Origin of the sequence: Pseudoalteromonas sp. AS71 (genome assembly GCF_038900275.1) — a bacterium.
GTDB lineage: Bacteria > Pseudomonadota > Gammaproteobacteria > Enterobacterales > Alteromonadaceae > Pseudoalteromonas.
Genome location: NZ_JBBMQZ010000001.1, coordinates 1 through 56,195 on the forward strand (window position 1 = coordinate 1; position 56,195 = coordinate 56,195).

At 37.9% G+C, this 56,195-nt stretch carries 63 protein-coding genes and 1 tRNA gene (1 of these 64 running past the window's edge); 27 read left to right on the forward strand and 37 right to left on the reverse strand.

The genetic code is table 11. The annotated features are described in order from the left end of the window. Window position 1 precedes the first annotated feature (1 nt). Window positions 2-77, forward strand: a tRNA-Gly gene (locus WNY98_RS00005). 223 nt (window positions 78-300) lie between these two features. Here the strand turns inward: WNY98_RS00005 and WNY98_RS00010 are convergent. The 3 genes from WNY98_RS00010 to WNY98_RS00020 all read right to left on the reverse strand — a co-directional run bounded on the left by WNY98_RS00010 (window position 301) and on the right by WNY98_RS00020 (window position 1,706). Then, window positions 301-729 (reverse strand): secondary thiamine-phosphate synthase enzyme YjbQ, encoded by a 429-nt coding sequence (locus tag WNY98_RS00010; RefSeq protein WP_342876791.1) that lies wholly within the window; start codon window positions 727-729, stop codon window positions 301-303. Continuing rightward, window positions 726-1,193, reverse strand: coding sequence for a chemotaxis protein CheX (locus tag WNY98_RS00015; protein WP_007580265.1), 468 nt, complete (start codon window positions 1,191-1,193; stop codon window positions 726-728). Before WNY98_RS00015 ends, WNY98_RS00010 begins: the two co-directional genes overlap by 4 nt. Window positions 1,194-1,268: 75 nt before the next feature. Beyond that, complete coding sequence (locus WNY98_RS00020) at window positions 1,269-1,706, reverse strand: transcriptional repressor (protein WP_024599240.1); 438 nt, start codon at window positions 1,704-1,706, stop codon at window positions 1,269-1,271. 95 nt (window positions 1,707-1,801) lie between these two features. Between WNY98_RS00020 and WNY98_RS00025 the strand changes: the two genes are divergently transcribed. Beyond that, a complete protein-coding gene (locus tag WNY98_RS00025; RefSeq protein ID WP_342876792.1) occupies window positions 1,802-2,422 on the forward strand; it encodes a MarC family protein in 621 nt (206 codons plus the stop codon). Window positions 2,423-2,919: 497 nt separating this feature from the next. Here the strand turns inward: WNY98_RS00025 and WNY98_RS00030 are convergent, their stop codons facing one another. Next, on the reverse strand, window positions 2,920-3,453 hold the full coding sequence (locus tag WNY98_RS00030) for a pyocin activator PrtN family protein (protein WP_342876793.1): 534 nt from the start codon (window positions 3,451-3,453) through the stop codon (window positions 2,920-2,922). A gap of 78 nt (window positions 3,454-3,531) precedes the next feature. Here WNY98_RS00030 and WNY98_RS00035 point away from each other — a divergent pair, with 78 nt between their 5' ends. The 3 genes from WNY98_RS00035 (at window position 3,532) to WNY98_RS00045 (ending at window position 5,521) form a co-directional block, all read left to right on the forward strand. Beyond that, on the forward strand, window positions 3,532-4,215 hold the full coding sequence (locus WNY98_RS00035; RefSeq protein ID WP_342876794.1) for a hypothetical protein: 684 nt from the start codon (window positions 3,532-3,534) through the stop codon (window positions 4,213-4,215). Between the two features lie 247 nt (window positions 4,216-4,462). Continuing rightward, window positions 4,463-4,855, forward strand: coding sequence for a hypothetical protein (locus WNY98_RS00040; RefSeq protein WP_138529416.1), 393 nt, complete (start codon window positions 4,463-4,465; stop codon window positions 4,853-4,855). A gap of 432 nt (window positions 4,856-5,287) precedes the next feature. After that, on the forward strand, window positions 5,288-5,521 hold the full coding sequence (locus tag WNY98_RS00045) for a hypothetical protein (RefSeq protein ID WP_138529418.1): 234 nt from the start codon (window positions 5,288-5,290) through the stop codon (window positions 5,519-5,521). A 29-nt stretch (window positions 5,522-5,550) separates the two neighbouring features. Here the strand turns inward: WNY98_RS00045 and WNY98_RS00050 are convergent, their stop codons facing one another. Further along, window positions 5,551-6,405, reverse strand: coding sequence for a hypothetical protein (locus tag WNY98_RS00050; RefSeq protein ID WP_138529420.1), 855 nt, complete (start codon window positions 6,403-6,405; stop codon window positions 5,551-5,553). A 61-nt stretch (window positions 6,406-6,466) separates the two neighbouring features. Then, window positions 6,467-7,300, reverse strand: a complete 834-nt coding sequence (locus WNY98_RS00055; protein ID WP_138529422.1) for an AAA family ATPase — start codon at window positions 7,298-7,300, stop codon at window positions 6,467-6,469. A gap of 953 nt (window positions 7,301-8,253) precedes the next feature. On the opposite strand from WNY98_RS00055, the gene WNY98_RS00060 reads away from it, so the two are divergent. Together WNY98_RS00060 and WNY98_RS00065 are read left to right on the forward strand one after the other, a co-directional pair. Continuing rightward, window positions 8,254-8,442, forward strand: coding sequence for a hypothetical protein (locus WNY98_RS00060; RefSeq protein WP_342876795.1), 189 nt, complete (start codon window positions 8,254-8,256; stop codon window positions 8,440-8,442). After that, the gene (locus WNY98_RS00065; RefSeq protein ID WP_342876796.1) at window positions 8,442-8,687 is read left to right on the forward strand and encodes a hypothetical protein; all 246 of its coding nucleotides are present in this window, start codon (window positions 8,442-8,444) and stop codon (window positions 8,685-8,687) included. Before WNY98_RS00060 ends, WNY98_RS00065 begins: the two co-directional genes overlap by 1 nt. Window positions 8,688-9,000: 313 nt before the next feature. On the opposite strand, the gene WNY98_RS00070 is transcribed toward WNY98_RS00065, so the two are convergent. The 3 genes from WNY98_RS00070 to WNY98_RS00080 all read right to left on the reverse strand — a co-directional run bounded on the left by WNY98_RS00070 (window position 9,001) and on the right by WNY98_RS00080 (window position 10,036). Continuing rightward, a complete protein-coding gene (locus WNY98_RS00070; RefSeq protein WP_076916053.1) occupies window positions 9,001-9,216 on the reverse strand; it encodes a GDCCVxC domain-containing (seleno)protein in 216 nt (71 codons plus the stop codon). After that, window positions 9,204-9,593, reverse strand: a complete 390-nt coding sequence (gene merC, locus WNY98_RS00075; RefSeq protein WP_024601094.1) for an organomercurial transporter MerC — start codon at window positions 9,591-9,593, stop codon at window positions 9,204-9,206. Before merC ends, WNY98_RS00070 begins: the two co-directional genes overlap by 13 nt. A 65-nt stretch (window positions 9,594-9,658) precedes the next feature. Further along, window positions 9,659-10,036 carry a MerR family transcriptional regulator gene (locus tag WNY98_RS00080; protein WP_010557530.1) on the reverse strand — a complete coding sequence of 126 codons (378 nt, stop codon included), beginning with the start codon at window positions 10,034-10,036 and terminating at the stop codon, window positions 9,659-9,661. Window positions 10,037-10,185: 149 nt separating this feature from the next. Between WNY98_RS00080 and WNY98_RS00085 the strand changes: the two genes are divergently transcribed. After that, complete coding sequence (locus tag WNY98_RS00085; protein WP_004589486.1) at window positions 10,186-10,809, forward strand: tyrosine-type recombinase/integrase; 624 nt, start codon at window positions 10,186-10,188, stop codon at window positions 10,807-10,809. A 248-nt stretch (window positions 10,810-11,057) separates the two neighbouring features. Here WNY98_RS00085 and WNY98_RS00090 read toward each other — a convergent pair whose 3' ends face one another. From WNY98_RS00090 to WNY98_RS00120, 7 genes are all read right to left on the reverse strand, one after another. Next, window positions 11,058-14,258, reverse strand: a complete 3,201-nt coding sequence (locus WNY98_RS00090) for a CusA/CzcA family heavy metal efflux RND transporter (RefSeq protein ID WP_004588883.1) — start codon at window positions 14,256-14,258, stop codon at window positions 11,058-11,060. A gap of 11 nt (window positions 14,259-14,269) precedes the next feature. Next, complete coding sequence (locus tag WNY98_RS00095; protein ID WP_002962258.1) at window positions 14,270-15,526, reverse strand: efflux RND transporter periplasmic adaptor subunit; 1,257 nt, start codon at window positions 15,524-15,526, stop codon at window positions 14,270-14,272. 64 nt (window positions 15,527-15,590) lie between these two features. After that, window positions 15,591-16,808 (reverse strand): TolC family protein, encoded by a 1,218-nt coding sequence (locus tag WNY98_RS00100; protein WP_008468875.1) that lies wholly within the window; start codon window positions 16,806-16,808, stop codon window positions 15,591-15,593. 83 nt (window positions 16,809-16,891) lie between these two features. Next, window positions 16,892-17,242 (reverse strand): hypothetical protein, encoded by a 351-nt coding sequence (locus WNY98_RS00105; protein WP_004588885.1) that lies wholly within the window; start codon window positions 17,240-17,242, stop codon window positions 16,892-16,894. Between the two features lie 55 nt (window positions 17,243-17,297). Then, window positions 17,298-18,200: a cation diffusion facilitator family transporter gene (locus WNY98_RS00110; protein ID WP_004588886.1), complete on the reverse strand. Its 903-nt coding sequence runs from the start codon at window positions 18,198-18,200 to the stop codon at window positions 17,298-17,300. Further along, entirely contained in the window at window positions 18,187-18,918 is a 732-nt protein-coding gene (locus tag WNY98_RS00115; RefSeq protein ID WP_004588887.1) for a transglutaminase family protein, read from the reverse strand. The genes WNY98_RS00110 and WNY98_RS00115 overlap by 14 nt, the downstream gene beginning before the upstream one ends. A 55-nt stretch (window positions 18,919-18,973) precedes the next feature. Next, on the reverse strand, window positions 18,974-19,588 hold the full coding sequence (locus WNY98_RS00120) for a cation transporter (protein ID WP_004588888.1): 615 nt from the start codon (window positions 19,586-19,588) through the stop codon (window positions 18,974-18,976). A 77-nt stretch (window positions 19,589-19,665) separates the two neighbouring features. Between WNY98_RS00120 and WNY98_RS00125 the strand changes: the two genes are divergently transcribed. The 3 genes from WNY98_RS00125 (at window position 19,666) to WNY98_RS00135 (ending at window position 20,985) form a co-directional block, all read left to right on the forward strand. Further along, window positions 19,666-20,055, forward strand: a complete 390-nt coding sequence (locus WNY98_RS00125) for a Cd(II)/Pb(II)-responsive transcriptional regulator (protein WP_004588889.1) — start codon at window positions 19,666-19,668, stop codon at window positions 20,053-20,055. Window positions 20,056-20,097: 42 nt separating this feature from the next. Next, the gene (locus tag WNY98_RS00130; RefSeq protein ID WP_004588890.1) at window positions 20,098-20,475 is read left to right on the forward strand and encodes a MerR family transcriptional regulator; all 378 of its coding nucleotides are present in this window, start codon (window positions 20,098-20,100) and stop codon (window positions 20,473-20,475) included. A gap of 102 nt (window positions 20,476-20,577) precedes the next feature. After that, window positions 20,578-20,985, forward strand: a complete 408-nt coding sequence (locus WNY98_RS00135) for a MerC family mercury resistance protein (RefSeq protein WP_342876797.1) — start codon at window positions 20,578-20,580, stop codon at window positions 20,983-20,985. Between the two features lie 885 nt (window positions 20,986-21,870). Here WNY98_RS00135 and WNY98_RS00140 read toward each other — a convergent pair. Then, window positions 21,871-22,365, reverse strand: a complete 495-nt coding sequence (locus WNY98_RS00140; protein WP_342876798.1) for a HEPN domain-containing protein — start codon at window positions 22,363-22,365, stop codon at window positions 21,871-21,873. 459 nt (window positions 22,366-22,824) lie between these two features. Further along, window positions 22,825-24,480, reverse strand: a complete 1,656-nt coding sequence (locus WNY98_RS00145; protein WP_342876799.1) for a sigma 54-interacting transcriptional regulator — start codon at window positions 24,478-24,480, stop codon at window positions 22,825-22,827. A 606-nt stretch (window positions 24,481-25,086) separates the two neighbouring features. Between WNY98_RS00145 and WNY98_RS00150 the strand changes: the two genes are divergently transcribed. Both WNY98_RS00150 and WNY98_RS00155 read left to right on the forward strand, forming a co-directional pair. After that, window positions 25,087-26,331, forward strand: a complete 1,245-nt coding sequence (locus tag WNY98_RS00150; RefSeq protein ID WP_342876800.1) for a GTPase — start codon at window positions 25,087-25,089, stop codon at window positions 26,329-26,331. Window positions 26,332-26,557: 226 nt separating this feature from the next. Continuing rightward, window positions 26,558-26,830 carry a hypothetical protein gene (locus tag WNY98_RS00155; protein ID WP_342876801.1) on the forward strand — a complete coding sequence of 91 codons (273 nt, stop codon included), beginning with the start codon at window positions 26,558-26,560 and terminating at the stop codon, window positions 26,828-26,830. Between the two features lie 194 nt (window positions 26,831-27,024). Here the strand turns inward: WNY98_RS00155 and WNY98_RS00160 are convergent, their stop codons facing one another. Further along, complete coding sequence (locus WNY98_RS00160; protein WP_342876802.1) at window positions 27,025-28,284, reverse strand: Y-family DNA polymerase; 1,260 nt, start codon at window positions 28,282-28,284, stop codon at window positions 27,025-27,027. After that, window positions 28,269-28,685: a translesion error-prone DNA polymerase V autoproteolytic subunit gene (gene umuD / locus WNY98_RS00165; protein ID WP_007583926.1), complete on the reverse strand. Its 417-nt coding sequence runs from the start codon at window positions 28,683-28,685 to the stop codon at window positions 28,269-28,271. Before umuD ends, WNY98_RS00160 begins: the two co-directional genes overlap by 16 nt. A gap of 230 nt (window positions 28,686-28,915) precedes the next feature. Between umuD and WNY98_RS00170 the strand changes: the two genes are divergently transcribed. The 5 genes from WNY98_RS00170 (at window position 28,916) to WNY98_RS00190 (ending at window position 32,583) form a co-directional block, all read left to right on the forward strand. Then, window positions 28,916-29,425 carry a hypothetical protein gene (locus tag WNY98_RS00170; protein WP_342876803.1) on the forward strand — a complete coding sequence of 170 codons (510 nt, stop codon included), beginning with the start codon at window positions 28,916-28,918 and terminating at the stop codon, window positions 29,423-29,425. A 136-nt stretch (window positions 29,426-29,561) separates the two neighbouring features. Then, window positions 29,562-30,296 carry an endonuclease gene (locus WNY98_RS00175; protein WP_342876804.1) on the forward strand — a complete coding sequence of 245 codons (735 nt, stop codon included), beginning with the start codon at window positions 29,562-29,564 and terminating at the stop codon, window positions 30,294-30,296. Window positions 30,297-30,397: 101 nt separating this feature from the next. After that, window positions 30,398-31,006 (forward strand): AHH domain-containing protein, encoded by a 609-nt coding sequence (locus WNY98_RS00180; RefSeq protein WP_104644256.1) that lies wholly within the window; start codon window positions 30,398-30,400, stop codon window positions 31,004-31,006. Beyond that, window positions 31,006-31,596, forward strand: a complete 591-nt coding sequence (locus WNY98_RS00185; RefSeq protein ID WP_342876805.1) for a hypothetical protein — start codon at window positions 31,006-31,008, stop codon at window positions 31,594-31,596. The genes WNY98_RS00180 and WNY98_RS00185 overlap by 1 nt, the downstream gene beginning before the upstream one ends. Before the next feature lie 93 nt (window positions 31,597-31,689). Then, the gene (locus WNY98_RS00190; protein WP_007583931.1) at window positions 31,690-32,583 is read left to right on the forward strand and encodes a hypothetical protein; all 894 of its coding nucleotides are present in this window, start codon (window positions 31,690-31,692) and stop codon (window positions 32,581-32,583) included. 318 nt (window positions 32,584-32,901) lie between these two features. On the opposite strand, the gene WNY98_RS00195 is transcribed toward WNY98_RS00190, so the two are convergent. Both WNY98_RS00195 and WNY98_RS00200 read right to left on the reverse strand, forming a co-directional pair. Next, a complete protein-coding gene (locus WNY98_RS00195; RefSeq protein WP_342876806.1) occupies window positions 32,902-34,068 on the reverse strand; it encodes a tyrosine-type recombinase/integrase in 1,167 nt (388 codons plus the stop codon). A gap of 66 nt (window positions 34,069-34,134) precedes the next feature. Then, complete coding sequence (locus WNY98_RS00200; protein WP_342876807.1) at window positions 34,135-35,223, reverse strand: site-specific integrase; 1,089 nt, start codon at window positions 35,221-35,223, stop codon at window positions 34,135-34,137. 131 nt (window positions 35,224-35,354) lie between these two features. Between WNY98_RS00200 and dusA the strand changes: the two genes are divergently transcribed. The 7 genes from dusA (at window position 35,355) to WNY98_RS00235 (ending at window position 40,328) form a co-directional block, all read left to right on the forward strand. Then, window positions 35,355-36,329, forward strand: coding sequence for a tRNA dihydrouridine(20/20a) synthase DusA (dusA, locus tag WNY98_RS00205; protein ID WP_342876808.1), 975 nt, complete (start codon window positions 35,355-35,357; stop codon window positions 36,327-36,329). A 244-nt stretch (window positions 36,330-36,573) separates the two neighbouring features. After that, the gene (locus tag WNY98_RS00210; protein ID WP_342876809.1) at window positions 36,574-37,254 is read left to right on the forward strand and encodes a PspA/IM30 family protein; all 681 of its coding nucleotides are present in this window, start codon (window positions 36,574-36,576) and stop codon (window positions 37,252-37,254) included. A 10-nt stretch (window positions 37,255-37,264) separates the two neighbouring features. After that, window positions 37,265-37,471 carry a PspC domain-containing protein gene (locus WNY98_RS00215; protein WP_342876810.1) on the forward strand — a complete coding sequence of 69 codons (207 nt, stop codon included), beginning with the start codon at window positions 37,265-37,267 and terminating at the stop codon, window positions 37,469-37,471. Between the two features lie 172 nt (window positions 37,472-37,643). Next, window positions 37,644-37,970 (forward strand): hypothetical protein, encoded by a 327-nt coding sequence (locus tag WNY98_RS00220; protein WP_002957925.1) that lies wholly within the window; start codon window positions 37,644-37,646, stop codon window positions 37,968-37,970. Between the two features lie 76 nt (window positions 37,971-38,046). Further along, window positions 38,047-38,559 (forward strand): copper chaperone PCu(A)C, encoded by a 513-nt coding sequence (locus WNY98_RS00225; protein ID WP_342876811.1) that lies wholly within the window; start codon window positions 38,047-38,049, stop codon window positions 38,557-38,559. A gap of 8 nt (window positions 38,560-38,567) precedes the next feature. Beyond that, window positions 38,568-39,554 carry a DUF2333 family protein gene (locus WNY98_RS00230; RefSeq protein WP_024603343.1) on the forward strand — a complete coding sequence of 329 codons (987 nt, stop codon included), beginning with the start codon at window positions 38,568-38,570 and terminating at the stop codon, window positions 39,552-39,554. A gap of 3 nt (window positions 39,555-39,557) precedes the next feature. Next, window positions 39,558-40,328 carry a TIGR04219 family outer membrane beta-barrel protein gene (locus WNY98_RS00235; protein ID WP_002957929.1) on the forward strand — a complete coding sequence of 257 codons (771 nt, stop codon included), beginning with the start codon at window positions 39,558-39,560 and terminating at the stop codon, window positions 40,326-40,328. A 33-nt stretch (window positions 40,329-40,361) separates the two neighbouring features. Here WNY98_RS00235 and WNY98_RS00240 read toward each other — a convergent pair whose 3' ends face one another. After that, window positions 40,362-41,249 (reverse strand): TIGR03899 family protein, encoded by an 888-nt coding sequence (locus WNY98_RS00240; RefSeq protein WP_024606363.1) that lies wholly within the window; start codon window positions 41,247-41,249, stop codon window positions 40,362-40,364. Further along, window positions 41,218-41,799: an SRPBCC family protein gene (locus tag WNY98_RS00245; RefSeq protein ID WP_024606362.1), complete on the reverse strand. Its 582-nt coding sequence runs from the start codon at window positions 41,797-41,799 to the stop codon at window positions 41,218-41,220. Before WNY98_RS00245 ends, WNY98_RS00240 begins: the two co-directional genes overlap by 32 nt. 111 nt (window positions 41,800-41,910) lie before the next feature. On the opposite strand from WNY98_RS00245, the gene WNY98_RS00250 reads away from it, so the two are divergent. Beyond that, complete coding sequence (locus tag WNY98_RS00250; protein ID WP_342876812.1) at window positions 41,911-44,100, forward strand: EAL domain-containing protein; 2,190 nt, start codon at window positions 41,911-41,913, stop codon at window positions 44,098-44,100. A 131-nt stretch (window positions 44,101-44,231) separates the two neighbouring features. Then, window positions 44,232-46,409, forward strand: coding sequence for a YgiQ family radical SAM protein (locus WNY98_RS00255; protein ID WP_154903848.1), 2,178 nt, complete (start codon window positions 44,232-44,234; stop codon window positions 46,407-46,409). 170 nt (window positions 46,410-46,579) lie between these two features. On the opposite strand, the gene WNY98_RS00260 is transcribed toward WNY98_RS00255, so the two are convergent. From WNY98_RS00260 to WNY98_RS00320, 13 genes are all read right to left on the reverse strand, one after another. After that, window positions 46,580-46,987, reverse strand: a complete 408-nt coding sequence (locus WNY98_RS00260; protein ID WP_259398088.1) for a protein disulfide oxidoreductase — start codon at window positions 46,985-46,987, stop codon at window positions 46,580-46,582. Between the two features lie 202 nt (window positions 46,988-47,189). Next, complete coding sequence (gene mgtE, locus WNY98_RS00265) at window positions 47,190-48,548, reverse strand: magnesium transporter (protein ID WP_002957935.1); 1,359 nt, start codon at window positions 48,546-48,548, stop codon at window positions 47,190-47,192. 131 nt (window positions 48,549-48,679) lie between these two features. After that, window positions 48,680-48,952, reverse strand: a complete 273-nt coding sequence (locus tag WNY98_RS00270) for an HPr family phosphocarrier protein (protein ID WP_342876813.1) — start codon at window positions 48,950-48,952, stop codon at window positions 48,680-48,682. A 42-nt stretch (window positions 48,953-48,994) separates the two neighbouring features. Next, complete coding sequence (gene rapZ / locus WNY98_RS00275) at window positions 48,995-49,840, reverse strand: RNase adapter RapZ (RefSeq protein WP_024599253.1); 846 nt, start codon at window positions 49,838-49,840, stop codon at window positions 48,995-48,997. An 18-nt stretch (window positions 49,841-49,858) separates the two neighbouring features. Next, on the reverse strand, window positions 49,859-50,311 hold the full coding sequence (gene ptsN, locus WNY98_RS00280) for a PTS IIA-like nitrogen regulatory protein PtsN (RefSeq protein ID WP_024595797.1): 453 nt from the start codon (window positions 50,309-50,311) through the stop codon (window positions 49,859-49,861). Between the two features lie 4 nt (window positions 50,312-50,315). After that, window positions 50,316-50,603 carry a ribosome hibernation promoting factor gene (gene hpf, locus WNY98_RS00285; protein ID WP_007580301.1) on the reverse strand — a complete coding sequence of 96 codons (288 nt, stop codon included), beginning with the start codon at window positions 50,601-50,603 and terminating at the stop codon, window positions 50,316-50,318. A gap of 26 nt (window positions 50,604-50,629) precedes the next feature. Further along, on the reverse strand, window positions 50,630-52,129 hold the full coding sequence (locus WNY98_RS00290) for an RNA polymerase factor sigma-54 (protein ID WP_002957941.1): 1,500 nt from the start codon (window positions 52,127-52,129) through the stop codon (window positions 50,630-50,632). Between the two features lie 69 nt (window positions 52,130-52,198). After that, entirely contained in the window at window positions 52,199-52,924 is a 726-nt protein-coding gene (gene lptB / locus WNY98_RS00295; RefSeq protein ID WP_002957942.1) for an LPS export ABC transporter ATP-binding protein, read from the reverse strand. Continuing rightward, the gene (gene lptA / locus WNY98_RS00300; protein ID WP_002957943.1) at window positions 52,921-53,466 is read right to left on the reverse strand and encodes a lipopolysaccharide transport periplasmic protein LptA; all 546 of its coding nucleotides are present in this window, start codon (window positions 53,464-53,466) and stop codon (window positions 52,921-52,923) included. The genes lptB and lptA overlap by 4 nt, the downstream gene beginning before the upstream one ends. Further along, window positions 53,456-54,010: an LPS export ABC transporter periplasmic protein LptC gene (gene lptC / locus WNY98_RS00305; RefSeq protein ID WP_002957944.1), complete on the reverse strand. Its 555-nt coding sequence runs from the start codon at window positions 54,008-54,010 to the stop codon at window positions 53,456-53,458. Before lptC ends, lptA begins: the two co-directional genes overlap by 11 nt. After that, window positions 54,007-54,558 carry a 3-deoxy-manno-octulosonate-8-phosphatase KdsC gene (gene kdsC / locus WNY98_RS00310; RefSeq protein ID WP_342876814.1) on the reverse strand — a complete coding sequence of 184 codons (552 nt, stop codon included), beginning with the start codon at window positions 54,556-54,558 and terminating at the stop codon, window positions 54,007-54,009. The genes lptC and kdsC overlap by 4 nt, the downstream gene beginning before the upstream one ends. Then, window positions 54,559-55,530 (reverse strand): KpsF/GutQ family sugar-phosphate isomerase, encoded by a 972-nt coding sequence (locus tag WNY98_RS00315; RefSeq protein WP_002957946.1) that lies wholly within the window; start codon window positions 55,528-55,530, stop codon window positions 54,559-54,561. Window positions 55,531-55,533: 3 nt separating this feature from the next. After that, a protein-coding gene (locus tag WNY98_RS00320; RefSeq protein ID WP_342876815.1) for a calcium/sodium antiporter crosses the window boundary here: on the reverse strand, window positions 55,534-56,195 show its 3' portion. 307 nt of this gene lie beyond the right edge of the window; the window shows 662 of its 969 coding nt (coding positions 308-969); its start codon lies beyond the right edge, outside the window; the stop codon is at window positions 55,534-55,536.

Here is a 56,195-nt window from a genome sequence, read left to right on the forward strand (position 1 = left end):
TGCGGTACTAGCTCAGTTGGTAGAGCGCGACCTTGCCAAGGTCGAGGTCACGAGTTCGAGCCTCGTGTACCGCTCCAATCATTTTATATCCTTTCAAAATTTTCTGTATTAAAAAATCATAATTTAAAATATCTCTCATCTACTTTATTCTATGTGTAATATTCAGCATTGAAGTTTTGATTATTAGAAATTATTACTTCGCGCACCTAAGATTTACGTCTATAGAGTGGCGTATTTTGAATCTATGAGGGTATGACTGAAAAAAAACAGAGGTTAACATTTTAAACCGAGAAGCTTGTGTTAAAACAGCTCCCCTTGAATAGTCGCTATAATTCGCCTTGAGCCACCAGAGTCACGATGCTCCCCCAAGTAAACACCTTGCCATGTACCTATCGCTAAACAACCATTTGAAATAGGAATACTTAACTCACAGCCTAACGTACTGGTTTTAATATGTGCGGGCATGTCGTCATCACCTTCATAATCGTGACGATAATAAGGTTGACGTTCAGGAACAAATTTATTGAAATGGCTTTCCATGTCCATACGAACAGTGGGGTCTGCATTCTCGTTTATGGTAAGACTTGCTGAGGTATGCTGAATAAATAAATGTAACAAGCCTATTTTGTAATTTGCCAGTTCAGGAAGTTGAGACAATATTTCGTCATCAATTATATGAAAACCCCGCGGGCGAGGTTTTAATGTAATTTGCTTTTGCTGCCAACTCATAGTTTATCGAAGCTAACTTCAATGTTTGCATTACCAGCGTCACAGCTAAATGGCATGATAATCTTTTTACCTTGGCTTTTATGAGTAATTGTATGACCCTTACCCGACACCACAATAGGTGTTGCCATATCAAAGTCGAAGCCTTTTTCGCCTAGTAAGTTTTTAGCACCGCCGGTTACCATGTTGGTTATCTCGCCAACCATGTCAGTTACTTCTTCATCTATAGTATCTGGCCTTTCGCCAAGCATACGTTCCATAATGGTTAATGCTAGCCCTTCATCAAACGTAATTGAAAATGATCCGCGAGTTTGCGGGCCAACCATACCAATCAAACCTGATACATCACCACAGGCAATCTCATCAGTTTTAATGCGAGGTTTACCCGGTTTTAATTGAGTTTGAGCCATAGTGCTCAAAACATTAATTAAAGATGATAAAAACGGATTGATGAACTCTACATTCATAGTGGGTACTCTTAAATTGGGGCTAATAAATGGCTATATAGTATGAGTATAGCCACTAAGGATAATTTTGGGGGATTATGATGCTCTACAAGACTCACATTTGCCATGTGCTTCGATTGTTTGTCCAGAAACAACGAATCCACCTTCAGCGGCTAAATTATTCAACTCATGAGAGATAACGGTCGAGTGCAACTCTTTAACAAATCCACAGGTATCGCAAATTAATAACTGTACAGGATGAATATGATCAAAATGATGGCACAGCATAAATGCATTTGTGCTTTCAATTTTATGAATAAAGCCTAGTTCAGCTAAAAAGTCTAATGCACGATAAATAGTTGCAGGTTTAGCACCTGTTTCAGTTACTTTTAATTGCTCAAGCAAATCGTATGCACCAACACCACCTTGTGCACTGGCTAATAGACGAAATACTTTCTCGCGGATAGGCGTAAAACGCGCACCACGGTTGTCACAAACTTGTTTTGCTTTACTTACGAGTGATTCTATATTCATCATTACTCTTATCCTTATGCTACCGTGGTATACTAACATACTGTGTTGTAGTTGCAGCGTTTTTATTAAGCGCTTTTTACCTAGGAAACCCAGTAATGCACGAACTATTGGCTATATTTATTTTCTTTTTTGCGGTTATTGACCCCATTGGCACTGTCCCTGTATTTATTGCAGTCACACGTGGTGGTGATGAGAAATTTAAACGTAAAGTTATATTTAAAGCGGTAGGCGTATCTGCATTAGTGCTCTTATTTTTTGTACTTGCAGGTGAGCAATTACTTAACGCAATTGAAATCCCACTTTCGGCTTTTCAAATAGCCGGCGGTATCATATTACTTATTTTTGCGCTTTCAATGATATTTGGTGAAAGTAAACCTGAAGCCGAAATTAAAAGTGTGCGCGATAGTACTGAAACCGCTATTTTTCCGTTAGCGATTCCATCTATTGCGAGCCCGGGCGCTATGTTAGGCGCCGTATTAATGACCCGAAACGAAGAATATACATGGGTTGAGCAGTTACTAACGTCTTCAATGATGCTTGCTGTATTAGCGGTTGTACTGGTTTTGTTATTGCTTGCAACGCATGTACATAAATTAATTGGTGACAGTGGTGCAAGTATAATAAGTAGAATTATGGGGCTTATTTTAAGTTCGGTTGCGGTTACCAATATTTTAAATGGCATAGCTCATTATTTTGGCTTGCAGGTGTTCTCTTAACATTGATGCCCGTTAGGCTTTTGTGTAAAATGCAGCGCCTTTTAAGCTGTGCTTAATAACTTTAATACCCTGAGGTTTGCTTTGAATAAATGTACTTTGGATAGACGCTTTTCTGTGGCACCAATGCTTGATGGTAACGACTAACCGTCTATATTTGACTCAATGCTATGATTTATAAGGGCTTTAATCTCTAGTTAGAAATTGGCTGTCTTCCTATTGTCTTCCCATCTTAATGAAATAATCGTAAATATCCAGAAATAATTGTTGTAACTTTTCAGGATGCTAAGCGAATAATATACAGTTATTCTATAGGGATAATAATTTGTGGGATTATAAGAATATATAGTCCAAGAAGGTAGCTGTGGAAAAAGTTGAGCTTATCAATAAGGCTGTTAGTTGACGAGATTAGAACATCCCTGTTCGATGATACCCTGTTACATTTTATGCGATCAGCTTGTTGATATTTGTGGAATGATCTCTAACAACTCAATCAAACTTTATTTGTATTTTAGGCTGTTGTAAGTAGAGGCTCTATCTTTCAGCTCTTCCTTAGCCTTTTTGCGGCGAGCGTCCAACAACTCTACCAAATCATCAATATGCACAAGTAGGGGAGCTTTTTGGCTATCCATAATTTTAAAAACATTTAATGCCAACTCACCTGACTTGATCTTCTTCACAGTTATGTCATAGCTAAATGGGAAATACTGTTCAGTGACATCCGCTAGATGAATAATACAGCTGCCAAATTGTTCAAGTAGTCCTAAGCGAGTAGTGACCATATTACTTACCTCTTTGTTGTGTTTACGGTTACGGCGATTTTCGATTAGAGTGGATAATCCAAATAAGCTAAGCTTTCTATTTAAAGAGCTTTGCAAAATCAAAAGTTTTGGGTTGTCGCTAAGCATCTTTTCAAACTTAGATTTATTACTTTCTCCAAAATATTTTTGGCGAATATCATCTGCTGATATTTCATCTGTACCATATTCGTTAAAAAGTAGATTAAGTGTTTTCAGTGCATTACTCCGTCTCAATTTTCATATCTAAGAGATAATGTGCTGAATTAATACAATCTGTTATTATCTACTGAGTTTTTTTGAGCAAATGGTTTTATGGCAGAAAATACAAGTGATTCAGCACTGATATACACCGGAAAAAGTGAAGTATATGAAGGTCGAAAATGTAAAATATGTGGTTGCACGCTAAAAATTAGAAAGAGAGGTTGTCACGATTGCTATTTGCTTGCCCGTTCAAATACTCGGCCATTGGCAGACCTTAAAAAAGAAAATACGGCTAGGCGAAATAAAGCTATAGCGGGAGGCTTTAAAACTTATGAGTCAGCGTATCGATGTGATAAGTGCATTACTTTAATGGACGATATCCCTGAAGAAAAAATGGATGTGATTAGAAAAAAGTTTAAAAACAAGAAAGATGAAGAGGCAAGATTAGGTTGGTATCGATTCTCGTCCAACAACTATTGCACAGATTGTAGCGTAATCGACTATCGAGCTAAGCAATTTTACTTTCAACATCCTAAAAATCCAGAATTCAATAAAAATGGAGAGAAGGTTATTTGGACTGAAATACCGATTCCTGAACCTGGCGGTTTTCATGAGGTGATCATGGGTGCATTACGTCCAGAGGCAAAAGCAAAAGAGAGGTTTCAGTACATCAGAGACTATTTTGAAAAACAGACTGACGAAATAAGAAGACCGGCTAAAAAAGCGGCCAAAAAAACGGCTAAAAAAACTGCTATAAAAAAGGTTTATATAGCTAACGGCGGCTACAGACGATGAGTTAAGTACTGTTTTACTTAATTTACTTTTTTAGTTTGTTTAACAAGTCTAATTAAAATTATGCTCAGCACAGCAGCCGGTAATAACCATATAAAATCACTCATCTTAAATTCTCAATATTTGAAACACTTTCTTAACCTTAACGTTTTTGGTGTGTTTTGCAAATTTACGTCGTTTATCTATTACCTTTCAATTTTTCTCCTCACTTATGCCTAGTTAGTTTTAGGACAAATAACTAGGGAAAACCATGAAAGACAAACAATCGAAATTCATCCGCCAATATGTACGCGCTAGTAAATCACCGTGGGATGACAGTTCAACAATTTTGCTACTAGCTGATGTTGTTGATAAGCAAGAACTTGAACTGAGCTTCACCAATTACATTTATTTACACCGAGATAGCGTGGGGAGTGTGCTGGGTATTAGTATTTCTCAACAGTTACTAGCTGCTAATCCTGAGTTCTCGGAGAGGTATTTGGAAGGTATTGAGATGTATGCTTTTTTACTCATACATATTGAAGAAATAACAAAATTTTGTGGGTTGTTTACTGCAGAATTTGAGCAACTATTTATGCTAAAACCGAATGAGTATTTTGCAGCTACAGAGTGCCATTGGTTAGATATATTAGAAAATACCTAAAAACCTTTAGCGAACCACGTGGTTCGCTTTTTTATTTCCCTGCAACGCTACTAGTTATATGTATAGAACCAAAAATAAGTTACACACTGCATGTTCATTACTCCAAAAAATTGCACCGAGCCTGGCGCTAAACAGGCTTACCTACCTGAAGAGCCTTTGTGGTGATTCACTGCATTTAAATGAATATTCATACTCTGTATGACGTACAGGGTTATGTAGGGAGAAAACAATATAGCGATTGTTTTGGCAGCAGGGCCCGAATGCGCGGTCTTAGTTACCTAATGTAGACAGGTTAAAAATAAAAAGGAGTGAATAATATTCACTCCTTTTTTACATTCAAATTTTACCGTTTTGATATTCTATGCGAAATATCAACAATGCCTCTTAGTTGTGCATACCTAATTAAAATAGGTCATATACATAAGAGATATTATGAAAAATAAACCAATAAAATGGCAGTTCGGGGTGATAGTTCGAACACTCTCAGATGTGTGCTCCATAAGCGGCTACACATTTGCGTTATCGGGTTGGCTTCATTACAAAAAGGTCTGTGATATACCATTAATTACAGATATGGCAGCTAACTCGTATGTACTATTGATTTTAGCGTGTTACGCAAGCCATTTGACATTGGATATTATTGCGCAGTGGTCTAATCGCCATTAACTTCTAGAGCATCATTTTGATGCTCTTTCTTATGAATAGAATAACGCTGTAATTTCATCGCAAAATTTTGTGCGATACACAATCGCAGATTGTAATAACGCAGCATCTTTGTGAGTCATGAATGGTTGTTGGGTTCTCTTATTTATGCGCTCTGGGAGCTCTGTCAGTAACTGGGTGTGTAATCTTTTTATATCTTCAAATATTTGCGTAGATTGTGAAAATATAAATACCTGTTGGTAGTGGCCTGCTTTAAGTGAGGCGAGGTATTTGAGCAGTATAGTCTGACGTGTCGATTTACTTTTAAATGAGTTTTCAATTTCGATAGCAACGACGGTTCTATCTGGTAATACGGCCACACCGTCTACAATTCGCGCACTGCTTTGATTATAAAGTCGTTTAAATTCTGGCTCAGATAAAAATCCTGTCCATAGCGGCCTGTAAACGCCGTCTGAGGTATGGTTATGTAATCCGCGAAGGGCAACAAATGTATTCATCAGGTCGTGCATTATGTGGTTGTGGTTAACCTGCAGTGCGGGGTTTGATTTTGAGCGAAAGTAAGTATCAATACTGGTTTGCTCTTGTGCGTATTTAGCTCCTGAGTAGCTAGGAATATAGACCCGCCCATCAGGACTTCTATGTGTAGGGACCATCGTTAACAGTTTTTCGTCTACTAACTTATTTAAATGGGCAAGCGCTTGAGGTTGACTAATATTATAGAACCAGCGAATAATCACTGGCGCGACAATAGAAAACCTGACCGCAATAAGGACTGTTAGAGCAGTACGGTTTACCCCCTTTTGATAGTTGTTAGCACCTACGTTATATCGCATATCAATGTCAAAATAGCGGGCGTATTGGTGAGCATAGTCGTTATCTTTTTGCATTTGAGTTCACTTAATCAGGAGTCATAATTTATATAACTCCCGAGTATGCGAAATTGACTGCTTATTTAGCGCGAATCATCAAAAATTGCCCATCGTTATATACATCACCAAACGCGATACTCATAAGCTTTTCACTACTGGCGCCGTTACGTGATTTAGACTGCGTTATATCAACCACAGTCACTGCGTTAGTACTCAGTTTTAAATCTTTTGCTGCAATGAGCACGTTATCAACAGCACGCGCAATCTCGGTATGGCCTCGGTAGTTTTTGCCTGTTTTATCTGTATGGTGCAGTATCAAAATTGACTTTCCTTCGTTTCGTAATGCATCAATACATTTGTTGTAGTAGTTCCAGTCGTTTTGATTGAGCTCTTCTGCGGATGTATACAGTGCGGATAGGTTATCGAAAATCACTACATCGGCCCATTCAATATCACTGACGAGTGCATCAAAACCATCAGGTGTTGCGAGGTCGGGCATTCCTCCTGGAATACTTTTTCTATGAATTACTCTAAATAATTGGTCACCAGGCCCAGCGCCTATCGCGTTAAAAATATTGGCAAAACGTGTTTGTATCTGATGCAAACCTAATTCAGCATCAATATACAAAACTTTTTTAGCTTCGCACGGCTCATTACCAAAACTAGTAGTGCCAGCAGCAACACACGCTGCGATATACTGAGATATATAGGTTTTTCCAGAGCCAGCTCCGGCAGCAAGCAGCGTAGCCTCTCCGGCGGTTAATATCGAAGGTACAATGATGCATGGTTGAGGAATATCGGCCTGAACAATACTAAGCACGCTATCGGCTTTTCTTAATTGATGTAATGGATTAGGTGTGTTTGTTGATTCACTGCTTTGTGTAAATTGTTGGCTATGTTTTTGGTCATTCATATTAATAAACTCCTATGAGATTGCGATATTTCGGAATTTCTAAATAGGATGTCGAAGAACGAACTAATTGCGGTTTATGTAAAATTATCCAATTTATTTTTTATTTTTATTAAGCGTGTTTTTAAACGTAGAAAATTTGTGTGAATTAAACCTATAAAGTAAGGCCTCCTCTTAAAGAGGAGGCCTTACTTTATAGGTTATTCTTTATTTCAATTAGGCAAAAATATTACGGTATTCATTGCAAGACGTTGCGCGTTTGCTCTTTTAATGAAACAAGGGATTAAACCATTAAAGAGAAGCCGCTTTCAGCGGATGGTCTCGTCGCTGCGCTACTCAACCATTGGGCCTAAAACGCACGCCAGCTCTGGTGTTGCTCCGCAACGAGCTGACTCGACGCGCTATCGCGCTAGCGTTGTAGACCCAGCGCGAATGCACCTCACTACGCTCTGTACCAACCGCCATACTGCCGCGCCTGACAATGCAATGGGTGCCCCATAATTTGCATTTTTCATCTGCTGTAATTTTCTACGAAAATTATGGTTCGATATCAATTTGTGCCAAATTTTAATCGAATTTCGCTGATGCGAAACACTATCGCGGTTGGTACAGACCAGCTGTACATTCGCGCGGTCTCCATGTGTCTGCGGCTTCGCCTACAACACATTACGCGCTTGTTGGCCTCATTCTGAGGCGCTTTTTTGCAGTTTTTCGTGCCGAAAAATGCGTTTTTTATAACGTCTTTCAGACAAAACCGCCTTCAAATTAAACTTATTAATGAATTTTTTAGAAAAGAATAAAAGGTTTTTACTTAATAAAATTAGGTGGAGTAAGGGAAGGGCTAATTGCTTAATTCAAACTGTTTGTTGCTGAGCTGCGCAGTCAAACATGTTTGTTTTTTATCACGAAATCATTAAATTTGATAGCAGAAATTAATGATTAATAAGGTTTGAAAAATGAAAAACAATGACGTTACTGATATCGCTATTAACCCAACAACAGGGTTACCTATCACAAATGCGAGCGCTAATATCGTAGATGTTGGTGGCAATGTGATAGGCCAGCCAGACAGAGTAATGACAGTGCACGAAATAGAAGGGTCAATAGAAGACGATTATTTTGATGCATTTGATGACGGCTTTTAATGCTCAAAATCTTAAAAGCTATCCGTGGTTATCGAATAGAAATTGTCTATTCGACTATTGCTTTTAGTGGCTCAGGGTTACTGTTTTTTCAATATCAATCAACTCAAAACTTAGCTTGGTTTATTTCACTCACTTTATTCTGTAGCAAAATGGCTATTGGCATAATCAACTATGAGCAATATCGCCAAAGTAATAAGCGAAATATGAACGTTATGCTCAAATATCTGTTATTTAAATTTGTATAAAACCTGTCTATTTGTCCGAAACGCAAAGCGCCCAATTCTAGGGCGCTTTTTTAGTTTTATAAACTTACTTAATTATTTTAATTTCCCCCATATTTCCCGCTGAACTCCCTACAATTTATTTTTTAATTTAACTTATATCTGCCACTCTAATTTCATGGGAAGTTTGTTTTGACTTTAAGTTCATTCTAGCAAGTGGCCCAATTGTGCCAAAAGCAGCCCTTGAGTGACTTAGTGATAAAGGCTGCAATGATACGATTGCTGACATTTCACTATTTCTTTTTATGCCTTCTCATTGCCATTAATAGACTGTCATTTAGCTATCGCAACAACTTTGACCTTCTTGAATTGGCGGGCATTTCACTGTTCCATAAGAGCAATATACGCAACAATCGCCTTTCAAAGGCTTTAGGAGAACTTTGCAAGATTCACATTCATAATACCACTGGCAAGCGTTGGTTGGCATTTCTTCAGTTTTACTGAAGCCACACTCAGGGCAAGTAATGGTAGAATTTAACTCTATACTTTGCATGTTTGCTCCTTCAAAGGTTTAACAATGTCTAATACGGACATTACAATCATCAAACAAATACCTACATAAAACAAATAAGTGCTCCATTCGTATTGCCATAGTGGATAGAGGGTTAACAAAACCGCTATAGGGCCAATAACCCCAAGAATACCTCTCGCATGATTTTGGTTTTTATACCAGTTATACAAATTTACCAACAATGCCAGAGTTGCAAATATAGGTAACAAGGTATTTACAGCAATTCCCTCAAAGTGAGAGAGAAAGCCTAATCCTAATGCTGATGCTAACGAGCCGAGTGCGGGGAAGCACCCCGTACAACTAAGAGCCGCAAGCCAAACACCACCTGAGCTAACTTTATCTAAAATCTTATTAATCATTTTTAACGTCTAACATTATTTGAATGATTTGAGTATGAACTCCGTAGGTAGGTACGGAGTCAATGCTATTTTAGCGAATCGATTATTGGGCAGTGGGATTGATCGTTATTGTTGCGGCATGAATTAGTCATTTCTTTTATGACGACTTCTAAGCGTTGAAGGTCAGCTATCTTATTTTGAATTACGTTCAATTTCAGCAAGCCTAGGGATTCTACTTTGGCACAATCGCCATCCATTGACATCAATGAAGCCACTTCTTTTAGAGTAAAGCCAAGTGCTTTGGCCTTACAGATGAATTGTAATTGTTTGGTGATTGAGTCGTCATAGACACGATAACCATTTTGAGGTTTTTGAGGCTGTTTTATCAAGCCTTCCCGCTCATAAAACCGTATAGTTTCTACGCCTATATCAAGTTCTTTAGCCAACTTGCCTATTGTTTTCATCGTCCAACCATAAAATCAACTTTAATCATGACATTAGTATATCAATACGAAGTAAAATTGCTCGAACTACAATGACTGGTTTTCGCTCATACCCGAATTCTTTTGTAGCGAGCTAAGCTTAAAACTCCATAAACACCGGAGTACAACTAATGCACCAGTTAACTATATATCAGCCTAAAGAGCCTTGGAATAAAAATAAGCTTGTAGGACAAAAGTTACCTCTAAAATTACAGCAAATATGGGCTATCCGAATACGACTGGAACTTTTTCATAAAATAAGAGATCTAGCACTATTTAACCTAGCCATAGATAGCAAACTAAGAGGGTGTGATTTAGTTTCACTAAAAGTTAATGACATTGCACATGGTAAAGCAATCCAATCACGGGCAATAGTCGTTCAAAAAAAGACTGGTATGCCTGTTCAATTTGAAATTACTGGAAATACAAGGAAATCAATTGTGGCGCTCATAGAGCAATTTACTCTCAATTCTTATGATTACTTGTTTAAGTCACGAATTCATTCCTCTGAACACCTTTCAACCCGTCAATATGGACGTATAGTTGACTCTTGGGTCACCTCAATTGGGTTAGATAAGACTCAATATGGCACTCATTCAATGAGACGTACCAAACCATCACTAATTTACAAAAAAACTAAAAATTTAAGAGCCTGTCAGCTTCTACTTGGCCATAGAAAACTAGAGAGCACTGTCAGGTACTTGGGAATAGAAGTTGATGATGCGTTAGAAGTATCAGAACAGATCGATGCTTAAATTTGAACCTAAGCCAGACTCGAAGTTAGAGTCTGGCACGTGCCATAATCCGACCTTGAGACACATAGAGATTAAGACTGCAAAGATACGAAAGCGGAAGTTAGCTTTGGCCTGTTTAACGACAAATATTCCGACAAAGCAGTCATGACTATTAGTTTATTGTTAAATCTAATCTTTCTTTTCGTTCATCTACTCAATAACCCCACGCTAAACGTGACTTTAGCGTGGGGTTAGAGTTCACAGTAATTTTATCTGGATAGCTCTTTTATTTTTTTCTCTGAAAACCAGCGATATAAAACAGGTAAAACAAATAATGTTAACAGTGTTGCAGTTACCAAGCCGCCAACAATAACACTCGCTAATGGGCGCTGTATTTCTGCACCAACACCATTAGACATTAACATCGGTATCAAACCTAAAGCTGATGTTATAGCAGTCATAAGTACAGGTCTTAATCTTGAAGTAGCGCCTTCAAAAACGGCTTTAGATGCTTCTAGACCGTCTTTAATACGTTGGTTGATACTTTCTACCATAACGACCCCATTCAATACCGCTACACCAAATAAGGTAATAAAGCCAACGGAGCTTGGTACAGACAAGTATTGTCCAGATAAATATAAGGAGAAAACTCCGCCAATTACAGCAAGCGGCACGTTGACCAATATCAGCATAGCTTGACCAACAGAACCAAAGGCAAAGTAAAGTAGTAGTGCGATTAGTGCTAACGATAAAGGTACAACTATAGCTAACCTATTTTGAGCACGTTTTTGACTTTCGAACTGGCCGCCAATCGAAACAGAATAACCTGAAGGTAAGTCAACCTTTTCAGCAATTACCGTTCTGATATCGGCAACCACGCTTCCCATATCTCGATTTTGTACATTTGCTTGGATAACGACTCTTCGTTGTACATCATCGCGTCTAACTTGTGGTGGGCCTGACTCAAATGAGACTGAGGCTACGTCACCCAGCCGCACCCAAGCACCAGTAGGTGATTGAAGCCGAATATCAGCAATAGCTTCTTTGTTACTTCGGTACTCTTCCTCTATGCGAACGTAAATATCATAACGTTCATTACCATTGATTATTTGTCCGGCTTCAACACCACCAATACCATCACGCACAACCTCCATTATGTCACTCACAGACAATCCAAAGCGTGATAGTTCTTGCCTGTTAGGACTTATCACCAATTGCGCTTCACCAGCAATTTGCTCCAATGCAACATCCCTTGCACCTTCAATGTTTTTAATTGCTGTTTCTATTTCTTGACCTTTAGCCGCCAGTACCTCAAGTTCAGGCCCAAACAACTTTATCGCCAACTGAGCCTTAACACCAGATAGTAGCTCATCGACACGAGTCGCAATAGGTTGAGAAAAGTTGAGTAGCAACCCAGGGAATTCTTCTAAAGATCTCTCCATTTTTCCTTGAAGTTCATATCGATTAGATGCACTGGTCCACTCAGAAACAGGCTTCAACCCTATGTAAATTTCGATGTTATTCACAGGCTCTGGGTCTCCACCTATTTCTGCTCGACCAATTCGGCTTAATGCATAGGTTACTTCAGGGAAAGCCATTAGTTTTTCTTCTAGAATTGGTGCCACAGTGAGCGCGGTATCTAAACTGGAAGAAGGTGCAAGCGTTGCTCTTAAGTTTATCGTCCCTTCTTCTAACTCAGGTACAAATTCAGTACCAATTAATGGAACTAATGCAAAGGCAGAGAAAACTAATATAAGTGCGGCTGAAATGACTAATTTGGTGCGTTTTAGTGCGAATGTAAGCCCTTTTCTGTAGAGTTTGTCTAATGGCCTAAGAACAAAGCTTTCCCTCTCTTTTACACCTGACTTAAATAAATAAGTAGCTAAAGCGGGTACAACAAACAACGCAACCACAATAGCAGATATAACAGCTAAAATGATGCTTATTGCCATAGGTTGAAATAACTTTGCCTCAACACCTTCAAAGCTAAATAAAGGCGTAAATACGACTAAAATAATAGAAGCTGCAAAAAATACGGGACGAGCCACTTCTTTACCCGCATTTTGAAGACGTAACTTAATACCATGCTCATCTTGTTCTACATCATGTGGATCAGTATCAGCACTAGGCACTCTTTCTTTTACAGTTTTTAAATGGGTAGAGTCTGGTCTATTTAAATGCTTAAACATGTTTTCAACCATCACGACTGAACCATCAACTAGCATACCAATGGCTACGGCAATGCCACCCAATGACATAAGGTTTGCAGAAATGCCCCACCAAGCCATGATCATTAACGCGATACCAATTGAAATTGGAATAGATATTAGGACAAGGAAGGTTGCACGTATATTCATTAAAAATAGTGCTAATACAATACAGATGAAAATAAATGCTAGTAATAGTGCATCAACTACTGTATCAACGGCTTTTTCAATCAAATCAGCCTGATCATAAAATGGTTCAAAGCGAACACCTTTAGGCAATGCTTGATTAATCAATGGGATTCTTGCATTGATACCATCAATGGTGGCTTTAGTATTAGACCCCATGCGTTTTAAGACAATGCCAGAGACAACTTCACCTAAATTTTCGACTTTACCGTCTTCGGTTTTGCGCGTCATTGTGACAGCACCTTGACGAATTTCACTGCCCATTTCAACTTTAGCAATATCCGAAACCGTCACAACTGTCCCATCAACTGTTTTGACGGGAACTTGTTTGATATTACTAATACCAGCGTCACCACTTTCAAACCAACCTGCACCTCTAATAACAAGCTGCTCTTGCCCACGGTTCATATACCATCCGCCAACATTGGCATTGTTGTTATCTAGGGCACCAACAACGTCTTCTTGCGTTAGGTTATAAGAAAGAAGCTTAGATGGATCTACATTTACTTGGTACTGCCTAACAATACCTCCAAAGGAGAGTACATCAGTAACACCATCGACAGGCATAACGAGTAATTTTACTACCCAATCATTGAGACTCCTGAGTGCCATAGCATCATAGCCTGCATCTTTATCTGAAATAAGAAGGTACTGAAATACTTGGCCTAGCCCTGAGGTGTTTGGCCCCATTTCGGGTGTGCCGACACCTTCTGGTATCAGTTCTTTTGCGGCTTGAAGACGCTCAAATACAAGTTGTCTTGCAAAGTAAATGTCGGTGCCTTCTTTGAAAACAACCGTGACGCCAGACAAGCCTGTTTTAGAAATTGAGCGCACTTGTTCTACATCAGGTAAGGCATACATGACCGCTTCAATGGGGTACGTAATGAGTTGTTCAACTTCTTCAGCAGCTAGTCCTGGCGCTTCAGTATTTACAGCAACTTGAACATTAGTAACATCAGGAAAGGCATCTAAATTTAGTTTTGGTATAACCATAATTGCGCCGACAATTGTGGCAAACAGCGCAATCAAAATCAGGAGTCTATTATTAACAGACCAATCTATTATTTTATTAAACATAGTCTTGCTCCTTAGTGGTTATGCGGATCAAATCCGCCTTTAGCGATTTCAGAAGCAACAAAAAATGCGCCTTTGGTTACAATTCGCGTCCCACTATCAAGGCCAATGATTTCCCTAAAATCACCTAAGGCTCGGCCTAGTTCTACTTCTACAGCTTTAAATTCTCCAGGGTGGTCTTCGACAAATACGGTCCAATCACCATCTGCGCTGCGGATCAATGCTTCTTCTGGCACAGCCATCACTTTCTGCTTTGTGGCAAACTGAAAGTAAACTTTTACAAACATACCTGAATGAAGGTTATCATCAGCATTCTGTACCCCCAATCTAATAATTCTTGTACGAGTTACGGGATCAATTGTATGGGCTTCTTGGATAACTTTGGCATTGTAACTCTGGCCTTCTAATTTAAGTACCGCAGGAGAATCAATTGATAAATTTAGCTTTTTATTTGGAGAAACTTTTGCTTCAACCCATAGTTGTTTTTCATCAGCTAACAACATGACTGAATCCCCAGCATCAACACGTTGCCCTTGGATAAAGTCGTCTTGAAGCACGACACCTTCACGGTGCGCCGTTAATGCATATTGTCCAAATGCTTTAATGTCTTTGTTAGAAATACCATTTATTGCTTTTTCAGTTAACCCTAAAGCAATGAGCTTGCCATAGCTCGCATTGTATGTTGTTTCAGCTTGTAATAATCGACTTTCACTCACCGTCTTATTACCCAGCTTTTTTACACGTTGCCATTCGGTTGAAGCGATTAAATAGTCAGCTTGTGCTTGTGCCATTGCTTCACTAAATAATGTAACTAACTTCTGACCTATTTCTACATACTCGCCAAGCGCTGCATGGCGACTGATAATGACTGACTCTGTACGTGGTGATACCACATAACTTTTATAGCCATTAGCTTTTATTTCGCCAGGTGCATATACGGAGCTAAATTGATATTCAGGCTTAACACTTTCCACTTTAATGTTAGCAAGCGACATCTTCTTTGGATCAATAGTGATACCTTCTTCATGTCCTTCTTCTCCCTCTTTATTACCACCTTCATGGCCGTGCTCGTCATGGTCACCTTTATCTTCTTCATGTCCCTTTTCGTGTTCATGCTCATCTTGATGTTCTTTTTCTTCTTGTTTCGAAACGTTTGTGACAGAACCAGTTCCATCTGACGACTGTGCAAAAGCATCATGATTTGTAGTAAACCCAACTAACAGGCAGCTAATTACTACGGCTAAAAATTTTTTACTAATTACTGTATTCATTTTTGTAACCTATATTTTTAATAAATTTAAGATTTCGTTTTTCGCTACTGAAAAAACAAAGCGCTCAAATCTCAAATTTGGATAACTGACCCATACTTAAAATGAAGGATATTTCTGCAAGCTTGAATTGATTTTCCAAACGTATTCCTGCATGAAGCCCTTCCGCACGTTGATTTAATGCAAGTAAGTAGTCAGAAGTATTAATGTCACCAGCTTCCCAGCGCTTATTTAATAAGTTTTCGCTGCTATCTAATCTGCCTTTTGTCAGTTTTTGCCATTGCTCATAATATTTTTTACTGACAATAAGCGATTCATAATTAGCTTTTGCTTCAAATGACTGCTTTCGATAAACCGACCGAAAGTTAGCCTCTGCTGCAATTGCTTCTGAATAAGCGGCTTTAACAGTATCTGAATAGTTATTTCTGATATTTAAAGGCATTGAGAAAGTCACGCCAATCAAGTCTTCATCTCCACTTTTCCCTGCGTTAACTCCAATGGTTGGATTGGCTTTAGATTCCATAGTGGTTAGTTGAGCTTTAGATTGTTTTATCTTCCATTGCGCTCTAGCGAGTTTAACTTTTGGATGTTCCTCAACCCACTGAGAGTTAAATGAATAGTTTGTTGCTCCAAAAGTAAATGAAAACAAATTGGTAGTATTAGGCGTCCAATCAGGCAATAACTCCTGAACATTTACCTCTGCATTTTTCAAAGCAATTTGCGACTCAGATATTTCACTGAAAACTTGGGACAAGTTTAAATAAACCAGTTCAGCGTCAAGTGGCTCTAAAAGTCCTGCTTTTCGCTTATCTTCAATAATTCCAACGAGCGTTTGTAATTGATTTTCTCTTACTGAAAGTAACTGAGCCACCTTTTTTGCTGCTTGCCAATTAACTATTGCAGTTAAAGCGTTAGCCTTTTTAGAATCGAGTAGAGATAACAATTGTTGCTGGTTTGCATAAACACCAATTTCACCAATGCTTTTATTTGCTGATTGCTTATCCCAAAAATCAATCGTTTGACTGATACCAATAGAATAATTATCAAAATCACCCTCTTTTTCATAGCTTGCTTCAAGCTCTGGGTTATATACGGCTTTAGTTAAGCTCTTGGCTCTATGATTACTTGCATTAAGTAACTCTTTAGCCGCAACAACTTCGGGATCTTTATTTATTTGACTATCTAGCCATGAAATACTTTTCTGTTTGGCATAAGTGGCAACTGAAAAACTCACAGCCATACATAAAGACAGGACTAAACCTGCATTTTTTAAATATATATACATAAAAATTCTTAATTTTAAAATTAATAAACACGAAACCTTTATCCATTATTAAAGGATAAATAGGTCATTAAAAATTAATCTAATTAAGAAATGGGCGGACGAAGTATCGCTTCAAGAAAGGTACTTGTTTGATCAATTTGATAAGGCGTTTTATTGATAATGTTTAGTTTGCCCGTGGTATTTGAATTACTGACTAAAATCCAAGATAAGTGGCTGCCACTGCAATGTCCGCAGTGATGACAATCTTTTTCATTATGCTGCTCATCACCTACATTATCATTTGAGACATTTCGATCATCTGCATGATCATGTTGAATTTGAAGGTGCTCTATATCTATTTGGTGATTCTCAGGTGTTGCGGATACAACAGCAGTTAACGATTGCAAAACAATCGAAACGACTAATAGTATTTTTAACGCAACATTGAATTTCAAAATAAACACCTACTTAAATATGAAAAATTATAATATCAAAAAAAGGTTTTCTAAACTAGCCATGCGCATGTTTTTCATGCTCGTCACGGCAAGTTTCTTGAGGAAACTCAAACTCAATGGTTGTATGAGATAAATTATAAGAAGAAAGTTCCTTAGCCACTTGTTGTTTTAGCCTAATTAATTTATCAACCTCAAAGTTATGGGCTAACTCTAGGTGAGCAGTTAATACGTGACTTTCCCCGTCTAATGACCAAAAGTGCATATGATGAATCCCATTAATTTCAGGTATAGCCTTTATCGCTTTTTCAATATTATTCTGCACTTCTTCATCAGGTGTAGCTTGAAGAAATAGTGCCAATGTTGTTTTCAGGTTTTTCAAAACGTTAAACAATATAAACAGTGTAAAGCCTATAGAAAGCAAAGGATCTAATATTGGTAGATCTACAAAAAGCAGCACGATAGAAACAATTAGGACTGCAACCCAGCCAAGTACGTCTTCAAGCAAATGCCACGTAAGTACTTTTTCGTTCAGCGTTTTACCCGCTTTTAGTTTAAATACTGCATACCCATTAACAGCAACCCCAAGTAATGCAAGACCCAACATTCCTTCAGCCATTGGCATTTCAGGATTAGATAATCTTGGTATTGCTTCAAATAGCACCCAGACAGAACCAATAACTAATACAATACTGTTAATTAATGCGCCAAACAGGGTAAGACGACGATAGCCATAGCTAAATCTATCGGATGCTTCTTTATCCGAGAAACGACTCAGTATCCAAGCGAATCCTATAGATAAACTGTCACCCAGGTCATGTACAGCATCAGCCATAATAGCGGTACTGTTGGTTAGCCAACCACCAATAAATTCGATAATAGTAAATGAAACATTAAGGAAAAATGTCCAACCTATACGGTCGTCTTTTCCATGCGAATGGCTATGGCTATGATTGTGCATTTTCCACCTCAAGAACTTTTAAATTTCTTACATTGACTACGTTAAAATTGATAAAGTGACGGATCACTCGTTGATACATCCAACGTTTGATTCCTGATAAGTTAGTTCCTTTTTCGAGATAAAACTCATCAGGGGAATTATAAACACCAAAATCATCATGAATACCTTCTTTTTGTATATAGGTATCTTGACCACGCCAATCTGTATCTGGCGAAGAGAAACACTTTGTTGCAACACCATAACCACAAAATTCGTTTTTTATTTGACTAAATTTGTGCTGTAGTGAACTTAAATATTGTTCATCTAATATAAAGCCTTCTAAGTTTATCCAACGATCCTTGAAATAAACTTCAATCCAACTATGAATGATATATTTAGGTGCTAACCAAAATACATAAGTTGGAATAGCTCCTTTTTGTAATCGCTGCTCAATAGTAAAGCCGTGAAAACGACATTGAATACCTAATCCTCGTAACAAAGCCATCAGCAAGTTACCCTTGGTATTGCATTGTCCGTAACCATCGGCTAAAACACTGCTTGCTGAAATATCATCACTCTCATTGTAACCAAATAATATTTCATCTTTAACAAATTGGTAGGCTGCACCAATTTTGTTGAAGTCATCGAGTTCTTGCCAATTACGCTCAGAAATTAATGATTGAATTGTAGAGTGTTCAAAATTTACTATCTTGGTTTTTTCTAGATATTTGCTATTCATTGATGTTTCCTTACTTTGAACAACCAAAGGTTGATTGTTTATCTTCATTTGGTGTTTAACGTGTTTTCTCAGCAACAGCTAATTCTTGTTTAGCATCGCTTAGTATTCGGTAAGCGCCTCGAAGAATTAACATTGAAATGATGCTACCAATGACGATATCAGGCCAACGCTGTTTCAGCACCATAACGAGTATGCCTGCGATAACGACACCAAGATTTGCAATTACATCATTCGCTGAAAATATCCAGCTAGCTCTCATATGTACTTCATCGTTGTTGTGCTTTCGAATAAGGATGAGACAAATCACATTTGCAACTAAAGCAACCATGCCTACGCCAATCATAAACCAAGAGTGAGGCTCACTTTCACCATACAGCCTTCTAGCAATATCCATTAGAATTAGCACGCCTAACCCCAGTTGGAAATAGCCACTCACTAAAGCAGCATTAGCCTTATGTTGGATTGACTTTCCCACCGCGTATAGTGCAATTGCATAGACGATTGCATCCGCTAGCATGTCTAACGAATCTGCAATTAAAGCCGTTGATTCTGATAACCAACCAAAGCCAATTTCAAAAACAAACATCGAGGCATTGATAGCCAGAAGCCAATAAAGCACCGTTTTTTGCTGGTTATCTTTTAGCTCAACTTCACACCCACAATCGCTCATTTTCATCTCCGATTAACTTGTATGCTCTAACTATAAATCCTATAGTGACTATAGGGTCAAGTTTATTTGGAAATTTTATGAAAATTGGTGAGTTATCGAAAACATCGGGGTATTCAGTACAAACCATCCGATATTATGAAAAGGAGGGCTTGCTGTCAGATCCTGATCGCACTGAAGGGAATTTCAGGTTGTATTCTAATAAGGCATTTAAAGAGCTAGAGTTCGTAAAGCATTGTCGAAGTTTAGATATTCCGCTTAATGATATTAAGCGACTCATTGAATTAAAAAACAAGCCAGAGGAGAGTTGCTCTAGTGTAAATGCATTAATTGATCGGCAACTAACTTTAGTTAATCAACGAATGAAGGAATTGAATGCACTCAAAAAAGAGTTAAAACTAATGGCAAGCTCTTGCGGGTCTGACGGTACAATTGAAGTCTGTGGCATTATCAAGTCATTAGATAGTTGAACTAAATATAACTTTAGATTAGTAGTATTCACAAAGGCAATAATGAAAACCATTGGCAAATTAGCACAATCATTAAATTTAAATGTAGAAACCATTCGTTTTTATGAACGAGAAGGACTGATTACACAACCTGAAAAACCAATATCTGGTTATAGACAATATGACGAATCAATAGCAGGACAACTTAGGTTTATCACAAAAGCCAAAGCGCTCGGCTTTACGTTAAGAGAAATAAAATCGCTAATGTCTATGGACAGCAACTGCGCTCAAGTTGAGCTATTAAACCGACAAAAGTTAGCAATCATTCGAGACAAAATTAATGACCTTCAACGTTTAGAGAAAGTAATTGTGGGTATGACAAATACCTGTATGCAAAACGAAGATCCAACACATTGCCCCATAATTGACTCATTAAAATGATTGACTCCGTACTTGTATACGGAGTTTAGAATGATGGTAATATCAACCAATAGACTTTCAAATGATAAATAAAATATTAGACAGAGTAGGCTCTAGTGGCGTTTGGCTAGCGGCACGGCCTGCCTCCCTGCATTAAGGTCACTTGCATCGGCATTAGGACTAGGCTTCTTCTCTCACTTCGAAGGAATAGCTGTAAATACGCTTTTACCTATTTTTGCATCTTTGGAACTATTGGTAAACTTATACAACTGGCACAAAAATAAAAACCATACCAGAGCTGTCTTCAGCATTCTAGGGCCTGTAGCAGTGCTATTAACGCTTTATCCTCTTTGGCTATATGATTGGAGCACATACCTATTTTACTTTGGTATTTGCTTAATGGTCGTTATGTCGGTTTTGGATATCGTAAAACCAGTAAGGGAGCAAACATGCAACGTATGGCTAATTGCCGTCGTTGAAACGATTAACGGTCAATGTCTGCTTTTCGCTCTTTGCCGAAGTTCGGTTTAGTGTCAATTGCGGCCATTGGTAACGCCCTAATCAGCCGACGCATCAGTGAACGGCTATATTTGCTTATTAGCTTTGTAGTGCAATATTCTAGTATTTACGCCTAAGAATTCATAAGCCGCAGCAGCCTTCATTACCAAATCTTCGTTTCTACACAAATACAAATGACAAAATGAAGCAACACCTGCATGGGTCATATCACTAAAAGATGCCGAAATCTTCTATCTTTTTTCATTTTAGAATCACGATAGTATCCGAGAAAATTCAACTGATGATAGACTGCGTTGACCTTCTCTTGAATCGTCCGCTCTCTATCCGATCGGCTTCAAAGCTATGTGTATTGTGGGTTGGTCGATGGATAAGATATGGATAAGCAACTTCTTATAAATGCACTGTAGATGGCTGTATATCAAAGTCAACCGAAGGCTGAGGTAATGGAGCATAGTTATCAAGGTAGTCAATACGCTAGCACTGACTATCTCGCATTTATAAAAGAACATAATCTAGTGCCTTCGATGAGCCGCGCTGGGAACTGTCATGATAATGCGGTTGCTGAAAGCATTTTTACTACGATTAAAAAATGAATAATTAAGCGTAAGGTATACTCGAGTCACGAAGATGCGAAAGCTGAGATATTTAATTTTATAGAGATTTTTACAATCCAAAAAAGCGCTATTTACACACAGGCGGTGTTTCACCTGCTAAGTTTGAGGAAGCTAATACTCTGAATTAAGAACTGCCTAGCGAAAGCAGGGAAGTCCACATTCGCTTTATTAATGCCTCTGCATACTAAAATAATACTAGTCATAAAAGAAAAGCGTGTTGATTGTGAAGAGTTAAGTCATTCATAACTTATCTTATACTAAAAACTCAAGCATAATTTAGTATCTAAACGTTAGCTATACTATCAATGTCTTGAATGAAGGCTTTAAGCAAATTGAGGCGGTTAAGTAAATCTCTTGTATCTTCTTTTGTTATTTCTAGTAAAGAGTAAGAATTTTGTTTTTCAAAAAATACTGGGTATCTTAAATTATTATGCAGATAATTATACCGTGTTATACCTAAGACATGTTTCTTTAATTGTTGATTAACTTGAGATTTTATAGTCTCATTCGAGCTAACCACTTCAATTAAAAAGCTAACAGCATCCTCCACCGAATGGCTTCTATTTTTGTCCCTAAAAAACTTATTATTCGCATCAACTAAAGTAAATATTTTTGCTCTAATTAATTTTTCCATTGCTTGTAGTATGTGGTAACAAGATTCTCTATAAGACCCAACTTCAAACAACAGTATTGCAACCTTCTCATCTGATTCAGCCAATTGCTTATACGATAAGGAAGCGTTAGCATTATAACTAAACCTACCAATATGTTTTTGCATTATATTCCTAATAAATTCTAATATCTTACCATAATGATATGTTTTAGTTACAAGTTTGTAACTTAGCCCGTTAGTATTTTGTGGGGTAAGCTTGTTATGCATAATCGTTTATTACATTCGAACATCAGTTCTTCATATGTCAGAGTTGGTCCTCTTTGAGTAAAGATGTTTTTTCCAAGGTTACATCTGCATTACTGTGTGTATGTTTTCAGTTAATCTTAATTTAGCGATAATTTTCATCTAAGCCAACTAATATTCTGTACTTGATATTCGTAAATTTCTAGTGCCCTAGAGCATAAAATTAAATACTTTGCTCAGCGCATCATTATCCGTTTTTAACTTTTCGTAATACTTACTAGCCATAACGCTGCAATCCACTTGAGCGAATGTTGAGTTACTCTGTCAAACTTAATTTTCACTGAAAAGTTTAGTCTCCCATTAACAGATAGATAATCAATATTAAACATTGTTTTTCATAAATTTAATCATTCGAGAATCGTTCAAAATATCATGATCAAGTAAGTCCTTATTTTTATTTAAGTATTTTTTAAGTGGTGGTCTTGAGCGATAGTATGATTGATAATCACCATTTAAAGCTGTTTTTATTATGAAATCCGAGTACCTTAATGCGTTTTGTATATCATTAAGTTTTGCTTTTTCTGAATCATTTTTAGTAATTAAACTTGGGTTTAAAGATGAAGTTGTAATTTGGGATTCCCAGTATTTAATTACATTCTTCACCTTCTCTGAGGTTATTATGGACATAGGGTTTTCTTTATGTTCATCAAATAAGTCAAAAGCAACTCTTTCAAGCTCTCGAAAGTTACCTTCCCATTCATGTCTACGTAGTTCCAGTAATGCATCTTTCTCAAGAGTCGGAAAATAAGATAGTATTTTTTCTATTTTTCCTTCTAGAATCTCTTCAAAGGTAACAGCTTCTAAACTTTTCCATAGGTAAGTGGATAAAAGATTTCTTAAATATCTATTTTCATGATCTACTTTAAGTTTTTCACTCAGAGAAGGAAATGACTCTATATGACGAATTCGGTAAAGGATATCTTTGCGTAGACGGTTTTGTTGAAGTAATGCGCTTATATTTTCGTTAATAGCTAACACAACTTTCACCTTGAAGGACTTTCGGTTGCTATCATCGCCAATACGAGCAACCTGAATGTTGTCTGAAACAGCGCTTAATAAATCAAGTAATTGAGCCTGAAATGTTACGGGTGCTGATTGGAATTCGTCTAAGAATAATACACCATTGTTTGCGTCCTCAAACCAGCCTGCACGTCCTTCTTTGTTCGCATCTGTGAAAGCACCTTTAACATAGCCTTTCATCCGTGCCTCCAGCAAAGATTCACTTATCGATGAAAGATTAATTTCTACAAACGGTTGATTAATTTGATGAGAGGATAACAAGCGTGCGGCATATGATTTCCCAGATCCAGTCGGACCCGATAATAATATCGTACCACTTTTGGTTTTCCAGCTACCTTTATTTTTACCGTATGTTGATATCATGTTTTTATGCAATTGCCCAATAAATGAAAAGAGTGGGCTGGTACTTTCATCTTCTACAGGTAAAGAAAGAAATACCCATTTCAGTTTTCCGTCCGGTTGCAAATGATTAAGTAGCTCATTGATGTCTTTCGAAAGCTTATCTATGAATGTTTTAACTTTTGGTTTTGCTCTAATAGACCAACTGCTTGGAAATACGAATGCCACTTTAAGATTGCAGATTTTTTTTGCTTCGTTTATGAGATCATTTAAAAGACGAGTATCTCGGTTTCCCATAGACTTTGAGATAGTTATATTTAGAAACTCACTGGGAGCAATTTCTTGTATAGCTACGGCATAAATTTCATTACCATCAAGTTCCAGATAACCAGTCTCCTCCCTAGCAAAAACTTTACTTACGGCAATACTCCATAGAATTTTATCTGCTGCTTCCACTAATGCTTTCATAGGATTTCTTTCTATTTCAATAGAGTTCCAATTTATGCATCTATCTAGTTTTTCAGTATCACTTTCATATGAAATATAACAGGTGTTTTTAAGCTGTTTTATTTTATTTTTATATATTTCGTCAAGAAATATATATTTAATTTCATTCACGCTGCCTACCATAAATTTCATTCAATGAGTTTATCTAATGCATTATATTATACTTTTATTAATTCTTCATTTTTTCTTCATTTATTTTATATTTTATTATTGAATTAAATCAATGGCTTATTTATTTTTTGTTTTTTATTTAATTGGCATGAATTTAGCTTTTGTATATCCAGTAACACAGCGGTTGTGTGGAATTTAAGGGTATTAAAATTATGACTTTCAATATAGATAATGTTGATGACATTGAGAAATTAGTAGGTGCTTTGCATCTAAGGGTAAAAGGTAAGTTTTTGTTATCTAAAGAGGTAGCTAGTGTTTTGTTCGATAGACTGAGTCAATTTGCAAAGGAAGGAGGTATAGTAATCAACGTTCATTCTTACTCTGATGATTGGGTTTGCACTAGTAAAACGGTAATTACTAGTAAGGGATCCTTAACTAACTACTCTTCAAATAGTATTTCTAATTCTTTTTTGAGTGCGTGCATCTTTACTGGAAGTCTTTTTACAACCTGTGTGACTCTCATATTACGTTCACGTAAAAATTATGTTTATTTACAAACCGTTTAGAGCTTAAGTAAGCGTAAACCATTTCAATAGGAAGTATGTAATGAATTTATCATTGACAGATGTAGTACAACGTAGCTTGGTTAATAAAGATGATGTAAAGCCACTGCTGAAATATTTGAAGCTTGATGAAGGAGTCTTAGATTATAGCGCAGGTGAAGAGCGTCAGACGTCAGAGTCGATAGCTAGAACTATTCGAAAGCTCGGAAGCAATGATTTTGCAACTCTCTTTCGTGTAGGTAAAGGGGTTCAATATAGCGAAGTGGTATTTGATGTTGGCAAGAAACTAAAAGCTAATGTTTTGGAAAGAAATTCAGTAGAGAAAAATGAGAGTATCATTCTTCTAAAAATGTTTGAAGACGCCCTTGCGCGTATGACTGATGAAGAAAAAAGAGCCATATTCCGATCAATTGGTTTGAATGAGAGAAATATCCCTACGGGTCCTATTACTACAGCTTTTTTGCAAGGGTTTCTGTCCCAATATGGAGGTTTTTATATTTATCAAATATCTGTAATTGTAGCTAATATGGTTTCAAAAGCTTTGCTTGGAGCTGGTCTAAGCTTCGCGACTAATGCTGCGATTACAAGAACAGTTGGTACCTTACTAGGACCTATAGGTTGGATCGCTACAGGCCTTTGGTTAGCGATCGATCTTGCTGGGCCTGCTTATAGGAAAACGGTTCCAGCTGTAATACATATTGCTCTTTTACGGAGTATTTTAGTTAATAAGATAACTATAGGTGTAGTAGGAGATGGCTCTTCAGGAAAAGACTCTTTAGTTAAAGCTGTTTTCGGATTAGATACTGACATTAATCCCATAGCAGGATCTACTGGAACTGCTTTAAGTTACTCTCTAAATGAAAAAGGTAATGCTGTTCTAGTAAATTATCCAGGATTTAACGATTATAGAAGCCGTGTAAATAAGTATACTGATGACCTTCTTCATCACACAGATGTTTTTGTTATGGTTGTTGATATTAATCGAGGCATATCTAAGGTAGATATGGATATTTTGGAGAAAATTAAGACTTTCAATAAGCCTATTTTAATATGTTTAAACAAGATAGATTTAGCTAGGAGTCAAGCCGATTTCTTGGAACTTGAAGAAGCAGCAAAATCGCGTTTGGAAGGACATCCAATGATAAATACCTCTTTTGACCCTGATACTCGTTTACAAAATAAAACATTTGGGTGCTTATCAGTTTATAACTGGATTAAAAAAGCTATTGAAGATGCTGAAAAGGATGTTGACGGTGGCAACTTTACCCCTCCACCAACCGATTTATAAAGATTTTTATTAAGATAAATTTGACTATACATAGACTCGTTTGATGAGCGTACTTTATTCCGTGGCAACATTTAGCTTACTACTGTAGTCGGCTTGAATTGGATAACTAATTTAGAGAATAACATCCTAATTAGTTTAGGCTGGCGAGTTTTTGTGATCATATTTATTTTTTAAAAAATACATTTCTAATAACAAGTTTAATTCTATAAATATAAAGGTTTGAAAAATGCCAAAAATTAAATGTAAACGTTGTAATTTCGAAGAAGAAGCAAATAAAGAGTTTTTCTTAAAAATTTTAGGTGGAGGTATGGTTGGATTCGGAGGTTACGCTTGGATTGCTTACCTTTTTGCTGGTACTGGTTTTGCTCTTGCTATCTGTATAGCAATAGTGGCTGGGGGCGTTGCGATGCTAGCATTTTCTGATCAGATAACAAAATGGGTATCTGAGAGGTACGATTGTCCAAAGTGCGGCAAACGTGAATGGAGCTTGGTAAAATAATATCAAATATGGTTTGAGCTTCTGTTTACATCAAGTATACGAAGCTCATTTAAAATTTTATTATAAATTTCCTACGCACTTCAATACGGTAATTCTAAAATTCAGGCTCAAATTAAAACCTAATTAATCTCTCAAGATAAAATAAAAGATTAAAAAAAGCACGAAAATTGAACTATTGAAAGCTGGGGAGTCAATTAATCGCATTTAATTATGGGTATATCTGTCCAACGAGTCGTGTAATGGGGCGATAAAAAAGCTCGTTTCATGCTCCATGATTTTGTGAGCTTTTCACTTCCTAAAGATAAAGTGCCAACCCCATAACGTTTATTTATAGCATCCAAGCACGCCATTACTTCTGGGTTATCTTTACTCACAGAAAACATATCCGCTTGTTGAAATAACTCACTTTCTAATTCTATTGCGCCAATACCGCAGCGATAAAAGCGTATATTAGGTTTAAAAATATCATTAATAACATCTGATACAGCATTGGCTATAACACTGGTATCTGAAGTAGGTATAGGAAAATCATAGAGCAAAGATTTCTTATAATAAACGTCTTCGTGTGGCGAGCTGGCTGCGAATATAACGAGTCGTTTGGCTAATGATTGTTGTTTCCTAAGTTTACGGCCTACAATTGCTGCGTGTGTTATGAGGGCTGATTTTAATGTATTTAAATCACTTACTCTTTCCCCGAAACTTCTCGTTGAGTAGATTTCTTTTTTATTTTGTTTTACTTCGTCCCAACTTAAACAGGCGATGCCATTGAGTTCACTTACGGTCCTCTCAACAACAACGCTAAACATACGACGCATTTCTTTTGGGTTTTGATTCGCTAAATCCCATGCACTTTTAATCCCCATTACCTTAAGTTTTCTACCGAGTCGAGAGCCAATACCCCAAACATCAGTAACATCCATACGCATCAGGACTTCCTGGCGTGAGATATCATCGTGAATAACAGCAACCCCGTTATAACCAGAGAGTTTTTTTGCCGCATGGTTGGCTGCTTTAGCTAACGTAGGCGTAATGCCAAAGCCTACACCAACAGGCAATCCTGTCTCACGCCATACAGCTCGTCGTATTGTCTGTCCGTAGTCAGCCCAGTCATCAATGATTTTAGAAAAACCAGTAAAACGTAAAAATGACTCATCAATACTATAAACATAATGGTCATCACAAAAACGATTAATGACCGTCATCATTCTCTCACTTAAATCAGCGTAGAGTTCATAATTTGAAGAGCGCACGACGACATTATGCTGCTCTAAATAAGGTCTAATTTTGAAGTAAGGTTCAAATTTCGGGATATTAAGCTTTCTAGCAATAGGGCATATGGCACAAATACACCCATCGTTATTTGTCAGAACAACAACGGGTTTAAAGCGAATGGATGGGTCAAATACCTTCTCCGCACTGGCATAAAATGCCACAGCATCTACGAGGGCAAACATCGATTCACTTCAGCTTTATTTCTGTGTAGGCGGATGCTCGCAGTAACGACGCCTTCGAGCTTAAAGTCATCATCATTAGAAATATAAACAGACTTATAATCTTTAGAGGCAGAGATAAGTAAGCGTTTCGATTTATCTATGATTTTACAAACAAACGAACCGTTATAACTAGCAACAATAATATCGCCGGTACTTACATCCTCAGCTCTATCAATGACTAATAAGTCACCATCGAATATTCCTACTTCTTGCATGGATTGCCCAGAAGCTATACCAATGAAAGTAGCATTCGGGTGTTTAATGATTAGTTCATCGATTGAAATACCGAGCTCTACATATTCTGCTGCAGGGGATTCAAAGCCGGTAATGCCTGCTTCTATAAAAATTGGAATAACGAACATACACACCTCAAGCACTGTTTATATATACAGTGTAATTTAAGGTTCAAATTATGCCAAGGTTCTTTTTGTGAAGACGATAGTTTAATTAGAGCTGGTATAAGCATGTTTTAGACTTAAAGATTAAAAACCCCTTTAATAACAATTAGTAAAATGACCTTCGGTTTGTTAAAATTTCACAAAGGAATTATGAGCTTACTCAAAGCTTATTTTAATTATGGAATAATTTACTAATGACTTTAGTTAAAAACACTATTGCATCCTTTCTAATACTTAGTGTTATTACTGGCTGTTCAGCCTCTAGACACGCCATCATTGCAGGTGACTCTGAATTAACAGATGCTCAAGTGTGTCGAAACTACCTTAATGATAAAGATATCCTCGCTAAAAGTTACACCGCCGAAAATACTGATGAAGCGAACTATATCTACGCGCTTAACAGAGAAGTTAAATATAGAGCACTCACTCAATACAAATGTGAGATATTAGCTGCACAAGACAGAAAAGAAATCGCTCAAGGCGTTGTTGCTGCTGTCGTTGCGGTAGGTGTCGTCGTTTTAGCTGTTGCTGCGGCAGGAGCTGGCGGGTCAAATAACTATTCTTCTGGTTATGCATGGGACCAATTTTATGATGGTAACTACAACTTAGTCTGGCGCTGTCGAGATAAGTCTACGGGCCAATTTGCATATAACAGCGCTTGCTCTGGTCAATATCAAAATGACAATACATGGACTGGGAAGTAACTTTCCGATTAAACTTTATAAGCACAATATCTTAGTTCTACAATTAAAATTGTTAGTCACCACAAATGAGAATTAGCTTATTAACTCAGTTATAGTATGTGGCATATTTAAACCGAAATAGGTATCAAGAATCATAATGAAAGCATCCACAATTACACTGTTAGCAGCACTTATTTTCTCTGCTGCCTCTTCAGCAAATCAAGAAATCGACTCATTTAGCAAAGCTAAACGACTTCTAGAAAAGCAGGTTTATAACAATCACCGCATTACACTTTATTGTGGTGCGACATTTGACGCTAGTAAAAAAGTAACCGTGCCGGAGGGCTTTTCTACAACAAAGTACGTCAAACGAGCTAAAAAAATTGAATGGGAACACGTTGTTCCAGCAGAAAACTTTGGTCGTACTTTTAGCGAATGGCGAGATGGGCATAAGCAGTGTGTTAACAGTAAGGGTAAGTCATTTAAAGGTCGACGATGTGCGGAAAAGGTAAATACAGAATATCGTTTTATGCAAGCTGATATGTTTAACCTTTATCCGGCTATTGGCGCTGTTAATGCTCTCAGAAGTAACCACAACTTTACCATGCTTCCAGCGGCTCAAAGCGATTTTGGACGTTGTGCGATGAAAATTGACGAGAGAAAAGCTGAGCCACCTGAAATAGCTAGAGGGCAAATTGCACGTACTTATTTGTATATGGAAAACACCTATAAACGATACAACATGAGTAAAGCACAACGCCAGCTAATGAATGCTTGGGATAAAATGTATCCTGTTGATGCTTGGGAGTGCACCAGAGCTGAGAAGATTTCAAAGCTACAAAAGAACCAAAATGATGTAGTTAAAAGCCGCTGTGAGAGTATGGGTCTCTAACTATATTGTCTTGAAGTGGCTGCATATTCAAATAAAGCTTTCAAGCTTGTACATATCTGTATAAATATCTATATTAGAAACAACATTTAAAAGGAGTTTTTATGCGTCAAGAAATACATGAAGTAACTATTCAAGATATTGAAAACGATTTATTTCTCGTAACGGGCGACCGTGGTTTAGCTAAAGCCCAAGCCCATGCGTTTTCCATACATTATCGTGGAGAGATTATAGACTCGGTTAAGTATAAACGGGGCTTTATCTCAGCTGATGACTTAATCTATTCACGCCATGTACGTTGGGAGCACATGAAAAAGCATGCTCAAAAGCTAGCCGCAAATATGGCGAAGGCTGGGCGCGGAAATAAACCAAAGAATACAGCAGCTCATCATATAGTGTCTTGGAATGATATGCGTGCTGCCCGTTCAAGGCTTAGATTAGCAGCGTTCGGTATTGATATTGACCATGAAGCAAATGGTGTCTACTTACCTCGGTTTCAAAAGCATGTTCCAATGGATATCCTTCCAGATGCTTATCCTCATTCGAAAATTCATACAGGCAAATATTACTTTAATATTGAGTTCTTACTTAATGAAACGATAGCAGAGGGCCTAGGTCGACAAGGTATTATAGAAACGTTGAAAGAGATAGGTGAAGAACTTGCGGATGGCACATTTCCAATTACTACATTATTGACACAAGGTAATGCTTAATGACAGACAAATTTAATAAAGTATACAGTGTGAGTGTCGAGCCTGATGAGTTTCTCTTACTTAATGAAACGGGGTTCGAACAAACTATTCAATTGACCGAGGGCCAGTTGTTAATGTTCGATGGTGTAAGCATGAAAGACAATTGGAGAGAGTTGGGCGTTGATTGGTTGATAGAGCCTAGTTCTGCTCACCAAAACTTAAAAAAACCTGATATAGCCGGTTTGGGCGCCTCAACAATTGTAGTATCTCCTAAGTATTCATCTTTATTTTTAAATGGTTTTAGTAAAAACGTTGAGTTGCTGGAGTGCAATTTAGAAGGTGAGAAGTGGTTTGCATTTAATGTTGTAGGCTTTGACAAAGCCCTTAGTGAAGAGTATTCCATTCGAAATATCAAAAATGGTAAACCGAGTAGAATTAGAAAGTTCAAAAGGATGGTATTTGAGAAGAGTGCGATTGAAAATCCTGAATTATTTAGGGTACGAGAAGCTGGGCTTCGATACTTTACTACAGACGCTACAAATAGCTTATATAGCATCGTTCAAGAACATGGGATAAAAGGGTTGTACTTCCATGAAATAGAAACAGTATAACGTCAGTGTCTAAAGATTAATCGTGACTCGATGCTTCAGAGTTAATGTATCTATACCACTATAATCAAATGAATTAATAACAAGGGACACTTAATGAAGGATTCAACAACCGAGAAGGCTAGCAGGTGGTTTAAGGAAAATGAAAGTCACATAGATGCATCTCAAAGCGTATTACACCATCTTTTAAAATACTATTCGGGCAAGCCTGTAAGTTGGAGAAAAGAGTCGCCTGTAAAGATTGTATTAGGTTCAAACAATAAACCAGGCAGAATTTCAATTACTCCTCAAACTCAGCCTAATATAAGACTTAGGTTTGTTCCTTTAGAAACTATTGATCACATTACTCGCTTTGTAGAAGAGTTAGAGAGGGTGCATGGGAGCTACCTAGCATTCAAGCTAAAGGGCAAAAGCCTAGACATCACTAGTGATTTTCAAGATGAATCCCTCATCAAGTTACAACATGTTACAGATCTTATTTTAAATAAATTTAACTTTACTGATTTTACAAAACCTAAGAGCTATACTTTTCCCTATGACAATAAAGAGGAAGTGCAGAGTATTCAACGGAAAGCCGTTATTTTTAAAAACATTTTGTTAAACGAAGCGGCGATGGAAAGAAGGTTCGTCAACTGGCTAAAAGCAGAACACGATATTGACGCTAAATGCCAAGATAGTGATGGTCCTTTTCGAAGAGACGTTACATACACGCATGATGATTGCAGCATCATTGCGGAGTTAAAATATACAAGCTCTGCGAGAGAAAATATTGAGCAGGCTATAGGTCAACTTCTACGCTACAAATTACATCCAGCAGCGAAAAAAGATTCGGATAAATTAATAATCGTTTCTGGTGGAAGCACTCCAACTAATGACGACATTGAATGGTTCAGAAGGCTGAAGAAAGTATTAGGTCTTAATATAGAAATGCTTTGCGAAGACCCAACAGCTAATGGTGTTTTTATAGCTCCAAATTTACTAACAAAATAAGCTTTTGCCTACTCTGTCGATTCGATAAATAGGGCTCAATTAAATCTAACAGTCTGCTTGGCACATTGACGAAGTTCAACTTGGAGCGAATTATAGTCATTCACACCTAAGAACTACACTTTAAAGTTGTTTAGCGCCAAATGAATCTGAGGTTAGATATCAAGATTCTAAAACTGTGGCCAAATTATATTGACCACTACACTCTGGACTTCCAGGCTTTCCGTGAAGAAAGAACAAAATAAAAAGGCCGACATTAAGTCGGCCTAGTTCTCTGTTAGTTAGTGTTTTCATTTGCCCATTCAATATAGATGGGCTTTTTTATGTTACCTGGTCAGATAAAAAAGACATTTTGGGGTGTTTAGCTAAGTCCACTGGAATTTGTTTGTGTATTTCTTCCATACTCGGTTGACAGTAATGGGTGTCGAAGACATCTGCGTCTTTATTTATATGACGACTTACCGCTTTTGTAATTTGCTTACTAACCTGCAATTCAATTAGTTGACTAACCGCTTCACGGCGGAGGTCGTGCCACCGTAAATTCTCAATATTTAATTCTGGCAATACTCGTCGAAACGCGGCGGTAACCCCTCCTGAAGTAAAGTCAAATATTTTCCCATCGCTAATATTTTGACTCGCAACAAAGCTTGTGAGTAACTCAAAAGACCCTCGGATTAACGGTTGTTTTACCCAATCTTTTTTCTTAGCTAGTCCTCCAGAGCCTTTATATGTTCTTAAATAAACAAATTTTTCAGTGTAGTTTATGTCTTCAGCCATTAAATTAACTAGCTCATTAATTCTGAGTCCCGTGCAAATTGCCATTAGAAGCATAAGTGTGTAAGGGATTCGCACACGCTTAGACTTTTCCTTCTCCGCCAATTTGTTGTAAATAGCTTTTAGCTCACATTTTTCTGGACGACGGTTCCTTGGAACGGACTTGATGGCTAACTTTTCACGTTTTAGCTGTATTTGAAGATCAGTGTCTTCTAGTAAGCTTGGACAAACATTTAAACGAAGCTCAGTTTTTAAAAACCTTAGCAGGGTTTTTAAAGTTGCTAAATTACTGTAAACCGTTTGCGGATTTACTTTTGGCTCAGATTTACTGGGGCCTCTTCGCCAACGACAAAATCTAAGGATAGAGCTTGTACTAAGGTTATAAAGCATTAAATATCGTAATGGTGATCCCTCTTTTACAAGTATCTTGAGGTTTGACTTTTCAGTCTTGCCTAAATCGACAACGCCTAGTTCTGCCAATTTAAGTAGGTATTCAGCAGCCTCAAATATGGTAGAGCAGTCAATTACACACCCTTTAAGCCAGAGTTGATTGTTCCAAAAAGCTCGGATCATGTCATACCAAGTTTTTGCCTCTTCATAGCTATTAAAAGTACGATAAAGCCTTTCAATAATTTTACCTTGTTTTTTTCGGACAACTTCAGCTTTGTACGTTGTTAGACCTGTTCTGATTGATTTGTAAGATTTGATACTCATGTTCTCTCCTAACGAAGCTTTAAGATTCGACAACATGTTAAGAGAGAGTATTTAGTTTGTGTTTTATTACTTAGATTTATTGAGCATATCTTTTTCAACGAGATGGTCTGGCGTTATTTTTGTATAAACTTGCCATAATACATTCATATCCTTATGGCCTGTTATCGTGGCAACTTCTTCGATACTATAGCCAGCCTCAATTAAACGAGAAGCTCCTTCTCGGCGGAGGTCATGATAGCGTAATCCTTTTATGCCAATTTTCTTACATGTTCTTCTGAAACCAGCGGTGATAGAACGACTTTTGTAAGGAAAAATAAGATCGCAAGTGCGAGGCTGTAATAAAAGTATTTCAATGGCATTACCAAGAAGTGGGATTTCATCATGGTTGCCACGGGAACCGTTTGGGTTTTTACGGTCTCGTACTAATATTGTCTTTCTTGCTAAATTGAGATCACTCCACCGTAATGAAGTGACTTCTGATATTCGCAGGCAGGTAAACAAAGAAATCTTGAAAATACTAACGTAAGGAATTTGGTTGCAATGATGCTCTGTCTTTTTAGCCAGTTCATTCAGTAGTTTGTTGTACTCGTTACACTCTAATCTGCGGTTTCTTGGAGTTGATTTCCCTATAAGCCTGAGGTCGTAAAGTGCTTGATAAGCTTCAATAACAGATTGTTGATTACAGTGTACGCCAAGTAGCGACTTACCAATTCGAAGCACTTTTCTTATTAAGCTTACATCGATACTGATTGTTGCAGGGGAGGGATTATGTTCTGAATTTTTGCGTTGTAAACAAAATTGAACAATATCGTGGCTCTGTATTTTAGAAGAAACTAGCTCGGCAATAGGATATTTTATAATCGTTTTATAGCCGTAACTAGCTGTACGACCCAGAGGGCGGTTCGATTTTTCTTTTCTTATCATATACTCATTAATTAGATCTCCTAATGTCATCTCTTTTAGTCCTAGGTGGTTCATCGCTTCATTTATTTCTAATTGACTGACTAAGTTTTTGGCCCACTTAGCAGCAGCCGTTTTAGATGAATGTGTTTTAGATTTTGAAAAAGTAATTATTCCTTTATTTTTCTGAATAACTGACGCACAAAATACAGGTTGATCTGCGCGAAATCGTTTTCGGATGGTATAATGAGCCATAGTTTTGTCTGCCTATTGTCTTCCTGAGGGTTAAAAATCAGCGGAAATAGCCAGAAATCGTCAGAATTTTAGAGAGTTAAAAAATTGTTGAAAATTAACATAAATCATTATAAATCAATGGGTTCAGAGTAATGGTCGCAAGTAAAGTAGATCGCAGATTTTCTGTGGCCCCCATGCTTGATTGGACTGATCGCCATTGTCGTACTTTTCATCGCAAAATGACTAAACATACTGTGCTTTATACTGAAATGATAACCACAGGAGCTATCTTATTTGGTCGAGGCGACTACTTACATTTTAATAAACACGAAGGCCCAGTGGCGTTGCAGCTTGGTGGCTCTGATCCTAAAGCGCTTGCGCAATGTGCAAAATTAGCCGGTGAGCGTGGTTATGACGAAATAAATTTAAATGTAGGTTGCCCGTCAGACAGAGTTCAAAATGGTCGATTTGGCGCATGTTTAATGGCTGAACCTCAATTAGTTGCGGACTGTGTTGCAGCAATGAAAAACGAAGTAAACATTCCTGTTACCGTTAAAACGCGCATTGGCATTGATGAGCAAGATTCGTATGAGTTTTTATGTGCGCTAATTGAAGCGTCCCATAAAGTAGGGTGTGATGACTTTATTATTCATGCTCGTAAAGCATGGCTTAATGGTTTAAGCCCAAAAGAAAATCGTGAAGTTCCACCGCTTGATTACCCACGTGTTTATCAACTTAAAAAAGATTATCCGCAACTCGATTTAAGCTTAAATGGCGGTGTTAAAACAATTGAGCAGAGCCTAGAACATTTACAACATATCGATGGTGTAATGATTGGGCGTGAAGCTTACAGTAACCCATTTATGCTCAATGACGTTGATGAGAAAATTTATGGTGATGCTGCAAACACACAATCACGCCACGACGTAGTGCGCTCAATGTACAGTTACATTGAAGAAGAAATGCGTTTGGGGGCTAATTTTTGGCATATTGCACGTCACATGCTCGGTATTTTTCAGGGGCAACCAGGTGCACGAGGCTTTAGGCGCCACCTTTCTGAAAGTGGTCATGGTAAGCAAGCTGATTTATCGGTAATGGATAAAGCATTAAGCTTTGTACCAGAATAAAGCTAAGCTTTAAAAATTCTAAATTTAAGCCACTTTCGAGTGGCTTTTTTGATCCTAAAAATTAGTCAAAATCATAATTTATTGGCCAATTACACTCTATGCTGTTCAGCTTGAAGTCACTAAAATTTAGATGTCTTATTATTTATCACCTTGATTTTAAATGTTTTATTTTTGTTTTGATGGACTTGGCACAACTCTTGGAATCTTCTTGTTGAAATTAATCAAAAATCAACAGGAGAATACCATGGGAATATTTAACCGCGTAAATGACGTTATTCAATCAAACATTGTGGCTATGCTTGATAAAGCAGAAGACCCTGAAAAACTTTTAAACCTAATGCTTACCGACATGCAAGATGCGTTGAATGAGTGTCGTAGTACAGCTGCTGCTTTATTGTGTGAAGAAAAAATAATTAATCGTCAAATTGATACTAAAAAAACAGAATTAGCAGCTTGGCAAGTTAAGGCTGAACATGCGGTTGAAAAAGGCAGTGATAACCTTGCTAAATCTGCTTTACTTGAAAAGCAACGTGTTAGTGAAAGCATTGTAAATAAGAAAACTCAGTTAGAAACTTTGCAAGAGTCTATCGCAAAAATTAAAGTTGATTGTGAGCGTCTGCAGCAAAAAATAGTAGAAGCTAAAACGAAGCAAGCACAATTAGTTAAACGCCATGATGTAGCAGCTGCAAGAAAAAAGATAAGTACAACGTTACAAAGCGACAAAGTAGCTAATGCATTATCTCGGTTTGAGCAAGTTGAGCAACGTGTAGAAAGTATTGAAGCGCAAATAGAAGCGTATGAGTTAACCGACTCTGCAAATACGACTGCTGCACAAATTGAAGCCTTAGTTAAAAATGAAAAAATAGATGCTGAGCTAGCTCAGTTGAAAACAAGTTTAAAAACTGATTTAAAACAGACTGCTTAAGGAGAAGATTATGAACAGCTTTAATCGCCAACGTGGTTGGTATAAAGATTCGTTAAATAAAAAAATATCAGGTGTATGTAGTGGTTTGGCGCATCGATTAGATTTTCCGGTATGGGCAACACGCGTAGTTACTATTTTATTGTTTTTGAGTTTTCCGTTTGCAGTTGCACTAGGCTATTTTATAGCGCATTGCTGTCTTGAAAATAAAGAGTATTAATACCAACAGGCATAAATATTTGAACAATTTAACGAATTAAATCACCCTATAACGTTGTTAAAAATTTTAATTTAGAACAGCTAAGTATAAAAATTTTTGCCTAGTTATAGCGCAATTTTCTTATCGTTAAATAGACCTCATGTATAAGCCGGTTGGTATAAGGAGAATTACTATGAAAGCTTTGGCAGTATGTGTAATTATCTATTTATTACTGTTTACTGATTTAATAACGTTTGTGCAGATTGATTCTTGGCAGTTGCCGTTATGGATTGCTGACATTAGTTGGGCTGGGCTCGAGCTTGTAGGTGCTTTGGCCGCAATTATTGCTGTAGTTGCGGTAGTGGCTTTAATTACTATGGGATTAGTTGGTGCTGGTGTAGTGGCATTAGCAGGGACTGTTTTAGCGCTTTTATTCGGATCTATAATGATTGCATGGCCGTTACTATTTGTTGCAGTGTTGTGTTGGCTTGTTGCCGATAACAAAAAAGTAGCCTCTTAATCCTTAATTTGACTGACTATTATAGGTTAACTATGTTAAATTTAGCCTGTAATTTAAAGTTTTCATAAGGATAAGAATGATGACGAAACTATGTTTTTCGATGGCTTCTGCATTAATATTTAGTTTTTTTTCGTCATCGTTGGCGGCGCACTCAGGGCACGATCATGGTTCTGATGTGGCTGTGCTCGAAGTAACTAACGCGCAAGTTAGAGAGTTTTTACCTAGCAGTACTTCAACTGTAGGTTATTTAACCCTTATTAATCACAGTGGAGCCGCAGCAACTTTAACTAAGGCAACTATTGATGGCTTAGGGCGTGTTGAAATACACGAACATTCACATGTAGACGGCATGATGAAAATGCAACAAGTTGAATCGGTTGAAATTAAGGCGCACGAAAGTGTCAGCTTTCAGCCTGGCGGTTATCATTTAATGGCATTTGAACCACAAGAGCCATTAAAAGTAGGACAAGAACGTAAACTCACACTATATTTTAGTGACGGTAATCGCTTATTTACTAATGCTCAAGTCGTGTCGCTTGAAGCGCAAGCTAAGCAGTCAAAACCATCTACTCAACACGCTCATCATTAGGAGTACACATGTCGCAACATAAAGGAAAAATAGCAGGAATAATTGTTTTACTGCTTATCATTTTTTACGCAATTGCTGTTTATTGGAGCACAGAACCTTCACGTTTTGACGTTGTTGCAAACGCGAAAGAGCAAGCGCAGCTTCGTAATGAAAAAATAGTAACGGGTTATGTAACTACTTCTACATTAATTACGGTAGCCAATACCTTACTAGATAAACCGGGTGGCTACTTATCAAATGATGTAATACCACCAAGTATTATTATGGATGATATGCCAGCGTGGGAATATGGCGCACTAGAAATGGTACGTGATTTATCGCTTTCTATGCGAAAAGATTTTAGCCGTTCTCAATCACAATCAACGGAACATGAAGCCCTTAAAAAGGCGCAGCCGCAGTTTAATATAAGCTCTGAGGCATGGGCATGGCCAAGTGCCGAAGGTGAGTACCAAAAAGGTATTGACTACTTAATGGTATATCGTGGACAAATTGCTAATGAGCATGAGCGCGATAGCCAATTTTACGCACGAGCAGATAACTTACGTAGTTGGCTTAAAGAAGCTGAAAAACGTTTAGGTAGCTTAAGCCAACGTTTAAGTGCCAGTGTAGGCCAAGAAAAAGTAAACACCGATTTAGCGGGTAATTCATCTAATAAACAAGCAACTCTTGCGCCACTGCAGCAGCAAGTAAGAACACCATGGTTAGAAATTGACGATGTGTTTTACGAGTCGCGCGGTGCTACTTGGGCGTTACTGCATTTTTTACAAGCGATAGAGTATGACTTTAATGACGTGCTTGAAAAGAAAAATGCACGTGTAAGCTTACAACAAATCATACGTGAACTTGAGGCCACTCAAGAAACAGTTTGGAGCCCACTTATTTTAAACGGCAATGGTTTTGGCTATGTGGCAAACCATTCTTTAGTTATGGCAAATTATATTTCTAGAGCCAATGCGGCTTTAATCGAACTCAGCGAACTACTAGCTCAAGGATAAAAAATGAAAAAGTATTGTTTAGCAGCAGCCCTTTCAATGGCATGTTTAGCACCAGCAGCGCAAGCTGACACTCTACTAGGTTTATACGTAGGTGTTGATGGGTGGAAGTCAGATAACGATGGTCAATTTTCTTATAAAAATAATGCATCTCAAGATTTTAATTTTGAAGATGAGACTTTTGTAAGTTACTACGCGGCACTTGAGCACCCTGTACCATTAGTTCCAAATATTAAATTAAAGTATACCGAGCTTGAGTTAAATGGTTCTGCGCTACTTACAGATACATTTAGCTTTAATGGCTCTGATTATGTTGTAGGCTCTACGGTAAATACGGTAAGTGATTTAACACACATCGATTACATTTTTTATTATGAGATTTTTGATAACGATTTAATCTCAATTGACTTAGGTTTAAATGCTAAGCAGTTTGATGGTGATATTGTTGTAAATGGTACTACTCAAAATGGTGGTACTAACTTTACCGAAACAAAAGATTTCTCTGGTTTTGTTCCTCTTGCATATGGCCGTGCCGAAGCCGGCTTACCATTTACTGGTTTAAGTGTATTTTTTGAAGGTAGCTTTTTGGCTATTGACGATAGCAAAGTACAAGATTACCAAGTAGGCGTAGCGTGGGAACTTATTGATAACCTAGCAGTAGATGTTGCTGTTAAAGCAGGTTACCGCTCTATGGTATTAGAACTTGATGATGTAGATGATATTACGACTGATATTGATGCATCTGGCCCATTTGCGGGTATTCAGGTTCACTTTTAATTAGTATTTTCTAATTAAACAAAGCGTGGCATATTATTTTATTGCGTGCCACGCTAAATCAAACTCTCCCTCCAGCGCATTATTAATTAACTGCTTATAAATTTTATTTACAGGAAAATTAATGAGTTTAGATAACTCATCACCTGTTTGCGTGAATTTATAATAGCTCAATACCAAATCACTACTTTTTGCTTTTAACGTTACTTTTTGCGATAAAAATGAAAGGGTAAGTTCTTGCCCCGCTTTAAGCACTGCAGATTCAATTTCTTTTCTATACAGTAAATTAAGATCCATGAGCGTTAAAATATCAGGAAAGCTAATACCCGTTTTTCCTAAATTTAAAGATACTTTATTGCCTTTTCGTAGCAAATCAAACAATGACGGTTTTTTGTAAAAGCCGAGTAATATAAAGTGGCTGTCGTCTTTTTCGTTATAGCCTGAGAGCGACACACATTTTTGTAAAGAGTCAGCTTCTCGCTGTGTCATATGCTTTAACGTTTGCAGGCTTTTAATTGAAAACGTACCAGGGTTGAGTGTTTCTCCCGTTAAAATTTTGGCCCATAAAGTTTGCATTGACGCATTTGAAGTATCCTCGCACAGTGCGATAAAATGCTCTACCCAGTCAGCATCGGGTTGTTTAGTACTTGCTACATCGGGGCAAAACCCCATAGCCATTGCTAAAATTGACTCTATATTTTGTTGTTGTTTTATTAGTAATAAATCTTGGCGCTTTTGGGCACGAGCTAAAACAGAGTTTTCACTGTTGATATGATAAAGCGGCTTAACTTGGCCTTTAATATCGTAATTTTGTTCGGGGGTAGGCAGTACTCCGTTACTGCCTATTTTTGTTATAGGGTAACCAAGTAAGGATTCGATAATGTTAGCAAGGTTAATTCTCGCTTGTGCTGTCTTGACTGTCATGGCTGTGCATTGTCCTTTGTGAATGACTAAGCTGAGCAACAGTTTTAAGGTTATTTAACCCCATTGAAACTGTATTACGGAGCACATATTCGCTCAAAATTGCGGTGTAACCCGATATTAAAGGGGCGGTTGTTTGTCCGTTAATCTTACATATTAAAGTGACGATACCGTTTTGCTCACTAAAATTAAAAGTCCCCCTAATAATATGCTCAGCATTTAAAAGTATATTAAAGCTGACCTTATTTTGATTCACCGAAGTTATGATCATTTCACCATACCCCCATTTTCCTTTCCAAGACTGATGAGCACCTAGGCCAGAGCTAGGTTCGCCCAAGGTAAAACGTATACTTGGGTCTACTTTTTCCCATGGAGACCATTTTTGCCATTGATTAAAGTCAGTAATAAGCGGTTTTACTGCGTCAATATTTGCATTGATTTCTATTGTTTTATTTACACTATAACTTTGAGGAAGTATTAGCCCTACCAGTACTAATACCAATAGCAATAACAGTACGCCTTTGATCAATATTTTTAATGGTTTAATAAGCACACCTTTTATTAGTTTTTTGAGTTGAAATACAACAACTTTTTATTAATCGACTATAGTATGAATTAGATTATAAACCAAAAATAATTTATAAATTGCTACCTAGGAGAGCGAATGTCGTCAGATCAAAACGATTTTTTATTTTTTGAACAAGACTATGAAGATGATGCAGTAATTGAGCCGACTAAGTTTTGGGATATTTTAATTGTTGATGACGAACCTGAGATCCACTCTGTAACAAAGTTAGCTTTGTCTGGGGTTGAGTTTTTGGGGGCAGGCTTGCGATTTCATGATGCCTATTCGGGAGCTGAAGCAATAGAGATTTTAGCTGAAAATAACGATATTTCAGTTATTTTTTTAGACGTTATTATGGAAACTGACGATGCTGGCTTGCAGGTTGTAAAAAGGGTGCGTGACGAATTAAATAATCAACATGTGAGAATTATTTTAAGAACAGGGCAAGCTGGTAATATACCAGAAGAAAAAGTAATACGTGAATACGATATAAATGATTATAAAACTAAAACAGAACTCACTCGCTCTAAATTAGTAACATCGCTCATAACCGCTATTCGCTCTTACGAGCAGGTATGCCAGCTTGAATATCAAAGTGATGCAATGAACACGATTGTTTCTGCATCAAAGTCTATTTTAGGGCTTACTGATATTAAGCAACTATGCAAAGAAATCATCAAGCACATGAGTATTATTTTAAAGTGTTCACCTCGAGGGCTTGTGTGCAGCAAATTAGACGGCGATGACTTTATTCAAGTATTAGGTGGTTGTGGGCATTACGAAGACTACTTTGGTGAAAAATTAATTAATGTTGATAGCAAAGTATTTAAACAAGTTGAGTTGTGTTTTGATTTATTAAAGCATCAACATACAGACTCAAGTGCAACATTTGTATTAAAAAGTAAGCATAGAAAAGCGGCTTTATATATAGAATGTGACCATGTTCCTTTGCAAGCACAATTGCAGTTTGCTGAAATCTTCTTAACAAATGTGAGTGTTGCCCTGGATAATATAAGGCTGTTTGTAAAGTTAAGAGATGCAGCTTATAAAGATGTGCTTACAGGTATTTCAAATCGTACCAATTTTATTGAACGGGTAGAGCGTTATCAAAAGCCGCACGTGAATGATTATGTATTTGTACTACTTGATATAGTTAATTTTGCAGATATTAATAATGGCTTAGGGCAAGAGGTCGGCAATAAAGTATTAATTGGCATTGTGCAAAGGTTAAAAGAAAACTACCCAACAGCTAAGTTACTATCTCGTATTGGTGCTGATGTTTTTGGTTTTATTATTCGCCGTGATGAACTCGACTTAAAAAAATTGAATGAGCAGTTAGGTGTTCCATTTTGCGCAGAAGAGCATACATTGCCTATCGATTTTAGATTGGGTTTATGCCAACAGCAAGACTTTCAAAGTAGCGGGATTGATACACTTAAAGTTGCTTATATTGCACTTGACCAAGCTAAAAAAGCAAAGCATAAAGAAGGCGTTTATTACAATATCGACATGCAAGATAAAATGGCTTGGCGCATAGGAATTATTAGACAATTACGCCATGATTTTGCTCGAAACAAGTTAGAGGTATGGTACCAACCTCAACTTTCATTAGGAGACTTGTCTTTAATTGGGTGTGAGGCATTACTTAGGTGGCCCACCGGTAATGGGTCGTATATATCGCCAGCGGTATTTGTTCCACTTGCAGAAGATGCGGGCTTGATTGTTGATATAGGGCAGTGGGTTTTAGAGCAAGCTTGCCAACAACAAAAGCGCCTAGAAAATATGGGTACCGAAATTTGTATTGCGGTTAATGTGTCTGTTCCGCAGTTTAAAGTAAAAGGTTATGCTCAAAACGTTAAAAATACATTATTAAAATATGGTGTTAAGCCAAAAAACATAGAGTTAGAAGTCACAGAAAGCGTAGTAATGGATGAACTCGAAACTGTTATTAATACACTTAGAGAGCTTCAAAAGTTAGGGATTGAGGTTGCTATTGATGACTTTGGGACTGGCTTTTCATCGCTTAGTTATATACAAAGTTTACCCTTGGATAGGTTGAAAATAGATCGTGCATTTATTAAGGATCTGCCAAATGATGACACTGGCGCTATTGCTGCCTTAGTTATTTCTCTTGGTGCTAAGTTGGGTTTAAAAACGATTGCTGAAGGCGTTGAAACACAAGAACAAGCTCAGTTCTTAAAAAACTTAGGCTGTGATGAGGTACAAGGTTTTATGTATGCTAAACCCATGCCTGAGCATGAATTGATAGAATTTATAAATAAACGCTAAAAAAGATTAACTTATTATTTAAGCTAATGAACGATTTAGAATTTAAAGCGCGATATGCTTTGACTACTTTGTATATATAAAGAATTTAGTAGGGTATAATTCGCGCCTTTTGTTATTCTACGGCCACAATTATGAGCACACTCAAAGCTAAGCGCGCCTTATTTTCATACCCTAAATACTGGGCTGAATGTTATGGCACCGCGCCATTTTTACCAACTACACGTGAAGAAATGGATGCACTTGGCTGGGATAGTTGCGACATAATAATAATTAGTGGCGATGCGTACGTTGATCATCCTAGTTTTGGGATGGCTGTAATTGGCCGTGTACTTGAAGCGCAAGGCTTTAGAGTGGGGATTATTGCCCAACCTGCATGGGACTCTAAAGATGCATTTATGGAGCTCGGCAGACCGAATTTATTTTTTGGTGTAACAGCCGGCAACATGGATTCGATGATCAACCGCTATACAGCGGAAAAACGCATGCGCCACGATGATGCTTACACGCCTAATAACGTTGGCGGTAAGCGCCCAGATCGCGCCGTGATGATTTACTCGCAAAAATGCCGTGAAGCATACAAAGGTATCCCAATTGTTATTGGCGGTATTGAAGCCAGCCTTCGCCGTATTGCTCATTACGACTATTGGCAGGAAAAAGTACGTCGTAGTATTTTGTTTGATGCAAAAGCCGATATTTTAATTTACGGTAACGCAGAGCGCCCGCTAGTTGAAGTTGCACACCGTATTGCGGCGGGTGAAACGATGGATACGATTCAGGATATTCGCGGCACGGCTGTTATTCGAAAAGAGCCTCTACCTGGTTGGCGTGGCAGTGATTCTACCGCTATTGATAAAATTGGTAAAATCGACCCTATTCCAAACCCATATGGCGCGGATGATGTTGGCTGTAGTAAATCAGAATTTAAACAAGCGGGTATTGATTTAAAAGCAGAAGCGGCAAAACCAATCATGGTTCAGCCTGCACGTCCTAAGCCGTGGGAAAAAACCTATGTTAAGTTACCTGCTTATGAGCAAGTAAGTGTTAACAAACCTCTATACGCCCATGCCTCGCGCATTTTACACCAAGAAACAAACCCTGGTTGTGCAAGGGCGCTTTACCAACGACATGGCGATCGCTCTATTTGGGTAAACCCGCCAGCATATCCATTAGAAACACATGAAATGGATGCTGTATTTGGTTTGCCGTATCAGCGTATTCCTCACCCAAGTTATGGTGATGCTAAAATACCTGCTTACGATATGATTAAAACGTCTGTTAATATTATGCGTGGCTGTTTTGGTGGTTGTTCGTTTTGCTCAATTACAGAGCATGAAGGGCGCATTATTCAAAGTCGTTCACAAGAATCTATTATTGAAGAAATTGAACAAATTAGAGATAAAGTTCCCGGCTTTACTGGTGTTATTTCTGATTTAGGTGGCCCAACGGCGAATATGTATAAGCTGCGCTGTACGAGCAAAAAGGCCGAGAGTACCTGTAGACGCTTATCATGTGTATATCCAGATATTTGTAAACACATGGATACAGATCATACGCCAACAATAGATTTGTATAAAAAAGCACGTGAAGTTAAGGGTATTAAAAAGGTATTGATTGCTTCAGGTGTACGTTACGATTTAGCTGTACGCGACCCGCGTTACGTTAAAGAATTAGTAACGCACCATGTAGGCGGTTACTTAAAAATAGCGCCAGAGCATACAGAGGATGGTCCATTATCAAAAATGATGAAACCAGGTATGGGAGCGTACGATCAATTTAAAGAACTATTTGATAAGTACTCTAAAGAAGCCGGTAAAAAGCAGTATTTAATTCCTTACTTTATATCTGCTCACCCAGGTACAAAAGATGAAGACATGGTAAACATGGCTTTATGGCTTAAATCAAACGACTTTAAGCTTGATCAGGTACAAAATTTTTACCCATCACCTATGGCTAATGCTACGACTATTTACCATACAGAGATGAACTCTTTACGTAATATAAAAAACAACTCAGAAGTTGTTCCAGTACCTAAAGGCGCACGCCAACGTAGATTACATAAAGCTATTTTACGCTACCACGATGCAGCTGGTTGGCCAATGATACGTGAAGCTCTACGTAAAATGGGTAAAGCTAATTTAATTGGTAAAGGGCCTAACTGTTTAGTGCCAGAAGAAGGGCGCGATGAAAAATCAGGTAAAGGTGGTAAAAAAGGTGGGCGTCCGGCACTAACGCGACATACTGGTTTTAGCCAATTTAAAAAGGCAAACACTAAGCCAAAAGTGGGCGCTAATCGTCAAAGCACACGTTAGTAATTTTATTCGCTAATAGATAAGGCTAATTGCGGTACGCGTTTTTTAGCTTTTGTATACGTAAATTAAGTCAGCTTTGCTCTTTATTATCTATATTATTGTAGGTGATAAAGAGTGAGGTTTTAGAGCCCCCCTCTCTTTAGATATCCTGTGCTAAGTTTAGCTTTTTTTTAAAGCATTGATGATAACCACAAACGCAATTTAAGTGACCATAACGGCTGAATGCCGGTGAGTCCTTGCGTCATTTTATTATCTTTTAAGATTATATAAGATGGCGTGACTTGTCCCTGCCAATCGGAAAATATCTCCCCGTGTTGATCGTTAACAGTACTGAAGCTGTAGCCTTGCTCATTTAAATAATCATGCAGCTCTTGATCAGAGCCTGATTTTATCGCGATGCTCACGACGGGGTATTTATTCTCGTTTGCGAGTTCGTTTATGGCAGGGGAGGTAATACTACAAATAGGACACCAAGTTCCCCAAAAATACACAAGCGTGGGTTTATCTTGGCTCATTGCTGCTAAATCTATGTTTTGCCCTTCATAGTCGATTAATTGTAATTGAGGATTTGCTGGCATGACAGGTTGCCGCCACCAATTGACGGCGGTATAAATGACGAAAAATATAGAGCTATATACCAGTACACTTTTTAATATGGATACGCTTTTTTGTTTTAGCGTTTTTTTAGGTATGTCATTTTTATGTTTGGTATCCGTTGCCATAGCTACTGATTTACCCTAACTATTTTTGCTGTAGTTTTTTACATTTAAAGCGTTTAATTTATATCAGCAACCATGTAGCAGTACCTAAAAAGGCGAATATACCAACAATATCAGTCACTGTGGTTAGCACCACACTCCCTGCAAGAGCAGGGTCTATATTCATTCTTTTAAGAATTATTGGAATACTTGCACCAGCAACACCTGCCACCACTAAGTTCATAAACATAGCGAAGGCGAGTACGCCACCAAGCATAAAGTCCCACTGCCATAGCGCAATAACACCCGCAATTAATAGTGACCACAAAATACCGTTTAGCGCGCCAATGGCCAGTTCTTTCATCATCAAGAAACGTTGGTTTGTTTGGTTTATATGACCTACTGCAATACCACGGATAACAAGCGTTAATGATTGGCTACCAGCAACACCACCCATAGAAGGGACAATACCGTTAAGCACAGCCAAAATAGGGAGCACATCTAAAGTGCCTTCAAAAAAGCTAGCTACAAAAGCAGCTGCAAGTGCGGTTAGTAAGTTAACTCCTAGCCAAACTGAGCGTTTTTTAGAGCTTTTTAGTACTGGCGCGAATGTATCCTCTTCATCATCAAGACCGGCTAGGCTTAATAAGCTATGCTCGGCATCTTCTCGGATTACATCAACGATGTCATCGATAGTAACACGACCGAGGAGTTGGTCGTTATCGTCCACCACTGGGGCCGATATCCAATTATGACGCTCAAATAATTGCGCTACTTCACTTTCATCCATTGAGATTGGGATAGACTCACAATCTTCATCCATTAAATCGCGGACAATTTTTTCTGGCGGATTAGTTAATAATGTACTCAGCGATAAAGCGCCTATAAAGCAGTTATGTTTATCAACAACATATAAATCATCTGTACCCTCTGGTAACTCACCACGCAGTCTAATATAACGAAGTACAACATCGAGTGTTACATCAGGGCGAATGGTCACCGTATCGGTGTTCATTAGCGCACCTGCTGAACGCTCTTGATATGACAGTGCTTGCGTGGCACGTTCACGGTCTTGAATGTCCATCGCGCTAACAACGTCTTTATAGACGGTATCTGGCAGGCTACGTAATACTTCACCTAAGTCATCGTGGCCCATGTCTTCAGTTGCGGCGGCAATATGCTTAGGTTCCATTTGGGCAATAATGCCTAAACGAACATCTTCAGATAATTCTTCAAGAACATCACCCTGCACATCAGGATCGACCAATTGCCAAAGCAGTCGGCGAATTTTATGCGGTGATGATTCTAATAATAATGCGGTATCACAAGGAGCCGTTTTTGCGAGCATGCGCCTAACTTGAACAAATTGACCACTATTGAGTGACTTCGTCACCTGCTTTAGTTGCTGTAGTGGATAATCTTGTTCAAAAGCTTCTGGCATTGGCGTCCTTTATAAATTGTTATATTACTTTATGGGGGGAGGTGAGTTAACTGGCGTTACTAACCTATTTATTTTATATATCTGTTTTAATTGAAGCACTAGTAATGCGAATATTGTTTTTATAAAACAGATTATTCTTGTTCATTAAAGCGTTGTGCTATTAATTCTCCAACAGCGTGTAAAGCTTGCTCAGAATCAGGGCCTTTACAAACAACTTTAACTTCTTTTCCTTGGCTACTTTCAAGTAACATTAATGCAAGTACGCTATCGCCTGCTGCTTCTTTGTCATCTTGGAATAATGTGATTGTCGCATCAAATTGTACTGCTAATTGCGCAAGCACAGTAGCTGCTCTGGCGTGTAAGCCTAATTTGTTTTTTATTAAAAAGGTATCTTCATAATGCATAACTTACTCTACCTAAGCTGAACAGGTGATTATTCAGCTATATTATTTTTCTTGCTCGCGATGGCGAATTTTTACATTGGGATGTGTCATTGCAAAACTTTCACCGATAGTTTGCGCTAAATACACAGAGCGATGTTGCCCGCCTGTACACCCAATAGCAATGGTTAAATAACTGCGGTTATTTCTTTCTAAATGCGGTAACCACGTTTGTACAAATGTTTGAATTTGCCATGTGAATTTTTGCACTATGCTGTGATTGGCCAAATAATCTTTAACGGGTTGATCTAACCCATTTAAAGGTTTTAATTCAGGTTCCCAATGTGGATTTGGTAAAAAGCGTGCATCAAATACATAGTCGGCTTCTTTTGGTATACCGTGTTTAAAACCAAACGATTCAAACGTGACAATTAGTTGCTTATCTTTTTTACCTAAAATCTTTTCACGAATAGATTCTGCAAGTTGGTGAACGCTTAAATCAGTTGTGTCTATCATAAAGTCGGCGCGGGTGATTAATACATCAAGTAATTCTTTTTCTTTTTTGATGGCTAAATCAAGAGGCAGCGAGTCAATTGATAGTGGGTGTAACCTGCGTGTTTCTGAAAAGCGTTTTATCAACGTTTGATCGTCGCTATCTAAATAAAATAACGTAGGATTTGCAAAGCCTGGTAAGTATTCAAGAATATCGTTAAATTCATCTTGCTCTTTAGGGATGTTTCGCACATCAATGCTAACAGCAATTTTATCGTAGCTATCAGACACACTGCGAACTAATGAAGGAAGCAAGTTAACTGGAATATTATCTACGCAATAATAGCCTAAATCTTCTACAACGCGTAAAGCAACCGACTTTCCAGAACCAGAACGGCCGCTTATGATAATTAACTCCATTTAACACCCTTTATAAAACTATGATTGATCGACAATAACTTGGTAAAGCTCAGTATCAGATTTTGCACTGCGTAACTGTTTACAAAAATCTTTGTTGTTTAGTTTATCAGCAATGGTTGCTAGAGTCTTTAAGTGCTGCTGGTTATCGCCATCTGGTACGATGAGTGCGACAAAAATATCAACAGGGCGATTATCGATTGCATCAAAGTTTATTGGAGTTTCGCTAACGAGCACTAAAGCCAAAGGCTCTTCTGCACCGCTCATTCTTCCATGAGGAATAGCAATGCCACGCCCTATACCTGTACTACCTAATTTCTCTCTGCTCATTAAAGCATTAAGAATATCTTGTTGCGGTAAATACGGAAGTTTGTCGTGAGCAAGTTCGCTAATGAACTCTAAAATTCTTTTTTTGCTATTAAAAAGGACCGCAGCTTTGCTGCAGTCCTGGCATATAAGTGAACTTAATTTCATCATATTAGTGTCGAGCAAGCTTCTCTTTGTGTTTGATTACTTGGCGATCGAGCTTGTCGATCAACGAGTCAATAGCGGCATACATATCTTGATGTTCTGTAGAGGCAAATAGCTCAGCACCGCTTACGTGTATTGTGGCTTCTGCTTTTTGATTTAATTTTTCTACATCGAGAATGACATGAACATTATTAATATGATCAGAGTGTCTTTCAAGCTTCGCAAATTTAGTATTAATATAGTCTCTTAGTGAATCGGTTAATTCTACGTGACGACCAGTTAAGTTTAGTTGCATAAGCATTACCCTCTTAGTTTAGCGTCTTAAATCAGACTTTTACGCTGATTTGACGGTGGAATAGCAAGAGATTCGCGGTATTTTGCGATTGTACGTCTCGCTACTTTAATTCCTTGCTCAGCCAATATATCCGCTATTTTGCTATCACTCAATGGTTTTGCTGAGTTTTCTGCTGCGATTAATTTTCGGATAAGCGCACGTATTGCTGTAGATGAACATTCACCACCGTTTTCAGTACTTACATGGCTTGAGAAAAAATATTTAAGCTCAAATATACCACGGGGTGTATGCATGTACTTTTGAGTAGTCACACGCGAAATTGTCGATTCGTGCATTTCTACCATTTCAGCAACATCATTTAAAACCATTGGTTTCATGGCTTCAGGGCCATGTTCAAAAAAGCCTTGTTGTTGCTTAACAATACAATTAGTAACTTTTAATAGCGTGTCGTTTCTACTTTCTAAGCTTTTAATAAACCATTTAGCTTCTTGTAAATGTGAGCGAATAAACTGGCTGTCGCCACTTGATTTTACAGTGCGAGACATTGCTGCGTATTGGCTATTAACACGAATTTTAGGCATGCTATCTGGGTTTAATTCGACAACCCAGCGGCCTTTAATTTTTTTAACTGACACATCAGGAATAACATACTCAGATTCTTCCCTTACAATAGTATCTGCAGGTTTTGGGTTGAGAGTATGTATTAGTGTCATTACTTCTTTAAGCTCTTCTTCTTTGAGCTTAGTTTTTTTCATTAATGTACGATAGTCGCGAGCTGCTAATAGATCAATATGCTCGGTTAAAATCATTTTCGTTTCATTAATATAAGGTGTTTCTTTATCAAATTGATTAAGCTGAATACACAAACACTCTTGTAAACTACGTGCAGCAATACCAACAGGATCAAACAGTTGGATGCGTTTTAATACCGCTTCAATTTCATCAAGTTCGACTTCGTTATCATCTTCGTTTTCTTGATTAAAGCTTTCTAAAATCTCTTCGCAGCTTAGTGTTAAAATACCTGAATCATCGACAGCTTCTACAATAGCAATAGCAATAGCTTCGTCTGTAGGGCTAAATGGCGTTAGTTGTAATTGCCACATTAAATACTCATGGAGCGTTTCAGTAGAGGCGCCTTGGTATATTGATTCGTCTTCAGGCATTGGACCTGATGAGGCTGCAGGAGCGGCACTCATGTACTCATCCCAACTGACATCCATAGCCATGTCGTCACTTAGCGTGTCTTTTGCAAGTGCTTCACCAGTATCTTGTTCGTATTCGCTCGGAGCATCATCAGCAGATGCGCTAACAGTTATGTCATCGGTATCAGCTTTTTGCTCGTTTTTACCAGCAGCGTCTTCGGAATAGTCTGCCTCTTCAACCTCTAATAGTGGATTACTGTCGAGAGCTTCTTGTATTTCTTGCTGGAGATCCAATGTACTGAGTTGCAACAAACGAATAGCTTGTTGCAACTGTGGAGTCATTGTAAGTTGCTGGCCCATGCGCAGCTGTAGTGATTGCCTCATGTATCTCTAACAATCCTTTTATGTTGTTATAATTAATACTAGCAGATGCTTAAAGACATGGCGTAAATGTTACAGCCTAAATTGCTCGCCTAAGTAAACATCGCGTACTGTTTTATCATTTAATACGTGTTCTGGAGTACCTGATGCAATCAGCTCCCCATGAGAAACAATGTAGGCTTTTTCACAAACATCAAGGGTCTCTCTTACGTTATGGTCGGTAATTAATACACCAATCCCACGATTTTTAAGATGTTCTATTATTTTCTTTATATCTAATACCGAAATAGGGTCAACACCGGCAAACGGTTCATCCAGTAATATAAATTTAGGATCTGCTGCCAGCGCTCGTGCTATTTCTACACGACGACGTTCTCCCCCCGATAATGCCATACCTTGGCTATCACGAATGTGTTGTATGCTAAATTCATCTAATAAGTTATTGAGCGTGTCTTCTCTGGCTTGTTTATTTAGTTCTTTGCGCGTTTCTAAAATGGCCATTAAGTTTTGATAAACAGTCAGCTTTCTAAAAATCGATGACTCTTGTGGTAAGTAGCCTATGCCTAATCTAGCACGACTATGCATAGGTAAAAGAGTAATATCGTTATCATCAATAGATATTTTACCTTTGTCGCTAGGAACAAGCCCTACAATCATATAAAAAGTCGTTGTTTTACCTGCACCGTTAGGGCCAAGTAAGCCAACTATACTGCCAGCTTGTACTTCAAGGCCGACGTTTTTTACAACTTCACGACCTTTATAGCTTTTTGCTAATAGTTCTGCTTTTAATGTGCTCATGGTTGACCTTTATCGCCTTTTTTACTTTTTTTAGTTTCGATCGGTACTAAAATTGTGTGAACGCGGTCAGTTGAGTTTTCATCTTTTTCGGCACTGATGAGCTGCTGCTCTATGTCGTAGGTAATGCTTTTAGCATTTATTTTTTGTCCGGCTTGCGATACTTGTGCATTACCAACAAGCGTTAAAAAACGCTTAGATACATCATAACGTACTTCGTCAGCACTGGCGCTCATAGTCGTGCCGTCTGATTGCTTTTCTTCAAAGTGCGCAGGGCTACCTGTGGCAATTAATAATTGTTTATTATCACCAAGTTCATCACGTTTGTGTACTTCGAGGCGATCGGCTGTAATGCGGCGATTACCGTGAATAATCTCAACGTTTTTCTCAAAAATACCCACATTAGCTTTCAATTGACCTTCTTGCTTGTCGGCACTTATTGAAATTTGATTGGCAGCAGGTTGCGTGTTTTGCTCTGCAGCACTACTATTAAACGCTAGTATAAGTGTAGGAATTATAAGTGATTTTAATATTTTATTGGTCATAATATATGGTTCGCGTATGGTTAATTAGTTTTATCACTTCGGTTTTCAAGTCGGCTTCTAGGCCTTTACCGGTGATTTTTAAATTGGGTCCAGTGATAATGACGGGTTGCTCCGAACGCATTGTTAATAACTTTATATCAACCTGAATATTATCAGCATTGATTTTGTCTATCATGGCGTTATCGGTTAAATTTTTGGCAACCACATTACCTTCTAAAATTAATTGTTTATCTTCATATAATGTTGCTTCGTCTGCATTTATTTGCCACGTTTGTTGCTCGTTATATAAAGTAAAAATGGGTTTTTCAAAAAACGTGAAACCTAATTGCTGGTATAGCTCCATTTTAGCCGCAGTGACTTTGTGGCTAATTTTACCTTGCTCATCATAGGCTGTCTGTTTGAGCTCAATAGCTATGTAATCAGGCTTAGCAACAACTTCAGGCTCAGCCTGAGGCACAATATTTGTTTGTGTAAAATAAGGGTACCAAAGCCAAACCATACAGCTAATGAATAAAACGCTTAATATTATGCGCGCTGCATTCATGAACTAGTGCCTTGTGTAGTCAATGCTTTACCATTTTCAAGCATGAGCAAATCGGTGAGTTCTCTCACAGCGCCAAAACCACCAGGCATTTGCGTTACATAATGTGACAAACGCTTAATAAGAGGGTGGGCATCATTTACTGCAACGGCAAAGCCTACTAACTCCATAACAGGCATGTCAGGACCGTCATCACCAATATAAGCAATTTGTCCATCGCTAAGGTTGAGTTTATCTTTTAATTCTTGATAGGCAATGAGCTTATTTTCTTGGCCTTGATAAATATGCTGTACGGTTAAGCTGCTCATACGTTGTTGTACTATCTGTGAATGACGACCAGTAATAACAGCTACTTCAAAGCCACTGTTTATAAGTGCTTTAATGCCAAAACCATCTTTTGTATTAAATGCTTTTAGCTCTTCACCTTGATTGCCAAGGTAAATACGGCCATCAGAAAATACACCATCAATATCGCATATAAGTAGTTTTACTTTTTTAGCGCGTGCTTTTGCATCATCGCTCAGCGGTTGATAGAGTTCTTCAAATTGCATTTATAACACTCCTGCTTTTAATAGGTCTTGCATATTTAATGCGCCAATAGGTTGGTTTTTCTCATTGACGACGATTAGGCCATTTATACGTTTACGTTCCATAATATTGAGCGCTTCAGCGGCTAAAATATCTTGCGTAGCTGTAGTGCATGACTTAGTCATAACAACATCTATTTGTGTTGTATGAATATCAATTCTTTGTTCTAAAATGCGACGTAAGTCACCATCGGTAAATAACCCTACGAGTTGCTGATTTTCATCAACAATGGCTGTCATGCCTAATCCTTTAGCTGACATTTCTATTAGAGCATCTTTAACTGTTTGTGAAACATCAATAATAGGTGTATTTGCGCCGCTGTGCATAACATCTTTTAAAGTAAGTAATAAGCGCTTGCCTAAACTACCACCTGGGTGAGATAGCGCGAAGTCATCAGCTGTAAAGCCGCGAGCTTCTAATAATGCAACTGCCATGGCATCGCCCATCGCAAGCGTTGCAGTGGTACTTGATGTAGGGGCTAGACCCAATGAACAAGCTTCTTTTTCTACTTTAATGCACACATGTACATTAGCAAGGGTTGCCATGGTTGATTGTGTATTGCCAGTCATCGCTATCATTTTGGCACCAAGTCGTTTTAAAACCGGAATGATATTTAAAACTTCGCTGGTTTCCCCTGAATTAGAAATAAGCATAACCACGTCATTTTTAGTGATCATACCTAAATCACCATGACTTGCTTCACCAGGGTGAACAAAAAACGCTGGGCTGCCAGTACTTGCAAGGGTTGCCGCTATTTTATTGCCAATATGGCCTGATTTTCCCATGCCAATGACAATAATACGGCCTTCACAGTCGTACATTAATTGGCACGCGTTATGAAAATTTTCATCTACATATTGTGCAATATCACTAAGTGCTTGGCGCTCAACATCTAAAACGCGAAGGCCTTGTTCAATAAAGTTTAGCGTTGCCATCATTTACCCTACTTGACTAAAAATATACCCTTGGTAACCCAAAAACGCTATTAGCAATAAGCCGCCTTCTACCCTATTGATACGCTGGGTGCCTCTAAAGTTCAATGACATAATAATAAGAGCAAGTGTTGCACCAATCATAATTAATACGTCTCGACTTACTAATGATGGGTCAATGGCAGAAGGGTTAATGATACCTGCAAGTGGTAATACCGCTAGAATATTAAATATATTTGAGCCAACAATATTACCTAGTGCTAAATCATTTTCATTTTTAAGTACACCTGCAACCGAGGCGGCAAGTTCAGGCAAGCTAGTACCAATGGCAATAATTGTTAAACCAATGACTAAGTCGCTTAAGCCGAAGTATTTAGCAATGTCTACAGCTGAGCCGATTAAAAAATGAGAACTAACCGGCAAGAGTATCATGCCGACAATTAACCAAAATACCGCTTTTTTAGTAGGTACATCGTTTGGTACATCGTCGCAGGCTTCTGAGACAAATGGGTCATCTTGGTTTTTTGCACGCATAGATACAATGATTAACCCACCGATGAATACGATAAAGCCAACTAAAAGCGCAACACCTTCACTAAATGAAAAGTAGTTATCTGAGAACACATACCAAGTAGCTAAAGATACGAGCATCACTAATGGCATTTCAC

What these genes read in the sequence shown, in the direction of transcription:
- WNY98_RS00085 (WP_004589486.1), top strand. Translation starts at nt 10,186, where the DNA reads ATGCACCAGTTAACTATATATCAGCCTAAAGAGCCTTGGAATAAAAAT.
- WNY98_RS00290 (WP_002957941.1), bottom strand. Translation starts at nt 52,129, where the DNA reads ATGAGGCAATCACTACAGCTGCGCATGGGCCAGCAACTTACAATGACT.
- WNY98_RS00070 (WP_076916053.1), bottom strand. Translation starts at nt 9,216, where the DNA reads ATGCAAAGTATAGAGTTAAATTCTACCATTACTTGCCCTGAGTGTGGC.
- WNY98_RS00050 (WP_138529420.1), bottom strand. Translation starts at nt 6,405, where the DNA reads ATGCAAAAAGATAACGACTATGCTCACCAATACGCCCGCTATTTTGAC.
- WNY98_RS00175 (WP_342876804.1), top strand. Translation starts at nt 29,562, where the DNA reads ATGAAAGCATCCACAATTACACTGTTAGCAGCACTTATTTTCTCTGCT.
- kdsC (WP_342876814.1), bottom strand. Translation starts at nt 54,558, where the DNA reads ATGCAATTTGAAGAACTCTATCAACCGCTGAGCGATGATGCAAAAGCA.
- merC (WP_024601094.1), bottom strand. Translation starts at nt 9,593, where the DNA reads ATGATTAATAAGATTTTAGATAAAGTTAGCTCAGGTGGTGTTTGGCTT.
- WNY98_RS00010 (WP_342876791.1), bottom strand. Translation starts at nt 729, where the DNA reads ATGAGTTGGCAGCAAAAGCAAATTACATTAAAACCTCGCCCGCGGGGT.
- hpf (WP_007580301.1), bottom strand. Translation starts at nt 50,603, where the DNA reads ATGCAACTAAACTTAACTGGTCGTCACGTAGAATTAACCGATTCACTA.
- lptB (WP_002957942.1), bottom strand. Translation starts at nt 52,924, where the DNA reads ATGAGCACATTAAAAGCAGAACTATTAGCAAAAAGCTATAAAGGTCGT.
- WNY98_RS00110 (WP_004588886.1), bottom strand. Translation starts at nt 18,200, where the DNA reads ATGCACAATCATAGCCATAGCCATTCGCATGGAAAAGACGACCGTATA.
- WNY98_RS00210 (WP_342876809.1), top strand. Translation starts at nt 36,574, where the DNA reads ATGGGAATATTTAACCGCGTAAATGACGTTATTCAATCAAACATTGTG.
- WNY98_RS00260 (WP_259398088.1), bottom strand. Translation starts at nt 46,987, where the DNA reads ATGCCAGCAAATCCTCAATTACAATTAATCGACTATGAAGGGCAAAAC.
- WNY98_RS00100 (WP_008468875.1), bottom strand. Translation starts at nt 16,808, where the DNA reads ATGTATATATATTTAAAAAATGCAGGTTTAGTCCTGTCTTTATGTATG.
- WNY98_RS00215 (WP_342876810.1), top strand. Translation starts at nt 37,265, where the DNA reads ATGAACAGCTTTAATCGCCAACGTGGTTGGTATAAAGATTCGTTAAAT.
- WNY98_RS00190 (WP_007583931.1), top strand. Translation starts at nt 31,690, where the DNA reads ATGAAGGATTCAACAACCGAGAAGGCTAGCAGGTGGTTTAAGGAAAAT.
- lptC (WP_002957944.1), bottom strand. Translation starts at nt 54,010, where the DNA reads ATGAATGCAGCGCGCATAATATTAAGCGTTTTATTCATTAGCTGTATG.
- umuD (WP_007583926.1), bottom strand. Translation starts at nt 28,685, where the DNA reads ATGTTCGTTATTCCAATTTTTATAGAAGCAGGCATTACCGGCTTTGAA.
- WNY98_RS00120 (WP_004588888.1), bottom strand. Translation starts at nt 19,588, where the DNA reads ATGAGCGATTGTGGGTGTGAAGTTGAGCTAAAAGATAACCAGCAAAAA.
- WNY98_RS00240 (WP_024606363.1), bottom strand. Translation starts at nt 41,249, where the DNA reads ATGACAGTCAAGACAGCACAAGCGAGAATTAACCTTGCTAACATTATC.
- WNY98_RS00130 (WP_004588890.1), top strand. Translation starts at nt 20,098, where the DNA reads ATGAAAACCATTGGCAAATTAGCACAATCATTAAATTTAAATGTAGAA.
- WNY98_RS00115 (WP_004588887.1), bottom strand. Translation starts at nt 18,918, where the DNA reads ATGAATAGCAAATATCTAGAAAAAACCAAGATAGTAAATTTTGAACAC.
- WNY98_RS00040 (WP_138529416.1), top strand. Translation starts at nt 4,463, where the DNA reads ATGAAAGACAAACAATCGAAATTCATCCGCCAATATGTACGCGCTAGT.
- WNY98_RS00160 (WP_342876802.1), bottom strand. Translation starts at nt 28,284, where the DNA reads ATGTTTGCCCTCGTAGATGCTGTGGCATTTTATGCCAGTGCGGAGAAG.
- WNY98_RS00155 (WP_342876801.1), top strand. Translation starts at nt 26,558, where the DNA reads ATGCCAAAAATTAAATGTAAACGTTGTAATTTCGAAGAAGAAGCAAAT.
- WNY98_RS00315 (WP_002957946.1), bottom strand. Translation starts at nt 55,530, where the DNA reads ATGGCAACGCTAAACTTTATTGAACAAGGCCTTCGCGTTTTAGATGTT.
- dusA (WP_342876808.1), top strand. Translation starts at nt 35,355, where the DNA reads ATGGTCGCAAGTAAAGTAGATCGCAGATTTTCTGTGGCCCCCATGCTT.
- WNY98_RS00080 (WP_010557530.1), bottom strand. Translation starts at nt 10,036, where the DNA reads ATGAAAACAATAGGCAAGTTGGCTAAAGAACTTGATATAGGCGTAGAA.
- WNY98_RS00125 (WP_004588889.1), top strand. Translation starts at nt 19,666, where the DNA reads ATGAAAATTGGTGAGTTATCGAAAACATCGGGGTATTCAGTACAAACC.
- WNY98_RS00065 (WP_342876796.1), top strand. Translation starts at nt 8,442, where the DNA reads ATGCTCAAAATCTTAAAAGCTATCCGTGGTTATCGAATAGAAATTGTC.
- WNY98_RS00200 (WP_342876807.1), bottom strand. Translation starts at nt 35,223, where the DNA reads ATGGCTCATTATACCATCCGAAAACGATTTCGCGCAGATCAACCTGTA.
- WNY98_RS00170 (WP_342876803.1), top strand. Translation starts at nt 28,916, where the DNA reads ATGACTTTAGTTAAAAACACTATTGCATCCTTTCTAATACTTAGTGTT.
- WNY98_RS00140 (WP_342876798.1), bottom strand. Translation starts at nt 22,365, where the DNA reads ATGCAAAAACATATTGGTAGGTTTAGTTATAATGCTAACGCTTCCTTA.
- WNY98_RS00225 (WP_342876811.1), top strand. Translation starts at nt 38,047, where the DNA reads ATGATGACGAAACTATGTTTTTCGATGGCTTCTGCATTAATATTTAGT.
- WNY98_RS00025 (WP_342876792.1), top strand. Translation starts at nt 1,802, where the DNA reads ATGCACGAACTATTGGCTATATTTATTTTCTTTTTTGCGGTTATTGAC.
- WNY98_RS00270 (WP_342876813.1), bottom strand. Translation starts at nt 48,952, where the DNA reads ATGCATTATGAAGATACCTTTTTAATAAAAAACAAATTAGGCTTACAC.
- WNY98_RS00255 (WP_154903848.1), top strand. Translation starts at nt 44,232, where the DNA reads ATGAGCACACTCAAAGCTAAGCGCGCCTTATTTTCATACCCTAAATAC.
- WNY98_RS00060 (WP_342876795.1), top strand. Translation starts at nt 8,254, where the DNA reads ATGAAAAACAATGACGTTACTGATATCGCTATTAACCCAACAACAGGG.
- WNY98_RS00015 (WP_007580265.1), bottom strand. Translation starts at nt 1,193, where the DNA reads ATGAATGTAGAGTTCATCAATCCGTTTTTATCATCTTTAATTAATGTT.
- WNY98_RS00250 (WP_342876812.1), top strand. Translation starts at nt 41,911, where the DNA reads ATGTCGTCAGATCAAAACGATTTTTTATTTTTTGAACAAGACTATGAA.
- WNY98_RS00090 (WP_004588883.1), bottom strand. Translation starts at nt 14,258, where the DNA reads ATGTTTAATAAAATAATAGATTGGTCTGTTAATAATAGACTCCTGATT.
- WNY98_RS00230 (WP_024603343.1), top strand. Translation starts at nt 38,568, where the DNA reads ATGTCGCAACATAAAGGAAAAATAGCAGGAATAATTGTTTTACTGCTT.
- WNY98_RS00220 (WP_002957925.1), top strand. Translation starts at nt 37,644, where the DNA reads ATGAAAGCTTTGGCAGTATGTGTAATTATCTATTTATTACTGTTTACT.
- rapZ (WP_024599253.1), bottom strand. Translation starts at nt 49,840, where the DNA reads ATGGAGTTAATTATCATAAGCGGCCGTTCTGGTTCTGGAAAGTCGGTT.
- WNY98_RS00180 (WP_104644256.1), top strand. Translation starts at nt 30,398, where the DNA reads ATGCGTCAAGAAATACATGAAGTAACTATTCAAGATATTGAAAACGAT.
- WNY98_RS00150 (WP_342876800.1), top strand. Translation starts at nt 25,087, where the DNA reads ATGAATTTATCATTGACAGATGTAGTACAACGTAGCTTGGTTAATAAA.
- WNY98_RS00235 (WP_002957929.1), top strand. Translation starts at nt 39,558, where the DNA reads ATGAAAAAGTATTGTTTAGCAGCAGCCCTTTCAATGGCATGTTTAGCA.
- WNY98_RS00195 (WP_342876806.1), bottom strand. Translation starts at nt 34,068, where the DNA reads ATGAGTATCAAATCTTACAAATCAATCAGAACAGGTCTAACAACGTAC.
- mgtE (WP_002957935.1), bottom strand. Translation starts at nt 48,548, where the DNA reads ATGCCAGAAGCTTTTGAACAAGATTATCCACTACAGCAACTAAAGCAG.
- ptsN (WP_024595797.1), bottom strand. Translation starts at nt 50,311, where the DNA reads ATGAAATTAAGTTCACTTATATGCCAGGACTGCAGCAAAGCTGCGGTC.
- WNY98_RS00035 (WP_342876794.1), top strand. Translation starts at nt 3,532, where the DNA reads ATGGCAGAAAATACAAGTGATTCAGCACTGATATACACCGGAAAAAGT.
- WNY98_RS00185 (WP_342876805.1), top strand. Translation starts at nt 31,006, where the DNA reads ATGACAGACAAATTTAATAAAGTATACAGTGTGAGTGTCGAGCCTGAT.
- WNY98_RS00055 (WP_138529422.1), bottom strand. Translation starts at nt 7,300, where the DNA reads ATGAATGACCAAAAACATAGCCAACAATTTACACAAAGCAGTGAATCA.
- WNY98_RS00020 (WP_024599240.1), bottom strand. Translation starts at nt 1,706, where the DNA reads ATGAATATAGAATCACTCGTAAGTAAAGCAAAACAAGTTTGTGACAAC.
- WNY98_RS00045 (WP_138529418.1), top strand. Translation starts at nt 5,288, where the DNA reads ATGAAAAATAAACCAATAAAATGGCAGTTCGGGGTGATAGTTCGAACA.
- lptA (WP_002957943.1), bottom strand. Translation starts at nt 53,466, where the DNA reads ATGACCAATAAAATATTAAAATCACTTATAATTCCTACACTTATACTA.
- WNY98_RS00095 (WP_002962258.1), bottom strand. Translation starts at nt 15,526, where the DNA reads ATGAATACAGTAATTAGTAAAAAATTTTTAGCCGTAGTAATTAGCTGC.